Source organism: Streptomyces sp. NPDC053069, assembly GCF_044546895.1.
GTDB lineage: Bacteria > Actinomycetota > Actinomycetes > Streptomycetales > Streptomycetaceae > Streptomyces.
This window is the reverse complement of the sequence record NZ_JBITZN010000014.1, coordinates 227,140-267,723: the sequence shown is the minus strand read 5'-3', so window position 1 is coordinate 267,723 and position 40,584 is coordinate 227,140. Positions and strand designations below refer to the sequence as shown.

Genomic DNA, 40,584 nt, shown 5'->3' with positions numbered 1-40,584 from the left:
GTCTTGGCGACGGTGACCAGGTCGCCGCCGCGCAGCGCGCCCGCACACAGCCGGGTGATGGAGGACTTGCCGCGGATGCCGTTGACCAGCACCCGCTGGGGTATCGCGGCGAGGTTGTCGTAGTGCCTGCGCTGTTCGACCATGCCGGCGATCAGGAGGCCCAGGGAGCTGATGAGAAGGACGCTGTAGAGGAAGAGCATGACCTTGCTTCTCGGGGCGGGCTCTTGAGGGGAGCGGCGGCTAGGTGCTCTGGGACGGGAGTGGCTCAGGTGCTCAGGTGCTCAGGTGCTCTGGGGCTGGGGCCGCCGCTCGGTGGCGGGGGCGTGGTCGCGCCGCCGGCGTCCCGCCGCGACCAGCTGCTGCCGGACGAGTTCGAGGCTGCGGGCCACGGAGCCCACCTCGTCGTGGTGGACGGGGTAGATCACACTGGTCCGGTCACCCGAGGCGAGTGCCGCCGCCGAGCGGTCGAGGGCGCGCAGCGGACGCAGGACGGCCAGCTCCAGCCAGCCCAGACAGAGCAGCATCGCCGTGAAGGCGAGCAGCCCGGCCAGCTCGGCGTGCCGCTCCGTCTCGTACGCGGCGAGGCGCGTCCAGGACAGCGGCTTGTGGGTGACGACCCGCCAGTGCAGGCCCGCGACGGCCGGTGTCCCGCTCACGTCGGCGTCGGCGGCGAGGGTGGTGCGGCCATGGCCCGGCGGGGTGCTGAAGGCGATGAAGCCCCCGTTGGCAGCGATGATCCTGCCTCGCGCGTCGACCAGCCACGACCGGCCGAGGCCGGGGCGGTTCAGGACGCCGTTGAAGGCGTCCGGCCGCAGTTCGGCGAAGAGCTTGCGCCTGCCGTCGCCCACGGGCACCACGGCCGCCGAGACCGGCGTCGTGCCGGAGGTGTTGAGCTGGAGCACGGCGGGCGCACCCGGCTTCACGGACCTGGCGGCGGCGGCGCGGTCGATGCCGTACGGAGCCTCGCCGGAGCGTGCGACGACGTGGCCGCCCGCATCCACGAGGTAGAGGGAGCGCCAGGCTTCGTGCCGGAGCAGCTGCTCGTGGAGTACGGCGGAGATGCCGCCGCGGCTGTCGTCGGCGAGCTGGGCGATCGAGGAGAGGTCGGCGACGTTCTCGTCGAGGGTGCGCCGGACGCGGTCGGCGGCGGCCTGGGCGCGGTGCCGCTGGTCCTGCGCGGCCTGCGCCGGCGCCTGCGTCCGCCCTTCGGCGAAGCTGAGCAGGGGCAGCGCCACGGCCCAGGCCGTGACGAGGGCGGCGCAGCACAGGACGACGATGCGCAGACCGGCGCGGCGGGACGGCGCGAGGGCCGGGCCGGAGGCATCGCTCTCCCCGGAGAGCCGGCGGCGCAGCGACTCCAGCGACCGTCCGATCCGTGCGGCTTCCCCCCACCCGCGCACCGACACCGGACGCTTGACGTCCCCGCCTGCGAGGCGGCGTGCTTCCTGGTGCAGCCGGAGCAGCGGGCGCTGCACATGACGGACCAGCAGCCAGGTGACGAGGAGGCCTATCGCGAGCAGCACGCCCGCTGCCACGGGGCCGATGAGGCTGTTGCCGTGCGCGGCGGTCCCGGCCGGTACCGGAACCGCCGTGGCCACGGAGAGCCCGAGCCCGCGGACGCGGTCGCCGTCGGGCACGGCCGCGCGTCCGATGACGAGATAGCCCCGGCCCGCGCGGCGCAGGTCGACCTTTCCGTCCTCGACTGCCGTACGCAGGGCCGTGTTGGTGACGTTCTTGCCGACGGCGGCGATGATGCGGCCGCCGCTGTCGGTGACGAAGGTGGAGCGGGCGTCCTGCTCGCTCGGCAGGCGCAGTGTCGCGGACGAGACGACCAGCCGGCTCTTGCCCGCGGCTCCGTCGAGGGAGGCGAAGGACAGCAACCGGGGAGCGCCGGAACGCCCGGCGACGAGCCGGGGCCGCAGTCCACCGTTGCCACGGTCGGCCGCGGTGAGTCCGTCGAGCGGCACGGCCTCTCCGCGCGCCGCGAGCAGCCGGCCCGAGCCGGTGTCCACGACGGCGAGCCCGCGCCACTTGGAGTAGACGTTCGTAAGGGACGTCAGGATCGCGTCAGGGCTTTTCCGGCTGCCACCGCCGAGCAGCTCGACGGCATCGTGCAGATCCTGTGCGCTCTGTTCCAGAGACGCTCCCAGAGAAAGCGCGGAATCGGTCGCGATATCCCTCTGGGACTCGGAGACGGCGCGGGACACGTCATGGTCTTGAGAATTCCCGACAGTAAATATGGTCAGGGCGCAAACGGCCGCCAAGAGGCTCGGTAACAGGGCTATGGGTGGGCGGACACCACCGAGCAGCGGCATGTCCGCGCGCCGGCGTCGCACCTTGCGGGGGTGAGGGGCAGGCTTCTCTGCCTGCATGAGAACACTCCTGAACAGTCAGAACGCAGCTTGCATGGAGATGCCGGCGGTGTCCGCGACCGCCCCGGGGGCGACGTTCGCAACCACAGCTGCAGGCGACCTCCAAGACGAGGGAAGTCATGGGCGGGTTCATCGACAACCGCAAATTTCCCGTCAGTTGAGCCTGTGACGGGTGCCACATGATGTGACCGCAACCCGTGTCGGTGCGGTCTCTCTCATACAGAGGAACTGCGAATTCACGAACGAGCCCCCAGCCCGATTCCCGACGCGGCGAAAGGCCCTGCTGATCGCTCTCACCACAAGCGCGGCCGCGGTCTCGACCACCTTTGCGCTCATGACCGCGCAGGGCCCCGAGCCCGCACCAGCGCGCCTCCTGCGTCTGGCGGCCGACCTCCGCGGCCACGTCGACGGCTTCCCCGGGACGGCGGCCACCGCAGCCCCACTCCCGCCGAGCGCTCCGCCCTGGCCGCCGCCGAGCGCTCCACCCTGGCCGCCGCGTCATGGCGCAGGAGAGCGGCGCACCGCTGGGGATCCGGCAGGGGAAGTGACCGCGAGCAGCGCCGCCGCGTCGACGTACGGCGCGGTCGGAGTCGGCTCGCTGTACCGGCGCAGCGGCCAGGCCTCGCCCTCCAGCGCCGGAACGCCGACAGTCGTAGCGGTGCACGACGCCGCCGGCAGGAAGTGCACCCACACCGCGTCCCGCCGCCGCCCGCGCAGACGATGTCGGTAGTGACCCCAGTACTACACGCCGAGGTGTACCGGTCTGTGGCTCTACGCCGAACGGGGTCTCAAGACAGAGCGGTACCGAAGGGCGCGAGACTAAAGGTGGGACTCCAGTGCGGCGTAGACCTTCCGCCAGGCGTCCGCGCCGGCCTGCGGGTCGTAGTCGGCCGGGCGGTCCGCGCAGGCGAAGCCGTGCCGGGCGCCGGGGTAGGTCACCAGTTCGTGCGGGACCTTCGCCTCGGTGAGGCGCTGTTCGGCCTGCTCCCATTCCTCGGCCGGGATGATGTGGTCCAGTTCGCCGCGGAAGCCCAGCAGAAAGGCACCGCCCTCGGCGATCCGCTCGCTGGTCTCCAGCGGAGGCACCGGGCCGACCAGGGGGAAGCCGCTGTTCAGGAGCCAACCCGGGTAGAAGACGGCGGCCAGCTCGAAGCTCAGCTCGGTCGCCGCCCGTACCGCGATGTGGCCGCCCATGCTCAGCCCGAGGAAGGCCACGCCCCGCTCCCCGGCCTCCCCGCGTGCCGCCGCGAGGGCCGCCGCGGCGTCGGCCACCAGCTCGTCCCGGTCCAGCGCGCGCATCAGCACCAGGCCGTCCTCGCGTTCCTCGGCGGAGTATCCGAGTTCTGTGCGGCGCGCGTTGCGCCAGTAGTAGTCGGGGGCCAGCGCGGTGTACCCCGCTGCCGCCAGCTCCGCGCAGGTGTCGCGGACGTAGGCGTTCACCCCGTACAGCTCGGAGCAGACCACCACGGCGCCGCGCACCTCACCCGTCGCGCGGTGCACGTACGCCTCGATGCCGCCCGCTTCGCCGAGTGTCTCCCATTGACCGGTCATCATCGTTCCCCCGTACCTCGATCATCGGTTTTCGGCGTGAACTCTACTCAGGGGAAAGGGAGTTCGCCGTCGGACGGTGCGATGTGGCCGGAGCGGGGTCAAGCCGCCCCCATTCCCCACAGCCCCTTCGTGATCGCCGTCGCGCCGCCCGCCAGGGACAACAGGAGAACCAGATGGCGGGCCCGGTGTTCGGGGATGCGGTCGGCGATCGTGTGGCCGGTCAGGGCACCCAGCGCCAGCGCGGCGACGGCCACCGCCCACTGGGGTCCGGTCAGGCGGGGCGTGCCGTTCGCAGCGATCGAGAACGCGTTGACGGCGACACCGTAGAACTGGGCGTTGGGCACGAAGTCCCGTACCGTCCAGCCCGCGTTGAGGGCGTACAACGACACCGGTGGGCCGCCCACCCCCGCCGCCGCGTTCATGAAGCCGCCCAGCGCTCCCGCGGTCACCGCTCCCTTGCCGCCGCGCAGGGCCGGCACCCGGGCGCCGCGCATCACGAGCAGGACGGCCGCCGTCACCAGCCCGCCCATCACCACCAGCAGGAGGGGACGCGGGAGTTGGCGGGTCATCCAGGCGCCCGCCGGGACCGTGCAGGCGGCGGCCAGGCACAGCGGGACCATGGCCGCGGGACGGACGCGGCGCCAGCCGCCCGCGAGGCCCACGACGCTGATGGCCCCGGCGGCGCAGTTGGCGAGCACCACCCCCTCGGCGGGGCCGAGCAGCAGCACCAGCGCCGGTACGGCGACCAGCGCGAAGCCCATGCCGGTCAGCCACTGCACGCATCCGCCGAGCAGGACGATCCCGGCGAGCAGCGTTTCCGTCATGTCATGCCCCCCTCATGGAAGGGAACGCTAGCGGTGCTCGCTGTGACCCGGGGCACTTTCCGCGTGGTCCCCGGCCCGGTGGGCAAGAGCCCTTCCGGAACACGACGGCCGACGTCTCACCATGCGGGAGCACGGTGGTGGGATTCGGGCGCTCGTTAGACTGAGCCGACACAAACGAACCGAGCGAGGAGCGCACGTGGGCCTTGTCGTGCAGAAGTACGGAGGCTCCTCCGTAGCCGATGCCGAAGGCATCAAGCGCGTCGCCAAGCGGATCGTGGAAGCGAAGAAGAACGGCAACCAGGTTGTCGTCGTCGTTTCCGCGATGGGCGACACGACGGACGAGCTGATCGATCTCGCCGAGCAGGTTTCTCCGATGCCTGCCGGGCGCGAATTCGACATGCTGCTGACCGCCGGAGAGCGGATCTCCATGGCCCTGCTGGCGATGGCGATCAAAAACCTGGGCCACGAGGCCCAGTCCTTCACCGGCAGCCAGGCAGGCGTCATCACCGACTCGGTCCACAACAAAGCACGGATCATCGACGTCACGCCGGGCCGGATCCGCGACTCGCTGGACAAGGGCAACATCGCGATCGTCGCCGGTTTCCAGGGCGTCAGCCAGGACAAGAAGGACATCACCACGCTGGGCCGCGGTGGTTCCGACACGACGGCCGTGGCGCTCGCCGCCGCGCTCGACGCCGAGGTCTGCGAGATCTACACCGACGTGGACGGCGTGTTCACCGCCGACCCGCGCGTGGTGAAGAAGGCGAAGAAGATCGACTGGATCTCCTTCGAGGACATGCTGGAGCTCGCGGCCTCCGGCTCCAAGGTGCTGCTCCACCGCTGTGTGGAGTACGCCCGCCGCTACAACATCCCGATCCACGTGCGGTCGTCCTTCAGCGGACTGCAGGGCACCTGGGTCAGCAGTGAGCCGATTGGGGACAAGAAGGTGGAGCAGGCCATCATCTCCGGTGTCGCGCACGACACCTCCGAGGCCAAGATCACGGTCGTCGGCGTGCCGGACAAGCCGGGTGAGGCCGCCGCGATCTTCCGGGCCATCGCCGATGCCGAGATCAACATCGACATGGTCGTGCAGAACGTGTCCGCCGCCTCCACCGGCCTGACGGACATCTCCTTCACGCTGCCGAAGACCGAGGGCCGCAAGGCCATCGACGCGCTGGAGAAGAGCCGCTCCGGCATCGGCTTCGACTCGCTGCGCTACGACGACCAGATCGGCAAGATCTCGCTGGTCGGCGCCGGTATGAAGACCAACCCGGGCGTCACCGCCTCCTTCTTCGAGGCGCTGAGCGACGCGGGCGTGAACATCGAGCTGATCTCGACCTCCGAGATCCGTATCTCGGTCGTCACCCGCAAGGACGACGTGCCGGAGGCCGTCCGTGCCGTGCACACCGCTTTCGGGCTCGACTCGGACACCGACGAGGCCGTCGTCTACGGCGGCACCGGCCGTTGATCCCGGGTACAGGCCGATGACCAGCAAGCCGACGCTCGCGGTCGTGGGAGCGACCGGAGCCGTCGGCGCGGTCATGCTCCAGATCCTGTCCCAGCGCGCGGACATCTGGGGCGAGATCCGCCTGATCGCCTCCCCCCGCTCGGCCGGCCGCAAGCTGGCCGTGCGCGGGGAGGAGGTCGAGGTGACGGCCCTGAGCGAAGAGGCCTTCGACGGGGTCGACATCGCGATGTTCGACGTCCCCGACGAGGTCGCCGCCCAGTGGGCGCCGATCGCCGCCGCGCGCGGTGCGGTCGTCGTCGACAACTCCGCCGCCTTCCGGCTGGACCCCGAGGTGCCGCTCGTCGTACCCGAGGTCAACCCGCACGCCGTACGGGTCCGCCCGCGCGGGATCGTCGCCAACCCCAACTGCACGACCCTGACGATGATCGTCGCCCTGGGCGCGCTGCACGCCGAGTTCGGGCTGCGCGAGCTGGTGGTGTCGTCGTACCAGGCGGTGAGCGGGGCCGGGCGGGCCGGCGTGGACACGCTCCGCGCCCAGCTGTCCCTGGTGGCCGGGACCGAGCTGGGGACCAAGCCCGGCGACGTACGGCGGGCCGTCGGCGAGGACACCGGGCCGTTCCCCGATCCGGTCGCCCTGAACGTCGTCCCCTGGGCCGGCTCCCTGCGGGAGGACGGCTGGTCGTCGGAGGAGATGAAGGTCCGCGACGAGGCCCGCAAGATCCTCGGGCTGCCGCAGCTGCCGGTCGCCGTGACCTGCGTACGGGTCCCGGTGATCACCACCCACTCGCTGACCGTGCACGCCCGCTTCCAGGGCGAGGTGACGGTCGACCGGGCCCGGGAGATCCTCGCGACCGCGCCCGGTGTGGTGCTGTGCGACGACCCGGCCGCCGGCGAGTTCCCCACCCCCGCCGACGTGGTGGGCACCGACCCGACCTGGGTGGGCCGGCTGCGGCGGGCCCTGGACGACCCGACCGCGCTCGAACTCTTCGTGTGCGGCGACAACCTCCGCAAGGGGGCCGCGCTGAACACCGCGCAGATCGCGGAACTGGTCGCGGCGGAGCGGGGCGACCGGGCTTAGGCCCGTCAGGAGCAGGTTTGTAGGATCTGTGTAAGAAGTGTGGCCGGAAGCATGGTCCGAACCACTTGAAACCATTGCCCAGGGCAACAGAGGATTTCCCTCCCCGTCCCCGCAACCTTGCGGCGGACGGGGAGCGTCTTTGCGGTCACTCTTCGGGCGTGGGGACGCCGTGACCGGGTCGGGTGCGGGGACCCACCCATATCGGAATATAAGGGAAGAGCGGGACGCATGACGGCACTTGAGGTACGGCCGGTCGTCGCACATGTGACGCCCGGCACGTACAACCCTGGCGGGGGCAGGCGTGTCCAACTGGCGTGGCAGAGGTACTCGAACTCAGTGCGGTCCGCGGCACGGCGGCCCTCCGGCCGCCCCGTGCGGCGCTCCGGCCCCGCACGCCCGGCGGCATGCCGGTGATCGCGCCCATGCCCGCAGCGCGGCCCGCCCGCATACCCAGTCAGCGTGACGGTGCCGAGGATGCCGCGGCGACCGAGGCCGTCGGTACGACCGTCGACCACCTCACCGAGACCTACCGCGCGCACTACCGCTCGCTGCTCGGCCTCGCCGCGCTGCTCCTCGACGACACCGCCTCCTGCGAGGACGTCGTCCAGGAGGCCTTCATCCGCGTGCACTCGGCCCGCAAGCGCGTCCGCGACCCCGAGAAGACCCTCGCGTACCTCCGCCAGACCGTCGTCAACCTCTCCCGCTCGACCCTGCGCCGCCGCATCCTCGGCCTGAAGCTGCTCTCCAAGCCGATGCCGGACATGGCGAGCGCGGAGGAGGGCGCCTACGACCAGCTGGAGCGCCGCGACCTCATCAAGGCGATGAAGGGCCTGCAGCGCCGCCAGCGCGAGGTCCTGGTCCTGCGCTACTTCGCGGACATGACCGAGGCCCAGGTCGCCGAGAGCCTCGGCATCTCCCTCGGTTCGGTGAAGGCGTACGGGTCACGGGGGATCGCCGCGCTGCGGGTGGCCATGGAGGCACCGGCATGAGCGAGCGAGCCGAAGGGGGCGATTCCGATGAGCGCCACTCCCACGAACGTCACGAGCCCTTCGCCTGGCACGAACCGACGAAGCGGGACGAGCAAGAGCACACGCAATCGCACGCTGGGAACGGAACTGTGAACCACGGCCCCGACGAAAAGGGCACCGAGGGCCGCCGCCACGGCCCCACCGGGCCCGAAGCGGACCGGGACGGGCTCGGCCAGGACCTGGACGGGTCCGGCCCGGACCGGGACGGGCTCGGCGCCGACGAGGCGGCGTTGCGCCGGATGCTGCACTCCGCCGTCGACGACATCGAGCCGCGCGTCGGCACGCTGGACCAGCTGCGCCGGGCCGTCCCCGCGCGGCGGGCCCGCAAGCGGCAGGCCGCCGTCGGCATGGCCGCCGCGGCCCTGTTCATCGGCACCGCGATCCCCGCGCTCGTGCACGTCTCCCGCGCCGGCGACACCGACTACAACACCGCCATGGCCGGCCAGTCCTCCCAGGCCCAGGGCGGTACCGGGCAGAGCAGGGACAAGGGCGGCGACAAGGGCCCCCGGAGGGGCACCAGCAGCGCGAGCGCCCAGCCGGACAAGGGGCCCGGCAAGCCCGGTGAGACGGGCAAGCCCGGCGGCGGCACCACCGGCTCGACCGGCGGCGCCAACCCGTCCGCCACCCTCACCGCGGGCGGCGTACCCACGTGCACGGCGGCCCAGCTGGGCTCCGCCACCGGCACCGCCGACGTCCCCAACTCCGCGGGCGTGGTCTACGGCACGTTCCGCGTCGTCAACACCTCCGCCGCCGCCTGTACCGTCGCCGGTGCGGGCACCATCACCCCCACCGCGGTGGGCGCGGCCGAACAGGCCAAGATCAGCAGTACCCGGCATGTGGCCGGGGACGCGGCGACCGATCTGCCCGACCCCTCGCTGGAGGTCACCGGGCTGCTCCTGCAGCCGGGCGCGGCCTACGAGGAGAAGTTCGCCTTCGTACCCTCGGAGACCTGCCCCACCACCGGCGGCGACAACCCCACCGGCGGCACGGACCCGGGCCGGCCCTCGCCGGATCCGACACCCACCCCGGACGCGAACGCCTCCGGCGGTTCGGCCGACGGCGGCGGTTCGGGGGGTTCGGCGGGTCCCACGACCCAGCTGATGACCGAGGGCGGTACGGCGGACGGGAGCGTGCAGGTCACGCATACCGCGGAGGGCGGTTCACCGTCGGCCACGGCGACGGTGACCGGGGAGTGCGCGGGCACCGTGATCTACACCGGGGTGCTGGCGGGGGCTTAGCGCCGTCGGCGGTCAGGCGCCGTAGCTGCGGGCAGTCGTGCCGCCGGGGCGGCACGGGTGGGCGCAGCGGCACCCTGCACGGGCCGGCAAGCGATCCCGCCCCCGGCCCGCACCGGTACCGGTCAGCTACTGCTCACCGGTTCCGGCGCTTCCTCCGGCACCAGGCCCAGCGCAGCGTCCCGCACCGCCTCCGCCTCCCGCCGCAGCAGCCGGAACCACATGAAGACCACGAAGCCGGCGAAGACGAACCACTCCCCGGTGTATCCGAGGTTCTGGAACGCCTTCAGATCCAGCCCGGTACCGCCCGGCGCCGTCGCGGGCACGCCCCTCATCCCGGAGTCGGCCCGGTCGAGCGTGACCCAGGCGTCGTACAGCCGGTCCGGCACCAGGTTGACCAGCGACGCCGAGCTGATCGCCGCGGTCTGCCCCGCCGGCAGCCCGCCCTGCGCGCTGACCCCGTTGTCCCCGGGCGTCTCGGACGCCTGCAGCGCGCCGGTGACGGTGACCTCACCGCTCGGCGGCGCGGGCGCCTTCGCCGGGTCCGCCTTGCCCGGCAGCCAGCCCCGCACGACCGGCAGCGCCTTGCCGGAGCCGGTGCGCAGCAGGGTGAGGACGTAGAAGCCGTTCTTGCCGTCCAGTTGCCGGCCGGGCACCAGCAGCTGCTTGCCGTAGTGCCCGCTCGCGGTGACCCGGCGGCCCGAGGTGGCCTTGTCGACGGGCAGCATCGCCTCCAGCGGACGTGCGGTCTCGTGCCGGTCGGACGCGGCCTGCTCGGTCGCGGCCCGGTGGTCCTGGACCCGCCCCTCGAACCGGCTCAGCTGCCAGGACCCCATGAAGACGCAGAACGGGATGGCGAGCAGCACGAAGACGTTGATGCCCCACCAGCGGGGTGTCAGCAGAAACCGGTACACGCCTCCCACGGTACGGCGCCCGTGCCGCATCGCTGCCCGCGGGTCAGCCCTTGGTGGCCTTGAGCGAGTAGATCAGCGGGATGCGCGGGTGGTCCGCCGGGAAGCGGTGGTAGCCGTCCCGGACCTCGAAGTTCTCGAAGCGCGGGAAGAGCGAGACGTCGTGTTCGTGCAGGAACTCGATGCGCAGCCCGGTCGCGGCGAGCGCGGAGACGACGTCGCCGAGGGTGTGCTGCCACTGCACGCTGCGGTTGTGGACGGTCACGGCGTCCTGGTCGGCGTAGGTGCCGGGCTCTTCCCACACCTGCCCGTCGCGGGCGAAGTAGTCGCGCACGATCCGCGAGCCGGTCGCGTCGTCCAGGGCCTCGGTGATCGGGTGGAACTCGGCGAGGTACAGGAAGCCGCCGGGCGCGACCAGCGAGGCGGCCGTCTCGGCCCAGCGGCGGATGTCGGGCAGCCAGCACAGCGCGCCCAGCCCGGTGTAGACGATGTCGTACGACGCCTCGGGTACGGCGTCGGCCGCGTCGTACACGTCGCTGGTGACGAACGCGGCGCGTTCGGGCCCGTGGCCGAGGTCGGCGGCGAGGGAGCGGGCGGCCTCGACGGCCGGTGCGGAGAAGTCCAGGCCGACGACGCGGGCGGCGCCCCGGTGGACCCAGGAGAGGGTGTCCGTCCCGATGTGGCACTGCAGGTGCAGGAGCGTCCTGCCGGTGACGTCGCCGACCTCGGCCGCCTCGAAGTCCCGCAGGACGTCCGGGTGTGCGCGGAAGCCGGCGAGGTCGTAGTACTCACCGGCGACGTGCACGGGGACCCTCTCGTCCCACATGGCCCGGTTGTCCTCGCGCCAGCCGTCGGGTGCGGAATGATGGTCGACCTGCGTGCTCATGGTCGGGAAGTTATCCACAGGCTGCGCACACTCGCCACCCAATTGTCGGCGCGGCCAGGCAGTATGGGCGCATGACTGGGGCGATGAGTGAGAGCAACGGGCCGGGTGCGCGGGACGCGGCCGGCATGCCGGACTGGGAGAAGCGCTTCCGTGCGCCGCGGGTGTCGCTGCCCGACTGGGCGGAGGACGCGCCGCACCGCTCCCTGTTCGTGTCGAACGCGACGGGCACGTACGAGCTGTACGCCTGGGACCGTGCGACGGGCGAGCAGCGGCAGGCGACGTTCCGGCCGAACGGCACGACGGACGGCGTGCTCTCCCCGGACGGCGCCTGGATCTGGTGGTTCGACGACAAGGACGGCGACGAGTTCGGCATCTGGCGCCGCCAGCCCTTCGGAGGAGGGGCGGACGAGCCCGCCGTCCCCGGCCTCGACCCCTCCTACCCGGCCGGCCTGGCCCTGGCCCGCGACGGCCGCACGGCGGTCGTCGGCCGCTCCACGGACGAGGACGGTACGACGATCCACCTGGCGCGCGAGGGCCAGGACCCGGTCGAGATCTACCGGCACCGCGAGTCGGCGGGCGTCGGCGACCTCTCGCACGACGGCTCCCTGATCGCCGTCGAGCACACCGAGCACGGCGACGCCATGCACGCGGCGCTGCGCGTGCTCCGCCCGGACGGCACGCCGGTCGCCGAGCTGGACGACACCAAGGGCGGCACCGAGGAGCTGGGCCTGGAGGTGCTGGGCTTCGCACCGGTCGACGGCGACACCCGCCTGCTCATCGGCCACCAGCGCCGGGGCCGCTGGGAGCCGCTGGTGTGGGACGTGACGACGGGCGAGGAGACCGACCTCGCCCTGGACCTCCCCGGTGACGTCAGCGCCGAGTGGTACCCGGACGGCTCGGCCCTGCTCATCGCCCATGGCTTCGAGGCCCGCAGCGAGCTGTACCGCTACGACCTGGGAAGCCGCGAGCTGACCCGCATCCCCACCCCGCCCGGCACGGTCTCCGGCGCGACGGCTCGCCCGGACGGCAGCGTGGAGTACCTGTGGTCGTCGGCCGCCGAGCCCCCGGCGGTGCGGTCGACCTCCGGTGGTGTGGTGCTGGATCCGCCCGGCATGGCCTGCCCGCCGTCGGTGCCGGTGGAGGACGCGTGGGTGGAGGGCCCCGGTGGCCGCATCCACGCGCTGATCCAGAAGCCGGCGGGTGCGAGCGGCCCCCTGCCGACGGTGTTCGACCTGCACGGCGGCCCGACCTGGCACGACAGCGACTCCTTCGCCGCGGGCCCGGCCGCCTGGGTCGACCAGGGCTATGCGGTGATCCGCATCAACTACCGCGGCTCCACCGGCTACGGCCGCGCCTGGACCGACGCCCTCAAGCACCGGGTCGGCCTGATCGAGCTGGAGGACGTCGCCGCGGTCCGGGACTGGGCGGTGTCCTCGGGCCTCGCCGACCCCGCCCGCCTGGTCCTCACCGGCGCCTCCTGGGGCGGCTATCTCACCCTGCTCGGCCTCGGCACCCAGCCCGAGGCGTGGACGCTGGGCATCGCGGTCGTGCCCGTCGCGGACTACGTCACCGCGTACCACGACGAGATGGAGGCCCTGAAGGCCATGGACCGCACCCTGCTGGGCGGCACCCCGGAGGAGGTCCCCGAGCGCTTCGAGGCCTCGTCCCCGCTGACCTACGTCGACGACGTCAAGGCCCCGGTCTACATCTCGGCGGGCGTCAACGACCCGCGCTGCCCGATCCGCCAGATCGACAACTACGTCAAGCGCCTGGAAATGAGAGGCGCGCCCCACGAGGTGTACCGCTACGACGCCGGGCACGGCTCACTGGTGGTGGACGAGCGGATCAAGCAGGTGAGACTGGAGATGGACTTCGCGGCCCGGCACCTGGGTGCTTCCTGAGCGAGGGTCAGCGCAGTTCCGCGAGGCCTCTGCGAGTGGCGGCGACGACGACCCGGTCCTCGTTCGACAGCACATGGTCCGGTGCCGTGTCCGTCCGTCCCTCCAGGGCCAGTACCCTCCAGGACCCGGCCCGGAAGGCGTCCCGCACCGTCCGTCCCTCCAGCTGGGGGTGCCCGGCGACATCGACCGCGGCGAACAGCAGCACCCTCCGCTCCACCGCGATGGCGCCGAGCACCTGCCGCCCGAGCATCGCCCCGGCGAACGCGGGCGCGGCCAGATGGGTGACGCTCCGGCTCCGGGTCAGGGCGTGCGGGTACGCGGCCCGCAGCGTGCGGTACACGGCGGTGGCGAAGTCGTCGTCGTACAGCCGCAGCACCACCCGCAGGTCGGGCCGTACGGACCGCGCGTACAGCACGGCCTCCAGGTTCGTGGTGTCCGCGCTGGTCACGGCGAGCAGTGCGTACGCCCGGTGGATCTTGGCGGACTCCAGCACCCCTTCCTGGGTGACGTCCCCGAACACCACCGGCACCCGCAGCCTGCGCGCGGTCGCAAGGCCCCGTGCCTCCGGGTCGGACTCGACGCACACGACGGGGATGTTCAGCTCGCGCAGCCGGGTCAGCACCCGGGTGCCGATCTTGCCGAGCCCGAGCAGCACCACATGGCCGCCGAGTCCGCGCGGTGGTTTGCGCAGCGCGGAGGCCGTGCGGAAGGTGCCCAGCGCCTCCAGCACGGCCGCCAGCAGCACCGGAAGCAGCAGCAACCCGACGAGTCCGGAAAGGAGTTGGAGGATCTGCCGGCCCAGCGGCGCGCCGATGGCCGGGTCGTCGATGGCGAACAGGTCGAGGAGGGTGTAGTAGAAGGCACGCAGCGGATGGATCCCCGGCGTGACCACCCACAGCGCCACGGCGAGCGCGACCACGCACGCCGTCGCGCCCGCCAGCGACCACCGCAGCCGCCGGGAGAACAGCGAGGCGAGCGGCGGTACTCCGCCTCGGCCGGGCGCGGCCGACTCCCCGCCGCCCGCCGACGACACCTGCTCCAGCACCACGGCCGCCCGCCCGGCGGCCTGCCGTACCTCGTCGTCGTCGGGCAGCAGCCGCGGCTCCTGCTCCCCGCCGCCCTCGGGATCCGCGCCCGGCGGGGACAGCAGGGCGAGCGTGCACAGCCCGGATCCGGCCGACGGCCGTTCGACGGCGCGCAGCAGCAGCCCCTCGGTCTGTACGACCTTGCTGGTGCCGGCGACGGCGGTGGCGGCCAATGCGGGTGCGGCGGTGTCGGCGTCGGACAGCACGGTGGTGGACGCGTCCGAGCCGCCCTCGCCGTTGCCGGCCGCCAACGCAGCGGCCTGGTCGAGGAGTTCCTCGATGTGCTGGCCCAGCCGGCGGTTGTAGAGCCGGAGGACGAGCCGCAGCCGCGGGTTGAGCCGGCGGGCGGTCAGCGCGGCCCGGATGTTGGTCTCGTCGTCGTCGAAGACGAGGGCGAGCGCGGCGGCCCGTTCCACCCCGGCCTCGGCGAGCACGGCCTCGGTGACCTCGAAGGCCTCCAGCACGCGTGCACCGTCACCCCCGTTGCCCCCGCCGCCGGTGCTCGTGGCCGGCGCGGTGTGCGCGGATCCGGCGCCGCCGCGGCCGACCGCGGCGCTCACCACACGGTCGAACAGCGCGGCCGACGCGGAACGGGCCCGGCCGACCACCGGGGGTCTGGCGGTGCGCTCGTTCGGCGGTACCACGAGGGTGACCTGCTCGCCGTAGACCCCGCGCAACTCGGCGGCCAGCCGGTGCGCGAGCCCGTCGTCACCGCACACCACCATGTGCGCCGGCGGGGCACTGGGCCCCCCTTGATACGGAACGCTCGCCACGAGGTGAAAGAGTGCCCCAGGGAGAAGGGTGGTTCCAGCAGCGGTGTGAACACCCGGGGGACACTGCGCGTACTGAGGGGGAGGGAGCCAGTACAGCCGGAGGTATCCACCCGTGGCCATCACCGAAGACGCCCCGCCCGGCGCGGAGGTCACCCCGACCGGTGTACCGGCCGCCCAGGAGGGCCGCCGGCTCAGCTCCCCGCTGGTGCTGGTGCTGACGCTGCTGCTGGCGGTACTCGCCCAGTCCCCGATCCGCGGGCTCCTCGGCACCCCGGCGATGCAGAGCTGGATGACGGTGTTCGTCGCGGTGACCGTGCAGGCGCTGCCCTTCCTGGTGCTCGGTGTGCTGCTGTCGGCGGCGATCGCGGTGTTCGTGCCGCCGTCGTTCTTCGCCCGCGCCCTCCCGCGCAGCCCCGCCCTCGCCGTCCCCGTCGCCGGGATCGCGGGCGCCGTGCTGCCGGGCTGCGAATGCGCGTCGGTGCCGGTCGCCGGAGCACTGGTGCGCAGGGGCGTGTCCCCGGCCGCCGCCCTCGCCTTCCTCCTCTCCGCCCCCGCCATCAACCCGATCGTGCTGACCGCCACCGCCGTCGCCTTCCCCCACGACCCGGAGATGGTGCTGGGCCGCTTCCTGGCGAGCCTGCTGGTGGCGTGCGCGATGGGCTGGCTGTGGCAACGGCTGGGCCGCACCGACTGGCTGCGCCCGCCGGCCCACGGTGCGCACGAGGGCGCGACGAAGGGGGAGGCGTTCTGGAACTCGGTGCGGCACGACACCATGCACGCCGGCGGGTTCCTGGCGCTCGGCGCGATGGCGGCGGCCACGCTGAAGGCGGCGGTCCCGGCGGACTGGCTGCGCACGGCGGCCGGAAACCCCGTCTTCTCCGTGCTCGCCCTCGCGGTCCTGGCCGTGCTGCTGTCCATCTGCTCGGAGGCGGACGCGTTCGTCGCGGCCTCCCTCATCCAGTTCTCGCCGACGGCCAAGCTGGTGTTCCTGGTCGTGGGTCCGATGATCGACCTCAAGCTCTTCGCGATGCAGGCCGGCACCTTCGGCCGTACCTTCGCCCTCCGCTTCGCCCCCGCCACCTTCGCGCTGGCGATCGCGGGCGCCGTACTGACCTCGGCGGTGCTGCTGTGAACCGTCAGTCCCAGGCCGCCGTCCTGTTCCTGCTCGGTGCCGCCCTCCTGCACGCGGGCGGCACCGGCCTCTACCTCCGCTACGTCAAGGAAGGCCTGCGCCCGCTGCTGCTGGCCGCGGGTGTGGTGCTGATCGCGGCGGCGGTGGCGACGGTCTGGTACGAGCGCCGGCGTGCCCGGGCCGCCGCCCGCTCACACGGTCACGCCCACCCCGAACCCCGCATCTCCTGGCTGCTGCTGCTCCCCCTCCTCGCCCTCATCCTGGTCGCCCCGCCCGCCCTCGGCTCCTACAGCGCCCTGCGTTCGGGGACGGCGCTGCAAAAGCCGTACGCCTACGGCGCGTTGCCCACCGCCGACCCCGCCCCCCTCTCCGTGATCGACTACGCCTCCCGCGCCGCCTACGGCCACGGCCGCTCCCTGCACGGCCGCACGGTCCGCGTCACCGGCTTCCTCGCCCTGGACCACTCGGGCGCGCCGTACCTGGTCCGCATGGCCCTCAACTGCTGCGCGGCGGACGCCCAGCCGGTGAAGATCGCCCTGACCGGCACCCTGCCGCCGGTCCTGCGGCCGGACGCCTGGCTGGAGGTCACCGGCACCTACTCGCCCCGGCTCACGCGGGATCCCGTCAACGGCGGCCCCATCCCGTACCTGAAGGTCACGTCGGCCAAACCGGTTCCGGTACCGCACGACCCGTACGACGAGACCTGGAACACCTGAGCCATCCGCGCACGAGGTCGTCAAGTGAGCGTGGTCCAGGCAACGCCTGACCCTCCTTCATTGCCGGAACCGGCACAAGAACACCCCGGCGGCCCGGATGCACAATCGCGGGCGTGAACAGCTCTGACATGCTCTGCCGGTCCCCCTGGAAGCACGGCGTCCGCTGGTCGGTGGACATCGGGGCGGGCGGGGGACTGCTCGCCGGAGTGGGGCTGGGGTGTGCGGGCGTGCTGCCGGACACCGTCCCCCTCGTGCTGGTGACCATCGGACTGTGCCTGGTGGGGGCCGCCGCGTGGTCGCTGTACCTGGTGACGGGCTGGGCGCGCGCGGACGCCTACGGGCTGCACACCTGGACGTTGCTGCGCCGCCGCAGCGTGCCGTGGCAGGAGGTCACGGATCTGCTGGTGCGGGTGCAGACCCTGCCCCGGGGCGGGGAGAACCGGCGCGTCATGGTGGCGCTGCGGGGTGGGCGGAGGCTGCTGCTGCCCCAGCCGTCCAGTGCCGGGTACGGCAAACCGGCCTTCGCCGAACGGCTGGCCGCGCTGCGCCGGATGCACCGTCGGTACGGCACTCCCGAGTCGACCGCGGTCCGCCATGTCACCGGCAAGAGCGTGGGCAGCGGCTGGGCGGGCCGGTTGTGTGCCTGCCTGTTGCTGCTCGTGGCGGCGGGAACGGCCGCGTGGTTCGTGTCGGCCGCCACGGCGCACCAGCGGGCCTGGGAGAAGGCCGTGCCCTGCGCGGCCGGGACGTCCGACGCCGACGCGTACGACTGTCTGTCCACCCTTCCGGCGGTGATCTCCCGGACCGATCCGCGCGGGCCGAAGCAGACCAGCCATCTGTACTTCGCCCATGGCAACCCGACCGACCGGCTGGCGGTGTCCGCCGATGCCGCCGAGGCGTTCCAGCCCGGCGACCGGGTCGAACTGACCGTCTGGCACCGCCAGGTGATGAAGGTCGCGGGGAAGCGGTACGTCTGGCACGACCACGTCATCACGGGCGGCAGTGTGGCCGTCACGGCGGCCGCGCTCGTCCTCGTCGCGGGGTGTCCGGCGGCCCAGGTGCTGCTGCGGCTGCGCGGGCGGCGGCTCCGGCGGCCCGACGACGAGGTGCTGCCGTCGGTCCTGCCGTTCGCGGGCGCCCTCGCCGGTACGGCCGCCTGGCTGCTGCCGCTGTGCTACCTCCACCCCACGGACCTGGCCGGCGCCACGGGGCCGGTCACCTGGCTGGCCGTCGGTTCGCTGGTCTCGGTCGCCCTGTTCGTCCTCGCCTGGCGAGCCACCCGTTTCCCGACGCCGCCAGAGCCGCAAGTGCCGCGACTCGCATAGGACTTCGGGGTGCCGGGGCGGTGGGCCCGCCTACTTCCTGCCCTCCTCCCCGAGCAGGCCGAAGCGCTCCAGGTCCCGCAGCCAGGCGTGGGCGTTGCCGTCCGACGGGGCGCGCCAGTCGCCGCGCGGGGAGAGGGAGCCGCCCGCCGAGACCTTCGGGCCGTTCGGCATCGCCGAGCGCTTGAACTGGGAGAAGGCGAAGAAGCGGCGGACGAAGACCTCCAGCCAGCGCACGATCTCCGGCAGCTGGTACGTGCCCCGGTCGGCCTCCGGGAAGCCGGGGGGCCAGGCGCCGGCCTCCTTGTCGTGCCAGGCGTGCCAGGCGAGGAAGGCGATCTTGGAGGGGCGGAAGCCGTAGCGCAGGACGTGGAAGAGGGTGAAGTCGTGCAGCGCGTACGGGCCGATCTTCGACTCGGTGGACTGCATCTCCTCGCCGGGGACGAGTTCGGGGCTGATCTCCGTGTCCAGGATGGCGGCCAGGATCTTGCCGGTCTCCTCGTCGAACTGCTCGCTGCTGATGACCCAGCGGATCAGGTGCTGGATCAGCGTCTTCGGCACACCGGAGTTGACGTTGTAGTGGCTCATCTGGTCGCCCACGCCGTACGTGGACCAGCCGAGCGCCAGTTCGGACAGGTCGCCGGTGCCGAGCACGATGCCGCCGCGCTGGTTGGCGAGGCGGAACAGGTAGTCGGTGCGCAGGCCCGCCTGGACGTTCTCGAAGGTGACGTCGTACACCGGCTCGCCGGAGGCGAAGGGGTGGCCGATCTCCTTCAGCATCAGGCGTGCGGTCGGCGTGATGTCCAGCTCGGCCGCGGTCACGCCGAGGGCCCGCATCAGCCGGTGGGCGTTGTCCTTGGTGTGGTCGCTGGTGGCGAAGCCGGGCAGGGTGAAGGCGAGGATGTCGCTGCGCGGGCGGCCGGCGCGGTCCATGGCGCGGGCGGCGACGATCAGCGCGTGCGTGGAGTCCAGTCCGCCGGAGACGCCGATGACGACCTTGGGGCCGCCGATCGACGCGAGGCGCTGCTGGAGGCCGGCGACCTGGATGTTGTACGCCTCGTAGCAGTCCAGGGCGAGGCGGTCGGGGTCGGCGGGCACGAACGGGAAGCGTTCGAGGCGGCGGCGCAGGCCCAGGTCGGTCAGCGGAGGGTCCAGCTCGAACGACACCGTGCGGAAGTCGGCGGTGCGGGCGGTGTGGGTGCGGCGGTTCTCGCCGAACGTGCCCATCCGCTGCCGCTCCTGCCGCAGCAGGTCGAGGTCGACGTCGGCCACCGCGTACTGCTCGCCGAGCGGGAAGCGTTCGGTCTCGGCCAGCAGCACCCCGTTCTCGTAGATCAGGGTCTGGCCGTCCCAGGACAGGTCGGTGGTCGACTCGCCGAGACCGGCCGCCGCGTAGACGTACGCGGCGAGGCAGCGTGAGGACGCCGACCGGCACAGCAGTTTGCGGTCCTCGGCCCGGCCGACCGTGATCGGGCTGCCCGAGAGGTTGACCAGGACGGTCGCCCCGGCGAGGGCCGCCTCCGCGCTCGGCGGCACCGGCACCCACATGTCCTCGCAGATCTCCGCGTGCAGCACGAGACCGGGGACGTCCTGCGCGGCGAAGAGCAGGTCCACGCCGAAGGGGACCTCCGCGCCGCCGAGCCGGATCGTTCCGCCGCGTTCGTCGTCGCCCCCGGCGATCTGCCGGCGCTCGTAGAACTCCCGGTAGTTCGGCGGGTACGACTTCGGTACGACGCCGAGGATCCGGCCGCGGTGCACGATCACCGCGCAGTTGAAGAGCCGGTCGCGGTGCCGCAGCGGGGCGCCGACGACCAGCACCGGCAGCAGGTCCGCTGACTCGGCCACGATCGTGGCGAGCGCCTTCTCGACGTCGTCGAGCATGGCGTCCTGCAGCAGCAGGTCGTCGATCGCGTACCCGGACAGACACATCTCCGGGAACACGGCGACGGCGACGCCCTCCTCGGCGCACCGGCGCGCATGGCGCAACACCGCCCCGGCGTTGGCGGCGGGGTCGGCGATGACGGTGTGGCCCGTGCACGCGGCGACGCGCGCGAAGCCGTGCTGGTAGACCGACCAGAAGCTCAACGGGACCTCTTTCCGAAGCGACTTTCCCACAACAGGAAGCCTAAAGGGCGCCCGTCACCCACCGCCCACCTGCGGGTTTCAGTGTGCTGAAGCCCTTCCTGGCGGGCTGAAACCCGGCTGAAGCCGTGCTGAACCGCCCGGGCGGCAGTCTCTGCGGCATGACGACGACGGACCACGAACTCGCGATCGCAGCCACCGGGCTGCGCAAGTCCTACGGGGACAAGACCGTCCTCGACGGCATCGACATCCATGTGCCCGCCGGGACGATCTTCTCCCTCCTCGGACCGAACGGCGCGGGCAAGACCACCGCGGTCGGCATCCTGTCCACCCTGATCTCCGCCGACGGCGGCCAGGCGCGGATCGCCGGGCACGATCTGACCCGGGAGGCCCAGGCGGTCCGGGCGGCCATCGGGGTCACCGGCCAGTTCTCGGCCGTGGACGGGCTGATCACCGGCGAGGAGAACATGCTGCTGATGGCCGACCTGCACCACCTCTCCCGCCGGGAGGGCCGGCGGGTCACCGCCGGGCTGCTGGAACGCTTCGACCTGGTCGAGGCCGCGAAGAAGCCCGCCTCCACCTACTCCGGCGGTATGAAGCGCCGCCTGGACATCGCCATGACCCTGGTGGGCGACCCGCGGATCATCTTCCTCGACGAGCCGACCACCGGCCTCGACCCCCGCTCCCGCCACACCATGTGGCAGATCATCCGCGAGCTGGTCTCCGGCGGTACGACCGTCTTCCTCACCACCCAGTACCTGGAGGAGGCCGACCAGCTGGCCGACCGCATCGCGGTGCTCAACGGCGGCAAGCTGGTCGCCGAGGGCAGCGCCGGAGAGCTCAAGCGGCTCGTGCCCGGCGGCCATGTACGGCTGCGCTTCGCCGACCCGGTGACGTACGAACGTGCGGCCACCGCGCTGCGCGAGGTCACCCGGGACGACCAGGCGCTCACGCTGCAGATCCCCAGCGACGGCACCCAGCGCGAGCTGCGCGCCATCCTCGACTGGCTCGACGCCGCCGGTATCGAGGCCGACGAGCTGTCCGTGCACACCCCCGACCTGGACGACGTGTTCTTCGCCCTGACCGGCAGCTCCGTACCTTCCCAGCCCACCGACAAGGAGACCGTCCGATGAGTGCCGCCGCCACCCACGCCGTCCGTGACAACCTCACCATGCTGCGGCGCAACCTCCTGCACGCCCGCCGCTATCCGTCCCTCACCCTGAACCTCCTGCTCACCCCGGTCATCCTGCTGCTGCTCTTCGTGTACGTCTTCGGTGACGTGATGAGCGCCGGCATCAACGGCGGCCACGCGGACCGGTCGGACTACGTCGCCTACCTCGTCCCCGGCATTCTCTTCCTGACCGCCGCGATGACCTCGCTCGGCACCGCGGTGTCCGTGTGCACCGACATGACCGAGGGCATCATGGCCCGGTTCCGCACCATGGCGATCTCCCGCGCCTCCGTGCTGATCGGCCATGTGGTCGGCAGCGTGATCAAGACGCTGCTGGCTCTGGTGCTGGTCCTGGGCATCGGGCTGGCCATCGGCTTCCGGCCCGACGCGACGCCGGTGGAGTGGATCGCGGTGATCGGGCTGATGGCGCTGGCCGGCCTGGGGCTGACCTGGATCGCGGTCGGCATGGGCCTGGCGAGCCCCAACCCCGAGGGGGCCAGCAACATGGGCACCCCGCTGGTCATGCTGCCGTTCCTGTCCAGCGCGTTCGTGCCGGTGGACGCCATGCCGAGCTGGTTCCGCTGGTTCGCCGAGTACCAGCCCTTCTCGCCGGCCATCGAGACGCTGCGGGGGCTGCTGCTGGGCAGCGGGATCGGCACGGAGAACGCCGTGCTGACCGTGGCGTGGTTCGTGGGGCTGTCGGTGCTGGGGTATCTGTGGTCGAAGGCGCAGTTCAATCGCGAGCCGAAGCGGTGAGGTCTGCCGGCCGGCGGCCGCGGGTGCGTGGTGGGCTGGTCGCGCAGTTCCCCGCGCCCCAGGGGAGCTGCAGCTCGCCGCCCCGTTCAGGCGCCGTAGCTGCGGCACCTGCCGACGCGGGTCAGCGAACCCACTCCCACCGGCCCGCAGGGTGCCGGTCAACCTTGGGGAGCAGTCAGCTCGCGCAGCGCCTCCGCGCGCAACTCCTCCCGACCCAGGGCGGCGTACCTCGACCTCGCGTCGGCGTACGCCGCCCCGTCGGCGTTCCCGGCCAGTGCCCGGGACCGGGACAGGGACAGGGTGGGGAACTCCCGCACCGCCGGCATCCGCTCCGCGAGCGCCACCAGCCGTACGGCTTCCCGTTCGCCCCGGGCCAGCCCGGCGAAGCCGAGCGCCAGCAACACCGTGCCGTACACCGGCAGTTCCACCGGAGCGCCGTCGGCCACAGTGCCGTCCGCCGGGGCGCCGGACAGCATGTCGAGCAGCCGTTCCCGCAGTTCCTCGGCGAGGTGGGCCACCGGCTCCAGCCGGCCGGCCTGCGCGTGCGCCGCCAGCGCGGCCGACCGCAGCTCCAGCGACCACGGTTCCACGAACGGGTCACCGGCATGCAGCAGTCCGACCTCCTGTACCTGCGCGACCGCCCGGCGCCACAGCCCGAGTCCGACCTCGGTCAGCCCCCGGGCCAACGCGATCTCCGCCCGGGTCGGCAGATCGGAGGAGAAGATCTGGGCGGACTCCGATGGCCGGTCCAGCTCCGCGAGCCTCAGCCAGTACTCGGCCTCGTCCAGTTCCCCACGCTGCAGACAGGCCAGTACCAGCCCCGAGTGCACCCCGACCGAGTCCGACCAGTCGCCGTGCCGGCCGAACTCGTCGAGCGCGTCCAGCGCGGCCCGCAGATGGCCGTACGCCTCCGCGCCCCGCTCGGACTGCAGGCACAGCTCGCTGATCCGCCCGTGACTGAGCAACGCCATGGCCGGATTCCCGAGCGGTTCGAGCGCGTCGAGCATCCGGCGGGCGTACTCCAGCGCGCGTTCCGAGTCGTGCCGGGATTCCCATACGTAGCTCGCCACGCAGGCCGCGACGCCCGCCAGCAGGGGCTCGTCGGCCTCGCAGAGTTCCAGCAGCCGCCCGTACCGCGGCGGGTGCATGTCCGGTACGGCACACAGCACGATCGACAGCGCCCGCACCACGGTGTCCGGTGGCGCGGGCGGCAGCCGGCGCAGGATCACCAACTGCCGTACGGCGTGCGGGCCGCGGCCCATGAACAGGCTCGCGGTGCACACGACCGCCGCGCTGCGGGTTGCCTCGACGTCGTCCGGACCGGGGCGGAACCGGGACAGCGGCCCGCCGGACTCGGCGACCAGGGCGGCGAGCCGGAGGTAGTTGGAGTCGGTGGCCCACAGGGAGGCCAGTACGGCGGTGACGGCGGCCGTGCTCGGCCCGTCCTCGCGGGCCAGGGCGTGCCGCAGCGCCAGGACGAGGTTGTCCTGCTCGGCGCGGATGCGCAGCCACGCGGCCACCGCGTCGGAGCTGAACAGGACGTCGTGATGGGCGCGGCCGAAGTCCCGTGCCCAGGCGAGGAACCGGTCGGTGACCGCGTCCTCCTCGCCGGCTTCGGCACGCTTGACGGAGCCGAACTCCCGGAGTGTCTCCAGCATGTGGAAGCGCACCCCGGAGGGGCTGTCGTCCACCTTGATCAGGGACTGCCCGGCCAGTTGCTCCAGCAGCGCCAGCGTGTCCCCGCCCTCGCCGAGGACGTACTCCGCCGCGTCCTCGGCGAAACCCCCCGGGAACACGGACAGGGCGCGCAGGGCGGCCTGTCCGTCGGGTTCCAGCAGGTTCCAGCTCCAGTCGACCACGGCCCGCAGGGTGCGATGCCGCTCGGGCGCGTCGCGCGCACCCCCGCGCAGCAGGGTGAACCGGTCCCTGAGCCGGCGGGAGATGTCGGCCACGGACAGCACCCGGACCCGGGCCGCGGCAAGCTCCACGGCGAGCGGCAGCCCGTCCAGGTGCCGGCAGATGTCGGCGACCAGCTCGGGAGGCAGCTCCACACCGGGCCGGGCGGCCCGTGCCCGCTGGGTGAAGAGTTCCACCGAGGTCGCCTGGGACAGCTCCGGCAGGGCGTACACGGACTCCGAGGTCAGCCCCAGCGGGGCCCGGCTGGTGGCCAGGACCCGCAGCTGCCTGGACCGCGACACCAGCGCCTGGACGAGAGCGGCCGCACCCGTGATGACGTGCTCGCAGTTGTCCAGCACCAGCAGGGCCGGCCCGGCCCCCAGCGCGCCCACGATGCCGCTCACCACGTCCCCGCCCCCGGCGAACTGCCGGCCCTCTCCGGCGCCGACCGCCGAGGCCACCTCACCGGCCACGTCGGCGTCGGCGGTGACACCGGCCAGGGCGACGAAGTGCACCACGGGCTGCTCGGCCGCCCGGCTCACCGCGTGCGAGAGCCGCGTCTTGCCCAGCCCGCCGGGGCCGACCACGGTGACCACCCGGGCCGTGCGCAAAAGCCCGGCCACGGCGGCGATGTCGGCGTCCCGGCCCAGCAGCGGATTCGGGTCGTGCGGCACACCGTGACGGACCGGCGGTGCGTCCGCGCTCAGCAACTCCTGGTGCACGGCCCTGAGTCGGTGTCCGGGATCGGCGCCCAGATCGTCCCGCAGCCGGCGGCGGTAGGCGTCGTAGCGGGTCAGTGCCGCGGCCCGGCCCGCGGTGGCGGCCTCGCAGCGCAGCAGCTCCGCCAGCACCTCCTCGTCCCGCGGCAGCTCCTGAGCCAGTTCGGCCAGGGGCGCCGCGGCCTGATCCCGCCGGCCCAGCCGGGCCAGGGCGAGCGCCCGGGAGCGGACCAGCGAGCGGTGTGCCCGGACCCGGTCGGCACGCAGCGCCACCAGCGGGTCGTGCAGGTCCTCTCCGGCCGCGGCACCCACGCTTCCGTCCCACAGCGCCAGCCCGGCCTCGGCCTCGGCCAGCGCGCCGTCGTGGTCCCCGGCCCGTGCGCGCTCGGCGCTCGCCGCCTCGCGCAGCAGCAGCGCCGACGCGTCGACCTGCGTCTCGTCCAGGGCCAGCCGGTACCCGGCCGGTGTGCTCACGACCAGCTCGGCACCCAGCTGCGCCCTGAGCCGCGATACCAGGATCTGCACCGCCTTGCCCGGCCGCTCGGGCAGCTCGTCCGCCCACAGCCCCTCCACGAGCCGGGCCGTGCTGCAACCGGTGTGCAGATCCTCCGCGAGCAGCGCGAGCAGACCGCGCAGCCGGGGTGCGGTGATCTCCCGCCCGCGGCAGGCGACTTCGGACAGCAGGGTCAGCTCGGTCGTCACGCCCCGAAGAGTAACCAGGGGCCCGGCCGGCGGATGCCTCGCCGTTGCCGGGTGCGCGTCCATGGCGGCCGGCCCTGCCCGCGCGGCGCCCCCGCCGGAGCGGGTGCGGCTCCCTTGCCCGGCCCCGGTGCCGTCAGCATGCCGTCAAGGGCGTCCCGAACACCGTAAGCGTCCCGTCAGGGCACCTCCGGTACGCCCCGGCACCGGGCATAACCTCGGCACCGCGCCCCGGCACCGCCTCCCCGCGTCCGGGGCACCCAGATCCCTCGCTCCCTGCCGAACCGGGAGGCACCCCATGGCAGAACTCCGCTACGGCGAAGACCCCGAGCCCTCCGATCCGTTCCCGGCCGGACCCCTGTACGTCCCGGTCCGGCCGGGACCCTCCGGGTGTGCGGCCCGGCTCTTCCGCACCCCGCTCGGCGACCGTACGGCCGTCGGCTTCACCACCGAGCGCCGGCTGTCCGCCGCCCTCGGCCCCGGCCGGCCGTGGATCCGCCTCGCCGAGCCCGCCCTGCGCGCGCTGACCGCGCCGCTCGGTGTCACCGCCCTCACGGTGGACCCGCGGTTCACGGCCCCGCCCGCCGCACCGGCCGCCTCCGAATCGCCCGCGCTGCGGGCCGCGTGAGGGAGCGGACACGATGACCACGGTTCACGAACACCCCACCGCCGCCGAGCTGTCGGTGTGGCCGGCCTCCACCACCGAGTCGCCGTACGGCGACCTCGCCGTCGGCGGCGTACCCCTCGCCGAGGTCGCCGACCGCTTCGGCACCCCCGTCTACGTCCTGGACGAGGCCGAGGTCCGCGACCGCTGCCGTGCCTATCTGAACGCCTTCCCCGACGCCGACGTCCTGTACGCGGCCAAGGCGTTCCTGTGCCGGGCCATGGCCCGCTGGACGGCCGAGGAGGGACTCGGCCTCGACGTCTGCTCCGCCGGCGAGCTCGAACTCGCCGTCACCACCGGCTTCCCGGCCGAGCGGATCGTGCTGCACGGCAACGCCAAGTCCCCGCGCGACCTGGAGACCGCGCTGCGTCTCGGCGTCGGCCGGATCGTCATCGACAGCCCCGCAGAGATCGCCCGGCTGGCCGCCGCCGTCGGCCCGGACGGCCGGCAGAAGGTCATGATCCGGGTCGCCCCCGGAATCGCGGCAGGCGGCCACGAGAAGATCCGCACCGGCACGGACGACCAGAAGTTCGGCCTGTCCATCGCCGACGGCCACGCCCAGTACGCCATCACCCGCATCCTCGACCAGCCACAGCTGGAACTCACCGGACTGCACTGCCACTTGGGCTCGCAGATCACCACCGTCAAGCCGTACCTGGTCGCCGTACGCAGGCTGGTCGGCCTGATGGCCCGCCTGTACGAGCAGCACGGCCTGGTCCTGCCCGAACTCGACCTCGGCGGCGGCCACGGCATCGCCCACCGCCCCGGCGAACCGGCCCTGGACCTGACGGCGCTGGCCCGCAGGGTCCGCGCGGAACTCGCCGGAGCCTGCGCCACGGCCGGACTGCCGGTGCCCCGCCTGATCGTCGAGCCCGGCCGGGCGATCGCCGGCCCCGCCGGAATCGCCCTGTACCGCGTCCTGTCGGTGAAGCGCACGGGCGACCACGTCTTCGTCGCCGTCGACGGCGGCATGAGCGACAATCCGCGTCCGGCCCTGTACGGCGTCCGGTACGCACCGCGCCTGACCGGCCGCACCGGCACGGCGGAACGCGCCCGGGTCACCGTCGTGGGCCGGCACTGCGAGGCGGGGGACGTCCTGGCCGCAGACGCGGAACTGCCCGCCGACGTCCGCCCCGGCGACCTGCTCGCCGTCCCCGTGGCAGGCGCGTACCAGCTGTCCATGGCCTCCGGCTACAACCTGGTCGGCCGCCCGCCCCTGGTAGCCGTACGCAACGGCCACGCCCGCCTCCTGATCCGCCGCGAGTCCCTGGCGGACCTCCGCAGCCGCGATGTGGGCCTGTAGAACTCCGAGCAGCGTCCGGTCAACCTGAGCGTTCCGGCTGCCGCCCGGTGCGTGCGCCGATACAGTGCTGGGACCATCGGGGGAAAGACGACGACCGTGGACGAGCTGACATTCACCGTGACGACAGTGCTCGCGGCACTCCTCAGTGAGGCGTCACAGGACACCTACGCCAAGGCCAGGGATGTCATCCGGCGTGCCGTGCGACGCGGTGACCGGCGGGACACCGGCGTCGTACTGGAGCGGCTGGACGAGGATCGAGCGCGTGTGGAGCGGTGCCCGGCGGCGTACCGCGACGAGGAGGCGCGCAGTGCGGCAGCCGCCCGGGCTCCCGCTCTGGAGGAGCTGATGCGAGGGGACCCGGTGGCCTTTGCGGAGCTACGGGCCCTTACGGGGGCGGATCGGCCGACAAGCGTGATCAACCAGCACAATCACGGCCAGGGCACGTTCATCAACGGCAATGTCCAGGGCGGCCTCACGATCCATCACGGCGCGACGCATGGCCGAGAAGCCTGAACCCCTGAGACAGCGGGAGCAGCACAACCACGGCCCCGGCATCTTCATCGCAGGGCATGTTCTGGGTGACGTGCATCATTACGCGCCGTCCCCGCAGGAAGGGCATCCACCCGACCTGCCTCCGAAGGGGGCCGGCACCCGCACCGATGGGAGGGCGTCCGATGCTCAGGAGACCGCCGGTGGCAGGGGCGCCGCATACGGCCCGTTCGGGTCGCTGATGGGTTGTTCCTTCGCCGCACTCCTGCTCTTCGCGGCTGCGGGCGTGGGAGTGGCAGACACGTTCGCCGCGCGTACGCCGACAGCGGATCGGGTCCTGTCGGTGCCCGTGGCCGCAGGCCTGGCGATCGGTGGACTGGTGCCCCTGGCGTTCGCGCTCGCCGCGCTTGCCGAAGTCTGCGCCGCGGGCGCCGGTAATGCAGCCGGCGCGGCGGTCGCACGAGGAGAGGCGGGCAGGGCCGGCGCGGCTCGGCTCAATCTGCGCCACGCCCGGCTCCTGGCCCGGACAGCCGACAGGAGCGCGGTGCTCGCAGGGTATGCGGCGGCACTCGTCGGGTTCCTGGCAGTGGGCAGAAGAGCGGCGGATCGCGCGCAGGAGGCGTCGGATGCGGCGGTGAAGGAGCTGGAGAAGGCCGAGGCCGCATGGAGAGGCAGCGTCACCTGAACGCCCTGCTCACCTGAACGCCCTGCTCAGGTGAGCGCCCCCGCTGTGGCGCCTGCCGCTCTCCTTCGGCCTTTACCGGGCACGGCCTGTGCTGGATGCTGTGTCGGGTCGTCGGTTGATCTCGGGGGAAGCGCCGTGCGCATAGTTCTGCTGGGCCCTGTCCAGGTGCAAAGACACGGGGACGGCGCAGACGGTCCGCCGCCGGCCGTCGTCTCGGGGGCCCGGCTGCGCATGCTGTTCGCCCGGCTTGCCCTGGATGCCGGGCGGCCGGTGTCCGTGGACGCGCTGGTCGGCGGTCTGTGGGGCGAGGACCCGCCGGCCGAGGCGGGCAACGCGCTGCAGTCCCTGGTGTCCCGGCTGCGCAGGGCGCTGGGCGGCGTGGCCCGTGTGGAGTCCGCCGCCGGGGGCTACCGGCTCACCGCCGACCAGGCGATGGAGGTCGACGCCGCCCGGTTCGAGGAACTGGCCGCCGAGGGGCGCAAGCGGTGCGCGGAGGGCGACCACGACGAGGCGGCGGCCGTACTGCGCGAGGCGCTCGGGCTGTGGCAGGGCGAGGCCCTCGCCGACGTACGGGAGGCGCCCTTCGCCGCCGCGGTCGTCACCCGCCTCGACGATCTGCGGGTCGCGGCGGCGCAGGACCTCTTCGAGGCCGAGCTGCGGCTCGGCCGGCACGCGGAGATCCTCGCCGACCTGGGCACGGTGGCGGCGGCCAACCCGCTGAGCGAGCGCCTGGCCGAGCTGCGGATGCGGGCCCTGTGGGCGGCGGGCCGTCAGTCGGACGCCCTCGCGGCGTACGAGGAGATCCGCGAGCGGCTCGCCGACGAGCTGGGCGTCGATCCGTCGGCCGGCCTTCGGGAGACCCATCTCGCCTTGCTGCGCGGAGAGTTGGCGCGCCCGGCGGCGGCCCGGCCGCACACGGTGGCGAACCCGCTGCCGGCCCGGCTGACCAGCTTCGTCGGCCGCGAGCGCGAACTGTCCCAGCTGGCCGCGCTGATGGCCGCGTCCCGCCTGGTCACCATCGTCGGCCCGGGCGGCGCGGGCAAGACCCGGCTGTCCCTCGAAGCCGTCGGCCGGGACCGGGCCCAGGAACGCGGCCGCGTCCGGTTCGTGCCGCTGGCCGGGGTCGGGGCGCCCGACCAGCTGGCCGACGCCGTGCTCGGCGCGGTCGGCTCCACGGACGGTGGCCTCTACGACGCCGGACGCACCCAGGGCGCCGCACCGGTCGACCGGATGGCCGAGCTCCTCGACATCGGCGACGCCGTCCTCGTCCTCGACAACTGCGAACACCTCGTCGACGCCGCCGCCGAACTCGCCGGGCAACTCCTCCAAAGGCTCCCGCAGCTGAGGATCCTCGCCAGCAGCCGGGAACCCCTCGCCATCGACGGCGAGGCACTGTGCCACCTCGGCCCGCTCGACGTACCCGCCGGCGAGCCGGAGCCCGCCGAGGCGGCCCGGTCGGCCGCGGTGCGGCTGTTCACCGAGCGGGCCGCGAGCGTCCGGCCGGGCTTCACGCTCGATCACGCCACGGTCGGCGCCGTGGTCGAGATCTGCCGGCGGCTCGACGGGCTGCCGCTCGCCCTGGAGCTGGCCGCCGCCAAGCTGCGCTCGATGGGCGTCGACCAGATCGCCCGCCGCCTCGACGACCGGTTCCGGCTGCTGACCTCGGGCAGCCGCACCGCCCTGCCGCGCCAGCGCACCCTGCTCGCGGTCGTCGAATGGAGCTGGGACCTGCTCGATGCGCCCGAACGGATCCTCGCCCGCCGGCTGTCCGCGTTCCCCGGCGGGGCGACGCTCGCCGCCCTCGAAGCGGTCTGCGCGGACGCGGACCTCCCCGCCGACGACGTCCTCTACATCCTCGACGCGCTCATCGAGAAGTCACTGGTCGACTCCTCGGACTCCGCGCACGGCGAGCCGCGCTACCGGATGCTGGAGACCGTACGCGCCTATGCCGCCACCCGGCTCGACACCTCCGGCGACGACCTCACCGGCCGGTTCACGCAGTACTTCCTTGCCCTCGCCCAGGAACACGAACCCCGGCTGCGCACCGGCCGGCAGCTCGATGCCATCGCGGTGTTCGACGCCGAGCACCCCAATCTGGTGCATGCGCTGCGCTCGGCCGTGGACGCCGGGGACGGGGGCCTGGCCGCCCGGTTCGTCGGAGCGCTGTCCTGGTACTGGGGTGTGCGCGGCATGAGTTCCCAACTGGACTCGGCGCTGGCGGAGTTGCAGACCCTCGGTGGTACGACGCCCCGGGCGGGCCTGCCGGTCGCGGACGTGGACTCGGCGGGCGCCCGCGAGTTCCGCCCGGCCGGGCTGTTCCTGCGCATCTCCCAACTCGCCACGTCCGACGACGAGTCGGAGACCCCCGAGGGCCGCCTCGCGCGCTCGCTGCGGTCGCCCGACCCATGGGTGCGGGCCAGCGCCCACCTCGCGTACGACTTCGTCCTCACCGAGCAGGGCGATCTGCGCACCGGTGCGGCCTCCCGGCTGGCCGCGCTGCGCGGCTTCGAGGAGGTGGGGGACCGCTGGGGCCTGGTGATGAGCCTGCTCCCCATCGGCCGCGACCACTCGCTGCGCGGTGAGTACGCACAGGCCATCGCCACCTTCGAGCGGGTGGTCGCGCTCAGCTCGGAGCTCGGCACCGACGACTACCTGGACCTCGGCCGGGTCCGCCTGGCCCGCGAACGGCGGCGCAGCGGCGACCTGGCCGGCGCGCGGCGCGACCTGGAGTGGGCCCAGGCCCAGGCCAGGGAGCGGGGCCATCGCCGCCTGGAGGCCAACATCGTGGCCGGCATGGCCAATCTGCACCGCAGGGAAGGCGATCTGGCGGGCGCCGACCGGGTCCTCGACGCGCTGGAGTCGTTCGTCCGCAGCCGGTCCCTCCCCGCGGAGTCGGCCCGGGACCTGATCATCAGCACCCGGATGGAGAACCGGCTGGCCGCAGGCGACGCCGCCGGGGCGCGGGCCCTGCTGCCCGAGGCGGCCGGCGGGCTGCTGGCCCAGGGTGCGGGAGCGGGCCTCGCCTGGGTCGCGGAGCTGCTCGGCGGGCTGCTCGCGCTGGAGGGCGACCCGGCCGGTGCGGCGCGCTCGCTGGGCATGAGTCAGGTGATGCGGGGCGCGTTCGACGAGGGGGAGCCCGAGCTGCGCGAACTCGTCGAGCGGCTGACGGGGCGGCTCGGCGAGCAGGAGTACCGCGCGGCGTTCGACGAGGGCGCCGCGCTGTCACGGGCGGACGCGCTGCACCGGCTGGCCGGTGAAGTCGGCCGGCCGGTGCCGTCGTAGCGCCCCTGTTTTCCGAGGGAGTCGGTGATTACCCGACGTTCTTGCGGTAGGCGCGCATCGCCAGCGGGAAGAAGACCGCGACCATGCCGGCCATCCAGCCGAGGCTGCCGAGCAGCGGGTCCGCGACGGCGCCGCCGTTGAGCAGACCGCGCACGGTGTCGGCCATCAGACTGACCGGGTTGATGTCCGACCAGGCGTGCAGCCAGCCCGGCATGGTCCGGTCCGGCACGAACACGTTGCTGGCGAAGGTCAGCGGCAGGACCACGACCGTCATCAGGCCCTGCACCGAACCGGGCGTCTTGGCCAGCATGCCGATGTACACCGACAGCCAGGAGAAGCTCAGCGCGAAACCGATGAGCAGGACCAGCGCGGCGAGCGTGGACAGCGGGTCCGTCCCGACCCGGTAGCCCATGATCAGAGCGAGGACCAGCAGCGTGCCGAGGCAGATGGCGTACCGCACGAAATCGGCGAGGACGGCGCCGACGAGCGGTGCCGAGCGGGCGATCGGCATGGACCGGAACCGGTCGAACATCCCGGTGCTCGCATCGGCGTTGAGGGAGACGCCGATGCCGATACTCGCCTGGAAGACGGTCATCACCATGACCCCTGGCGTGACCATCTGCAGATACGCGTGGTCATGGCCGCCGGAGATGGCGCCGCCGAAGAGGTAGACGAACATCAGCAGCGAGATGACCGGCGTCAGCACCACGTCGGTGAGCTGCAGCGGCGACTTCATGAACTTGGTGGCGCCGCGCCCGGCAAGGGCGAAGCCGTGCCGCAGGGAGCGTGCCGCACCGACGCGCAAGGGGGCGGCGGCCTGGCGGGTGGTGCGGGCGGGGGCGATGGTCTGGGCGCTCATGCCGCGGTCCTCTCAGCGAAGGTGTCGTCGTTCTGCTGGGCGTCGGTGGTGCCGGGGCGGCCGGTCAGGGCCAGGAAGACCTCGTCGAGGCTGGGCAGGCGCAGCCCCATCTCGTCGGTGCCGATGCCGTCCGCGGCCAGACGGCGGGCCAGGGCGGACACCAGCAGGGGGTCGTCAGCGGGCACGGTCAGCAGCCCGTTCGTACCGTCCTGGACGGGGGCCGTGCCGGTGAGCTCGGTCAGCATCGCGGTCACCCGGGGCACGTCCTGCAGCAGCGACGGACGGACCTGGAGGATCTGGCCGCCGATCTGGCGCTTCAGCTCGCCGGGGCGGCCCTCGGCGACCACCCGGCCGCGGTCGAACACCGTGATGCTGTCGGCGAGTTGGTCCGCCTCCTCAAGGTACTGCGTGGTGAGCAGCACCGTGGAGCCGTCGTCGACCAGGCGCCGGACCACGTCCCACACCTCGCCGCGGGCGTGCGGGTCGAGTCCGGTGGTCGGCTCGTCCAGGTACAGCACCTGCGGCCGCCCGACCAGGCTCGCCGCCAGATCCAGCCGGCGGCGCATACCACCGGAGAAGGTGCTGAGCGGCCGGCTCGCCGCCTCGGTGAGCGAGAACTGCTCCAGGAGTTCGGCCGCCCGCGCCTTCGCGGCCCGCTTCGGCAGATCGAGCAGCCGGCCCAGCAGCACCAGGTTCTCCGTGCCGGACAGGCTCTCGTCGACGGACGCGTACTGCCCGGTGAGTCCGATGAGCTGCCGCACCCGCACCGGGTCCCGCACCACGTCGTGCCCGCCGACCGTGGCCCGTCCGCCGTCCGGCCGCAGCAGCGTCGACAGGATCCGTACGGTGGTGGTCTTGCCGGCCCCGTTCGGCCCCAGCACGCCGATCACCCTGCCGGCCGGCACCTCCAGGTCGACGCCGTCCAGCGCGACCATGTCCCCGTAGCGTTTGACCAGACCCTCGGCCCGGATGGCGTACGACATCTGTGCCCTCCCCATCTCTTCGCTCGCCCGCTCTCGCGGTCCTCGCTGCTCTCGATGAGGAAGACGGTGCCGGACCGTGCTGGCAGGCCACTGGCAGACCGCTGGCAGAGGCCGTCGAAGCCTGTCAGCGGCCTGGCAGCGACGGGGAGTGTTCCGGCCCCGGCACGCCCACGCCCGCGCCCGGTGCCTCGGTGCCGGTCGGCGGAACCGCCAAGGGGCCTGATCCATTTCCTGGATCAGGCCCCTGAGCCGGTACGGCACTGGCGGGGTCGCGGATTCCGCACGGCGCCCCGCCGGGTGCTGCGGAGGTCTCTCGTCGCCCCGGCCGGCTCAGCCCTGCCTGCGGCGGCGGAAGCCGGCGAACAGCGCTCCGCCGAGGAGGACGGCCAGTGCCGACGCCGTGGCCGCCAGCGGCACCACACGGCTCGTGCCGGTGTCGGCCATGGCCCCGTTCCCGGAGCCGCCCGTCACCGTGGCGCCTCCGGTGCCGGTGCCGGTGCCTTTGCCCTCGGACGTGCCGCCGGACCCCGCCGCACCGCTCGCACCGTCGTTGCCCGTACCGCCGTTGCCCGTACCGCCCTTGCCCGCACCGCCGGCGCCCGAGCCGTGGCCCGGGGAGCGGACGACGATCGCCGCGGTGTTGTTGCTCGCGTCGGGGTCGGTGCTCAGCGACGACACCTTGACCCGGCCCGGCTTCAGGGCGGCCGGATCGACGACGCGCAGGTCGAAGGTCCAGGTCATGTACTGGCCCGGGTAGATCCACGCCTCGTGGGTGTCCTGGAAGCAGAGGTAGTGGACGGCGCCGTTCCTGGGTGCGAACTTGACGCAGCCCTTGGGCGTGGTGACCGCTTCCGTCCCGGCCGGGAGGTAGACACGGGTCTCGTACGGCGGGTCCTCGCCCATGTCGCTGCCGAGCCACGCCGGCATCCCGGCGGGACCCTTGTTGCGCACACCGACCGTGGCCTTCACCGGGTCCCCGGCCTTCTTCTGCCGCACGGTGGTCCCCACGGCCTGGATGTCCGCGGTGTTGTCGACGTCGAACGCAATGGTCGCCTCGGTGTCGTGCGGCGTGGCCGGGGGTGCGGAGGCCGGGCGCGGCATGCTCATCACCTTCATGGAAGTCCCCGGCTTCACCTTCTTGGTGCCGGGGGTGCGCTCCAGCCGGTCGGGGACCAGGCCCGCGTCGGGGACCGTCACCTTGATCGTCCGCGATGCGAGCTGGACCCCGTGCGACTCCACGGTCATGCGGATCTCACCCGAGGCCCCGACCAGCGCGCCCTTCGCGCGCCGCAGACCGACCCGGAACTGGTCGAACCCACGGGGCACGAGCCCGTGGCCCTCCTGGCAGACCAGGATGTGGTCCGCCTTCTGCGGGCACGACGTCACATCACGTCGGAAGATCCCCGAAGCCATCCGCGCTGACGCTCAGCACGGCCCAGGACATTCCGCCGGCCTTCGACGGGGCCCGGTGGTGGCCCGTCGGGCTGCGGCAATCTGAGGGTCTGCCAGGCGTCCTCCAAAGCGCCATGCCGGCAGGGCACGGACGAGCTCCGGCGCGCCTGGCTGAGCGCGGGTCGTACACATCCGCACGACCCACCCGCAGAGCCGGACCCAGCAGCGGTACCTCTTTCGGGTCAACATCCCTACCCCACGGTCCCGTCTGATCACGGATATCCAGTCACTCATGGTGACTGGTACGGATGCGGTGCGTTATGTCGGGCTGTAGCGTACTTCTCGATTTACCGCAGCGTTGCGGTCCGGCCTTCGCAACGAACCGGCGGCGTACGACAGAACACACGGGGAGGGGAACCACGCGTGGCGTGGGAGGAGTGGGAGCAGCTCAAGGCAGCGGCGGCCGAACGGCACTCCACACGGATGCGGCTCGACCAGCTGCCCTGCGACCAGAACAGCACGAGTCCGAGTGTCGGCGGCGCTTCCGGCAGGCTCCGGTCCGACAAGAAGGCGTGGTCCCTGGCCGGCGAAGGCGTGGGCGACCTGCGGGACAACATCGGCAAGGCGCTGAAGAAGCTGGAGAACAGCCAGACAGGGCTCGGCAAGGGCTCCGGATGTCTGACCGCGGCGGCTCAGAAGAGCGTGCACGACTCCTGGGAACGCCGCGTCAAGGACATCGGTGAGCTGTGCGACGGGCTTGTCGGCGTGCTGGAAAAAGTGGGGCATGACCAGCTCAGGACCGACGAGGCCATCAAGGCCGAGATCGCAGGCTTGAAGGTCCACTCCGAGGACACGTCCGCCGCCGGCGGCACGGGCAAGGGCCGGTGATCCGGACCCATGGACCTCAAGAAACTCCAGGCCATCAACCCCTTCGAGTACGCGGACGCAGCGGACGGTTACCGGGCGATCAGTGACATGGCAGACGCGGCCAAGGACCGCGTCGACCAGCAGATCACCAAGGCCCTGCAGAAGGCCAACGAGGGCGAGGCGGCGGACGCGGCACAGAAGCAACTGGCCAAGCTGTCGCAGAATTTCCACTACACCCAGGTCGAGTGCGGCCTGATCAGCGGAGCACTCAACGGATTCTCGTCCGAGATCGCCGCCCCACGTCGCCGCCTGCTTGAGGCACTCGATGACGCGAAGGCGCTGTCGTACACCGTCAACGCAAATGGCAGCGTCGTGTATCCCGCCGGTGGCGAGAACGAACTGACCGGCGAGAAGATCTCCGGGGGAACGGTCACCGGGTTCAACGGCATCTACAGCCCCGCGCCCGGCCCGGACATGTCCGGTCTGCGCAGCCCGAATCCGAACCGCGCGAAGGCTCAGGACATCGCTGACCGCATCGCCCACGCTGTGCGGGAGGCCACGGAGATCGACGACAGCTACAGCAAGACACTGGGGAAGCTCAAGGCAGCCCCGGGGCTGACGGTCGACACCAAGACGTGGACGGACGTGGCCGCCGATGCCGACGCCGTCAGCTCGGCCGCGAGCGACTGCATCAAGGATCACGTTCCGCTGGACAAGTCGCCTGCCGACTGCAAGAAGTGGTGGGACAGCCTCAGTGATGAACAGCGCGACGAGTACAAGAGGGCCTTTCCGGAGATCATCGGCAACCTGGACGGCATTCCGGCCTCGGTCCGGGACGCGGTCAACCGCGAGAACCTGGACATTCTGATCGGCAAGCTCTCCGGTGAGGACGGCGACAGGGCCAAGACACAGTTGGACGCTCTGAGGAGCATCCGGCAGCAGCTGCAGGACAACGCCGCGAAGCAGCTGGTGGACCCCAAAGAGCCGCCCATGTACCTGCTGGGGATCGGCGACCAAGGACGTGGTCGGGCCATCGTTGCGTTCGGTAATCCGGACAAGTCGAAGAACGTGTCGGCGTACGTTCCCGGCCTGGGTACCGCCCTGGACACGGATTTCGCCGAGGGCGATGTGAAGCGCGCCTATGACACTGCCGTCGACGCCCGGAACATCGATCCGTCCAGCGCATCCATCGTGTGGCTGGGCTATGACGCGCCGCAGCTCGACGCTCCTCTGGACCCCGCCACCTTGGTGTCCGACACGGATGTCATGTCCACGCATGACGCAGAGCAGGGTGCGCCGGCGTACAACTCGTTCATGGGAGGGCTCGCCGCGACGAACGACCACAAGGACCCGCACCTCGTCGCGATCGGACACTCCTACGGTTCACGCCTCGTGGGCGCGGCAACGCAGGAGCCAGGGGGAATCCCCGGGGCCGATGACATCGTCCTCGTCGGGAGCCCTGGCACAGGCGTCCATCATGCGGAAGGTCTCGGGGTGGGAAAGGAGCACGTGTTCGTGGGCGCGGCCAAGAACGACCCCGTCACCCACCTGCCGTCGAAGAGGGAGGCAGCGGCGGGCACTGCCGGTTTCTTCGGCGGTGGTCCGGCCGGTGCGTACCTCTTGGGTGACATCGCGGACCAGGGCGACGACGACCTCTGGTTCGGCAAGGACCCGGCCAGTGAGGCGTTCGGTGCCAGGCGCTTCAAGGTGTCGGACGGCCCGGTGCCGGTGGTCGACGGGCAGGGGCTTACTCCGGCGCATTCCAACTACTTCAACCCGGCCAGGGACAAGGATCCTGTGTCCGCAGCCAACATCGCGGCCATCGTCGCGGACCGTCCTGACCTGGTGACCAGGGACCAATACCGATGAAAACTCGTGCTGTGGCCCTCGTGGCGTCGACTCTCATCGTTTCCGGTTGCGGCCTCATCGGCGGCAGCGGAAGTGAGGGAAGGAAAGCGGACGCGCCGAAGGAGACGAACATGAACATGCAGGAGGCGGCTGACCACGCAGAGGGGATCATCGATGCGACCCTCAAGGCGATCAACCCGTCGGTCGAAGTCATGCGGGGGCCGTCGAGCGACTCCAGCTGCAGAGACTTCAGGAACGACGGTACGGGGGCCGGGTCGGTGACCCGGCGGCGGTACGTGATGACGGTCATCTCGGCCGAACGGCGTGGCAGCTTCCTCGGTGTTGTGGAGCGGTACTGGAAGAAGGAGGGCTACAAGATCACGTCGGTGCGTAAGAGCGCCGACATGCCCGCGATCTTCGCGACCGCGTCCGACGGCTTCGAGGTCAGTCTGGAGTTCGGGTACAAGGGCCAGGCCGGCTTCCGCGTGAACTCGCCGTGTGTCGACGCGTCGAAGGTCACCGAGGCGCCCAGGAAGCCCCTTGATCCGAACTCTGCGGAATCCAAAGGGCTCCCGTACGTTCACTCCGATTTCTGGTCGGCGCGTACCCCTGTCTCCTCGGCCTCGCCGACGTCATCGGCGGGCGAAGGGTGAGCAGATCCCAGTCAGTCCACCCACACGGGTGAGCCAGAGCCGTCGGGCGCCAAACGGCCCAGCGCGTACGGCAGCAGCAACGGCTTGTGCGGCGCCCGGATGCCGTCCGGCTCCACTGCCCACGCGCGGCGCGCCCCAGCCAAACCATGACCGTGATCGTAGTGACGCCCCGCAGTACATCACGTTGTCCCGGGTCTGCCGCCGCCTGTGCTCCCCGCCAGCGCACCGACTCCTCCCATGCGTTTGCCGGCCCGCCATTCCAACGCCTGGGGTTCTTCGGTGAACTCGATCAGATGTAGTCCGGCGAACCGTTGCAGCGTGTCCCGCACCTCCGCCGGGGCGGCTCCCGGCGCTGTGCCGCCCCGTCGGCGACAGGGGCGGCACGTACGGCGTCAGCGTCGAAACGCTCGAGTCCATGCACGACCTGCCGTGGGGCACTCCCGTTGCCCGCACCTACGACCGCTGGAGCCCGCGCTGATGGGGCGCCCGGGTCCAGATCAGCCCACGGCTTCTGCCGGGCTCCAACTCGGCGTCCCCCAGCGGAGTGCGCTGTTGGCCGGGGCCCGAGCGCCGACTTGAATTTGCCTAGGAGAAGCCGAGCAAGATCTTCCCCCAGGCTTCTCCCAAATGATCTCCAGAAACCCGTCAGGGGTCTGATCCACTTGGTGAATCAGGCCCCTGACCTGGTATTACGGCGTTGGGGTGGCGGTATTGGAACCCACGATCTCTTTGTTCCGAACGCGATCCGGCCGTTTGTGACCTTGCTTCGGTCCGTCGGCCTGCTCGTTGCCGTCTGCGCGGGCCGCGCCGCGAGCGGATCGCGGGCACTGCCAGGATCAGAGGCTTGAGCGTGGATCTTGCCTGTCAGCACGTACACCGCCGCCGTGAAGACAGCCCTCTCGTCGCAGGGAGCGGACCCGCCACCCTGCGGACGAGCGGTGAAGGACGGCAGCAACGGGGGTGCTCAGTTCCCAGAGTTCATCAGGAACCAGCGGAACCAGATGCTTCGACAGATCAGCACCCGTGACCCGCCTCATGCCGCACGGGCATCACGCCACGTGAGACAACTTTTTAAGCGCGCTGCTCCGCCCGTGACGGGCGGAGCAGCGTCGGTCCACCTCGGGCTCGGCCTTCTCCGTGAAGGCCGCAGCGCTAAATTTTGTAGACCGCTATCCCTGTAACGGCGCCGGGATTGTCTGCGTAGTGGCCCGGATTCAGAGTAGCCAGCTTGGTGCCTTGGTTGCAGCCGGTGGTGATGTGCCAGAGTTCCACGCGATAGGGCGTCTGGTTTGAGACGGACCGATTGACCCTCTCAAGGGGATAGCAGCCGGGCGTCAGGGAGTTGACGTGCCTGGTTCCGGTCCTGTTTGCCCCCGTCCATCCACATGCATACCCCTTCGGGCAGGTATTTGGATCGGCCGCAGCCGGCGTGACGAACGCGCTGCCCAGCAACGCGCCGGTCACAGCTGCCAGCGTCAGACCTTTCTTAAGCATGCTCATGCCAAGTATCCTTATCCTTGATCGAACAGACTTTTGGATTTTAACTCAAGGGGCTTAGCTTTAGCAGTTTTTGACATACCGTCAGTTGACGAGTGCTCAGAGGCTGTCATGGCGGCGTGGCGGACGTGGCGGATTCCCCAGGAGGGGAAGCGGCAAGCAGCAGGGCTCGGACGCCAGTCGAGGAGCAATCCCGGATGAGCATCACCCTTGCTTCGCCGCTCAGCGGGTTCTGTACCGACCGGAAGAAGCGGCGGCGGCCCTGGGTATCGGCCGCTCGCTGGTCTACGAAGAGATCCGCCTCGGGCGTCTCCAGACGGTGCGGATCGGCAAGGGGCGCCGACCGAAGGTGTACGGCGATACCAAGACTGAGGTCCGCCAGAAGATGCGGGACCTGAGGAAGGAAGGCCAGTCGGGCGTCAAGGCGCCGGCCAACTGCACCGTGGCCGACGCGGTG

General features: G+C 72.0%; 32 protein-coding genes and 2 pseudogenes (1 of these 34 only partly in view). 20 read left to right on the top strand and 14 right to left on the bottom strand.

The genetic code is table 11. From position 1 onward, the window contains the following. Positions 1-200, bottom strand: a pseudogene (locus tag ACIGXP_RS29830) (poly-gamma-glutamate synthase PgsB); the annotation flags it as partial. Positions 201-281: 81 nt separating this feature from the next. Further along, entirely contained in the window at positions 282-2,207 is a 1,926-nt protein-coding gene (locus ACIGXP_RS29825; RefSeq protein ID WP_399773524.1) for a HAMP domain-containing protein, read from the bottom strand. 709 nt (positions 2,208-2,916) lie between these two features. On the opposite strand from ACIGXP_RS29825, the gene ACIGXP_RS29820 reads away from it, so the two are divergent. After that, complete coding sequence (locus ACIGXP_RS29820) at positions 2,917-3,102, top strand: hypothetical protein (protein ID WP_399773521.1); 186 nt, start codon at positions 2,917-2,919, stop codon at positions 3,100-3,102. Between the two features lie 89 nt (positions 3,103-3,191). Here ACIGXP_RS29820 and ACIGXP_RS29815 read toward each other — a convergent pair whose 3' ends face one another. Beyond that, on the bottom strand, positions 3,192-3,926 hold the full coding sequence (locus ACIGXP_RS29815) for a dienelactone hydrolase family protein (protein WP_399773519.1): 735 nt from the start codon (positions 3,924-3,926) through the stop codon (positions 3,192-3,194). Positions 3,927-4,021: 95 nt separating this feature from the next. Next, positions 4,022-4,747, bottom strand: a complete 726-nt coding sequence (locus ACIGXP_RS29810) for a sulfite exporter TauE/SafE family protein (protein WP_399773516.1) — start codon at positions 4,745-4,747, stop codon at positions 4,022-4,024. A 196-nt stretch (positions 4,748-4,943) separates the two neighbouring features. Between ACIGXP_RS29810 and ACIGXP_RS29805 the strand changes: the two genes are divergently transcribed. The 4 genes from ACIGXP_RS29805 to ACIGXP_RS29790 all read left to right on the top strand — a co-directional run bounded on the left by ACIGXP_RS29805 (position 4,944) and on the right by ACIGXP_RS29790 (position 9,559). Beyond that, positions 4,944-6,215, top strand: a complete 1,272-nt coding sequence (locus ACIGXP_RS29805; protein WP_351243754.1) for an aspartate kinase — start codon at positions 4,944-4,946, stop codon at positions 6,213-6,215. Between the two features lie 16 nt (positions 6,216-6,231). Next, on the top strand, positions 6,232-7,293 hold the full coding sequence (locus tag ACIGXP_RS29800) for an aspartate-semialdehyde dehydrogenase (RefSeq protein ID WP_363215622.1): 1,062 nt from the start codon (positions 6,232-6,234) through the stop codon (positions 7,291-7,293). Between the two features lie 314 nt (positions 7,294-7,607). Beyond that, the gene (locus ACIGXP_RS29795; RefSeq protein WP_363215621.1) at positions 7,608-8,282 is read left to right on the top strand and encodes a SigE family RNA polymerase sigma factor; all 675 of its coding nucleotides are present in this window, start codon (positions 7,608-7,610) and stop codon (positions 8,280-8,282) included. Between the two features lie 128 nt (positions 8,283-8,410). After that, positions 8,411-9,559 carry a hypothetical protein gene (locus ACIGXP_RS29790; protein WP_399773512.1) on the top strand — a complete coding sequence of 383 codons (1,149 nt, stop codon included), beginning with the start codon at positions 8,411-8,413 and terminating at the stop codon, positions 9,557-9,559. Between the two features lie 122 nt (positions 9,560-9,681). On the opposite strand, the gene ACIGXP_RS29785 is transcribed toward ACIGXP_RS29790, so the two are convergent. Both ACIGXP_RS29785 and ACIGXP_RS29780 read right to left on the bottom strand, forming a co-directional pair. Then, a complete protein-coding gene (locus ACIGXP_RS29785; protein WP_399773510.1) occupies positions 9,682-10,470 on the bottom strand; it encodes an SURF1 family protein in 789 nt (262 codons plus the stop codon). Between the two features lie 43 nt (positions 10,471-10,513). Further along, on the bottom strand, positions 10,514-11,353 hold the full coding sequence (locus ACIGXP_RS29780; RefSeq protein WP_399773507.1) for a class I SAM-dependent methyltransferase: 840 nt from the start codon (positions 11,351-11,353) through the stop codon (positions 10,514-10,516). Positions 11,354-11,436: 83 nt separating this feature from the next. On the opposite strand from ACIGXP_RS29780, the gene ACIGXP_RS29775 reads away from it, so the two are divergent. After that, entirely contained in the window at positions 11,437-13,254 is a 1,818-nt protein-coding gene (locus ACIGXP_RS29775) for a S9 family peptidase (RefSeq protein ID WP_399773505.1), read from the top strand. A 7-nt stretch (positions 13,255-13,261) separates the two neighbouring features. On the opposite strand, the gene ACIGXP_RS29770 is transcribed toward ACIGXP_RS29775, so the two are convergent. After that, positions 13,262-15,064 carry an NAD-binding protein gene (locus ACIGXP_RS29770; protein WP_399773539.1) on the bottom strand — a complete coding sequence of 601 codons (1,803 nt, stop codon included), beginning with the start codon at positions 15,062-15,064 and terminating at the stop codon, positions 13,262-13,264. A gap of 160 nt (positions 15,065-15,224) precedes the next feature. On the opposite strand from ACIGXP_RS29770, the gene ACIGXP_RS29765 reads away from it, so the two are divergent. The 3 genes from ACIGXP_RS29765 (at position 15,225) to ACIGXP_RS29755 (ending at position 18,285) form a co-directional block, all read left to right on the top strand. Continuing rightward, on the top strand, positions 15,225-16,244 hold the full coding sequence (locus ACIGXP_RS29765; protein WP_399773503.1) for a permease: 1,020 nt from the start codon (positions 15,225-15,227) through the stop codon (positions 16,242-16,244). Continuing rightward, positions 16,241-16,960: a TIGR03943 family putative permease subunit gene (locus ACIGXP_RS29760; protein WP_399773500.1), complete on the top strand. Its 720-nt coding sequence runs from the start codon at positions 16,241-16,243 to the stop codon at positions 16,958-16,960. Before ACIGXP_RS29765 ends, ACIGXP_RS29760 begins: the two co-directional genes overlap by 4 nt. Positions 16,961-17,073: 113 nt before the next feature. Continuing rightward, the gene (locus tag ACIGXP_RS29755; RefSeq protein WP_399773497.1) at positions 17,074-18,285 is read left to right on the top strand and encodes a PH domain-containing protein; all 1,212 of its coding nucleotides are present in this window, start codon (positions 17,074-17,076) and stop codon (positions 18,283-18,285) included. A 30-nt stretch (positions 18,286-18,315) separates the two neighbouring features. On the opposite strand, the gene ACIGXP_RS29750 is transcribed toward ACIGXP_RS29755, so the two are convergent. Beyond that, entirely contained in the window at positions 18,316-20,367 is a 2,052-nt protein-coding gene (locus ACIGXP_RS29750) for an NAD(+) synthase (protein WP_399773495.1), read from the bottom strand. 158 nt (positions 20,368-20,525) lie between these two features. On the opposite strand from ACIGXP_RS29750, the gene ACIGXP_RS29745 reads away from it, so the two are divergent. Together ACIGXP_RS29745 and ACIGXP_RS29740 are read left to right on the top strand one after the other, a co-directional pair. Beyond that, positions 20,526-21,497 (top strand): ATP-binding cassette domain-containing protein, encoded by a 972-nt coding sequence (locus ACIGXP_RS29745; protein ID WP_399773493.1) that lies wholly within the window; start codon positions 20,526-20,528, stop codon positions 21,495-21,497. Continuing rightward, positions 21,494-22,291 (top strand): ABC transporter permease, encoded by a 798-nt coding sequence (locus ACIGXP_RS29740; RefSeq protein ID WP_399773490.1) that lies wholly within the window; start codon positions 21,494-21,496, stop codon positions 22,289-22,291. The genes ACIGXP_RS29745 and ACIGXP_RS29740 overlap by 4 nt, the downstream gene beginning before the upstream one ends. Positions 22,292-22,449: 158 nt before the next feature. On the opposite strand, the gene ACIGXP_RS29735 is transcribed toward ACIGXP_RS29740, so the two are convergent. Next, positions 22,450-25,608, bottom strand: a complete 3,159-nt coding sequence (locus ACIGXP_RS29735) for an ATP-binding protein (protein ID WP_399773488.1) — start codon at positions 25,606-25,608, stop codon at positions 22,450-22,452. Positions 25,609-25,903: 295 nt separating this feature from the next. On the opposite strand from ACIGXP_RS29735, the gene ACIGXP_RS29730 reads away from it, so the two are divergent. The 5 genes from ACIGXP_RS29730 (at position 25,904) to ACIGXP_RS29710 (ending at position 32,028) form a co-directional block, all read left to right on the top strand. Beyond that, positions 25,904-26,233 (top strand): SAV_915 family protein, encoded by a 330-nt coding sequence (locus tag ACIGXP_RS29730; RefSeq protein WP_363215610.1) that lies wholly within the window; start codon positions 25,904-25,906, stop codon positions 26,231-26,233. Positions 26,234-26,246: 13 nt separating this feature from the next. Beyond that, entirely contained in the window at positions 26,247-27,572 is a 1,326-nt protein-coding gene (lysA, locus tag ACIGXP_RS29725) for a diaminopimelate decarboxylase (protein WP_399773485.1), read from the top strand. Positions 27,573-27,668: 96 nt separating this feature from the next. Next, a complete protein-coding gene (locus tag ACIGXP_RS29720; protein WP_399773481.1) occupies positions 27,669-28,085 on the top strand; it encodes a hypothetical protein in 417 nt (138 codons plus the stop codon). Then, complete coding sequence (locus tag ACIGXP_RS29715; RefSeq protein WP_399773478.1) at positions 28,069-28,746, top strand: hypothetical protein; 678 nt, start codon at positions 28,069-28,071, stop codon at positions 28,744-28,746. Before ACIGXP_RS29720 ends, ACIGXP_RS29715 begins: the two co-directional genes overlap by 17 nt. 135 nt (positions 28,747-28,881) lie before the next feature. Then, positions 28,882-32,028, top strand: coding sequence for a BTAD domain-containing putative transcriptional regulator (locus ACIGXP_RS29710; protein WP_399773475.1), 3,147 nt, complete (start codon positions 28,882-28,884; stop codon positions 32,026-32,028). A gap of 28 nt (positions 32,029-32,056) precedes the next feature. Here the strand turns inward: ACIGXP_RS29710 and ACIGXP_RS29705 are convergent, their stop codons facing one another. The 3 genes from ACIGXP_RS29705 to ACIGXP_RS29695 all read right to left on the bottom strand — a co-directional run bounded on the left by ACIGXP_RS29705 (position 32,057) and on the right by ACIGXP_RS29695 (position 35,283). Beyond that, a complete protein-coding gene (locus ACIGXP_RS29705; protein WP_399773473.1) occupies positions 32,057-32,887 on the bottom strand; it encodes an ABC transporter permease in 831 nt (276 codons plus the stop codon). Next, the gene (locus ACIGXP_RS29700) at positions 32,884-33,870 is read right to left on the bottom strand and encodes an ATP-binding cassette domain-containing protein (protein WP_399773470.1); all 987 of its coding nucleotides are present in this window, start codon (positions 33,868-33,870) and stop codon (positions 32,884-32,886) included. The genes ACIGXP_RS29705 and ACIGXP_RS29700 overlap by 4 nt, the downstream gene beginning before the upstream one ends. A gap of 330 nt (positions 33,871-34,200) precedes the next feature. Further along, positions 34,201-35,283: a hypothetical protein gene (locus ACIGXP_RS29695; protein WP_399773467.1), complete on the bottom strand. Its 1,083-nt coding sequence runs from the start codon at positions 35,281-35,283 to the stop codon at positions 34,201-34,203. 402 nt (positions 35,284-35,685) lie between these two features. Between ACIGXP_RS29695 and ACIGXP_RS29690 the strand changes: the two genes are divergently transcribed. The 3 genes from ACIGXP_RS29690 to ACIGXP_RS29680 are packed head-to-tail and all read left to right on the top strand — an operon-like array spanning position 35,686 to position 38,630. Further along, positions 35,686-36,150 (top strand): hypothetical protein, encoded by a 465-nt coding sequence (locus tag ACIGXP_RS29690; RefSeq protein ID WP_399773465.1) that lies wholly within the window; start codon positions 35,686-35,688, stop codon positions 36,148-36,150. A 9-nt stretch (positions 36,151-36,159) separates the two neighbouring features. Then, positions 36,160-37,998 (top strand): alpha/beta hydrolase, encoded by a 1,839-nt coding sequence (locus ACIGXP_RS29685; RefSeq protein WP_399773463.1) that lies wholly within the window; start codon positions 36,160-36,162, stop codon positions 37,996-37,998. Positions 37,999-38,009: 11 nt separating this feature from the next. Continuing rightward, entirely contained in the window at positions 38,010-38,630 is a 621-nt protein-coding gene (locus tag ACIGXP_RS29680; protein WP_399773460.1) for a hypothetical protein, read from the top strand. A gap of 32 nt (positions 38,631-38,662) precedes the next feature. Here ACIGXP_RS29680 and ACIGXP_RS29675 read toward each other — a convergent pair. Further along, positions 38,663-38,778 (bottom strand): annotated as a pseudogene (locus ACIGXP_RS29675) (restriction endonuclease); the annotation flags it as partial. 1,004 nt (positions 38,779-39,782) lie between these two features. Next, entirely contained in the window at positions 39,783-40,130 is a 348-nt protein-coding gene (locus ACIGXP_RS29670; RefSeq protein WP_363215601.1) for a peptidase inhibitor family I36 protein, read from the bottom strand. Positions 40,131-40,200: 70 nt separating this feature from the next. Between ACIGXP_RS29670 and ACIGXP_RS29665 the strand changes: the two genes are divergently transcribed. Then, positions 40,201-40,584, top strand: partial view of a helix-turn-helix domain-containing protein gene (locus tag ACIGXP_RS29665; RefSeq protein ID WP_399773457.1) — the 5' portion only. 360 nt of this gene lie beyond the right edge of the window; the window shows 384 of its 744 coding nt (coding positions 1-384); the start codon lies at positions 40,201-40,203; its stop codon lies beyond the right edge, outside the window.

Excerpts from the sequence above, each read along its gene's own strand:
- ACIGXP_RS29740 (WP_399773490.1), top strand. The coding sequence starts at position 21,494 with ATGAGTGCCGCCGCCACCCACGCCGTCCGTGACAACCTCACCATGCTG.
- ACIGXP_RS29695 (WP_399773467.1), bottom strand. The coding sequence starts at position 35,283 with ATGGCTTCGGGGATCTTCCGACGTGATGTGACGTCGTGCCCGCAGAAG.
- ACIGXP_RS29770 (WP_399773539.1), bottom strand. The coding sequence starts at position 15,064 with ATGGTGGTGTGCGGTGACGACGGGCTCGCGCACCGGCTGGCCGCCGAG.
- ACIGXP_RS29780 (WP_399773507.1), bottom strand. The coding sequence starts at position 11,353 with ATGAGCACGCAGGTCGACCATCATTCCGCACCCGACGGCTGGCGCGAG.
- ACIGXP_RS29745 (WP_399773493.1), top strand. The coding sequence starts at position 20,526 with ATGACGACGACGGACCACGAACTCGCGATCGCAGCCACCGGGCTGCGC.
- lysA (WP_399773485.1), top strand. The coding sequence starts at position 26,247 with ATGACCACGGTTCACGAACACCCCACCGCCGCCGAGCTGTCGGTGTGG.
- ACIGXP_RS29670 (WP_363215601.1), bottom strand. The coding sequence starts at position 40,130 with ATGAGCATGCTTAAGAAAGGTCTGACGCTGGCAGCTGTGACCGGCGCG.
- ACIGXP_RS29715 (WP_399773478.1), top strand. The coding sequence starts at position 28,069 with ATGGCCGAGAAGCCTGAACCCCTGAGACAGCGGGAGCAGCACAACCAC.
- ACIGXP_RS29685 (WP_399773463.1), top strand. The coding sequence starts at position 36,160 with ATGGACCTCAAGAAACTCCAGGCCATCAACCCCTTCGAGTACGCGGAC.
- ACIGXP_RS29800 (WP_363215622.1), top strand. The coding sequence starts at position 6,232 with ATGACCAGCAAGCCGACGCTCGCGGTCGTGGGAGCGACCGGAGCCGTC.
- ACIGXP_RS29815 (WP_399773519.1), bottom strand. The coding sequence starts at position 3,926 with ATGATGACCGGTCAATGGGAGACACTCGGCGAAGCGGGCGGCATCGAG.
- ACIGXP_RS29810 (WP_399773516.1), bottom strand. The coding sequence starts at position 4,747 with ATGACGGAAACGCTGCTCGCCGGGATCGTCCTGCTCGGCGGATGCGTG.
- ACIGXP_RS29775 (WP_399773505.1), top strand. The coding sequence starts at position 11,437 with ATGAGTGAGAGCAACGGGCCGGGTGCGCGGGACGCGGCCGGCATGCCG.
- ACIGXP_RS29705 (WP_399773473.1), bottom strand. The coding sequence starts at position 32,887 with ATGAGCGCCCAGACCATCGCCCCCGCCCGCACCACCCGCCAGGCCGCC.
- ACIGXP_RS29700 (WP_399773470.1), bottom strand. The coding sequence starts at position 33,870 with ATGTCGTACGCCATCCGGGCCGAGGGTCTGGTCAAACGCTACGGGGAC.
- ACIGXP_RS29730 (WP_363215610.1), top strand. The coding sequence starts at position 25,904 with ATGGCAGAACTCCGCTACGGCGAAGACCCCGAGCCCTCCGATCCGTTC.